Origin of the sequence: Frigoribacterium sp. Leaf44 (genome assembly GCF_001421865.1) — a bacterium.
Classification (GTDB): Bacteria; Actinomycetota; Actinomycetes; order Actinomycetales; family Microbacteriaceae; genus Frigoribacterium.
The window spans coordinates 870,220-919,212 of sequence record NZ_LMLG01000006.1; the positions used below are offsets into that span (position 1 = coordinate 870,220).

The following is a 48,993-nucleotide window of genomic DNA, read 5'->3' on the forward strand; positions in this document are numbered from 1 at the left end:
GCCCGACCGCCGCCGACACCCGTAGCATCGACCGAATGCCCGACACCGCACCTCCCGACGTGCCCACGCCCGCGATCGACGTGCCCACCCCGGCGACCGACACCCCCGCCGACACCCCCGCCGACGTCCACGCCCGCCGTTTCGTCCGCGTCCGCGGCGCCCGCGAGAACAACCTGCGCGCGGTCGACGTCGACGTCCCGCGCGACAGCATCGTCGCCTTCACCGGCGTCTCGGGGTCGGGCAAGTCGTCGCTGGCCTTCGGCACGATCTTCGCCGAGGCGCAGCGCCGCTTCTTCGAGTCGGTCGCCCCCTACGCGCGGCGGCTGATCGCCCAGGGCGGCGCCCCGCACGTCGACGAGATCACCGGCCTGCCCCCGGCCGTCGCCCTGCAGCAGCGCCGCGGCGCCCCGAGCTCGCGGTCCACCGTCGGCACCCTGACCACCCTGTCGAACTCGATGCGGATGCTCTATTCGCGGGCCGGCAGCTACCCGGCCGGGGCCGACCGCCTCGAGTCCGACTCGTTCTCACCGAACACGGTCGCCGGGGCCTGCCCGCGCTGCCACGGGCTCGGCATCGCGCACGAGGTGACCGAGGCGTCGGCCGTCCACGACCCCGGCCTGAGCATCCGCGACGGCGCGATCACCGCCTGGCCGGGAGCCTGGCAGGGCAAGAACCTCCGCGACGTCACGAGCGTGCTCGGCTACGACATCGACCGCCCCTGGCGTGACCTGCCGCAGGCCGATCGCGACTGGCTGCTCTACACCGACGAGCAGCCCGTGGTCGAGGTGACCCCCCAGCGCGACCGCGTCGCCAAGCCGTACAAGGGCCGCTTCTGGAGCGCCCGCGCCTTCGTCATGCACACCCTCGCCGACTCGCAGAGCGAGACCCAGCGCACCAAGGTGTTGCAGTACGTCGAGAGCGGGCCCTGCTCGCTCTGCGGCGGCAGCGGCCTCACCCGGGCGGCGCTCGCCGTGACCTTCGCCGGTCGCACGATCGCCGAGCTGAACGCCCTGCCGATCGCCGTGTTGGGCGACGTCCTGCGGCCGACGGCGACCCTGACGAGCGCGTCGGCCGCGGTGTCGAACGCGTCCTCGGGCGAGGTCACAGAGGTCGCCGTCCGCATCGCCGCCGACCTGCTGGCGCGGACGACCGTGCTCGACGACCTCGGGCTCGGCTACCTCAGCCTCGGCCGCGCGACGCCGACCCTGTCGCCGGGCGAGATGCAGCGGCTCCGCATCGCGACGCAGCTGCGCTCGGGCCTGTTCGGCGTCGTCTACGTGCTCGACGAGCCGAGCGCCGGCCTGCACCCCGCCGACGCCGAGTCCCTCGTCGAGGTGCTCGAACGGCTGCGGGCCAGCGGCAACTCGGTGTTCGTCGTCGAGCACGACATGAGCATCGTGCGTCGTGCCGACTGGGTCGTCGACGTCGGCCCGGGGGCCGGAAGCCAAGGAGGCGCGGTGCTCTACAGCGGGCCCGTCGCCGGGCTCGCCGGGGTCGCCGACTCCGTCACGAGGCGGTTCCTCGACCCCTCCGCCGACGGTCGCGCCCGGGGCGGGTCGCCCGTCCGCCGCGAACCGACCGCCACCCTCGAACTGCGCGGCGTCACCCGGCACAACCTCGACGGCGTCGACGTCGACCTGCCGCTCGGCGTGCTGACCGCGGTCACGGGGGTGTCGGGCTCGGGCAAGTCGACCCTGGTCGGCGGCGTGCTGGCCGAGACGGCGACGAGCCACGAGCGGGTGGACCGCGTCGTGCAGGTCGACCAGAAGCCGATCGGCCGGACCCCGCGGTCGAACCTCGCGACGTACACGGGCCTGTTCGACGCGGTGCGCCAGGCCTTCGCCGCGACCGACGAGGCGCGGGCCCGGGGCTACGGCGCCGGACGCTTCTCGTTCAACGTCGCCGGGGGCCGCTGCGAGGTCTGCCAGGGCGAGGGGTTCGTCTCGGTCGAGCTGCTCTTCCTGCCCGGCAGCTACTCGCCGTGCCCCGAGTGCCACGGAGCCCGCTACAACGCCGAGACGCTCGAGGTCACCTGGCACGACGCGACCGTGGCGGACGTGCTCGCAATGACGGTCGACGAGGCGGCGACGTTCCTCGCCGAGGTGACCAGCGCCTCCCGGGCCCTCGAGACGTTGCGGCAGGTCGGGCTCGGCTACCTGAGACTCGGCCAGCCGGCCACCGAACTCTCGGGCGGCGAGGCGCAGCGCATCAAGCTCGCGACCGAACTGCAGCGGGCACGGTCGGGCCACACGCTCTACCTGCTCGACGAGCCCACCACGGGGCTGCACCCGGCCGACGTCGAACTGCTCGTCACGCAGCTGCAACTGCTGGTCGACGCGGGCAACACCGTCGTCGTGGTCGAGCACCACATGGGTGTCGTGGCGGCGTCCGACCACGTGATCGACCTCGGCCCCGGGGGAGGGGATGCGGGGGGACGCGTGCTCGCCGTCGGCACGCCCGAGCAGGTGGCCGAGGCGACCGGCAGCCGCACCGCGCCGTACCTCGCGGCGGCGCTGCCCGCCTGACCCGGCGAGAGCCGGGACGCCGAGAACCGAGGAGGCGCGGTGCAGCCGACCCGCGCCTCCTCGGTGTCGTCGTCGGTCGGGCTACGGCGAGACCATGCCGCCGTTGACGTTGAGCGTCTCACCCGCGACGAAGCTCGACTCGGCCGACGCGAGGAACACGTAGGCCGGAGCCTGCTCGGCGGGCTGGCCGGCGCGGCCGAGCGGGGCCTCGCTCGAGCCGAACTCGGGCAGCGACTCGGGGTCGACGCCGTCGGTCACCTGCAGCACGGTCCAGGTCGGGCCGGGCGCGACGACGTTGACGCGGATGCCCTTCGTGATGAGCTGCTGCGCCATGCCCTTCGACAGGTTGTTGACCGCACCCTTGGTGGCGGCGTAGTCGAGGCGGTCGGGCGCGGGCGTGTGGGCCTCGGCCGAGGCGGTGTTGATGATCGTCGAGCCGGGGGCGAGGTGCGGCACGGCGGCCTTGACGATCCAGAACGGCGCGTAGACGTTGGTGCGGAAGGTCAGGTCGAACTGCTCGTCGGTGATGTCGGCGATGTCCTCGTGCCAGACCTGCTTGCCGGCGACGTTGACGACGGCGTCGAGGCCGCCGAGTCCGTCGACCGCCTTCTGCACCAGTTCACGACAGAAGGAGGCGCTGGTCAGGTCCCCGGGGATCGCCACGGCCTTCTGCCCCGCGGCCTCGATCAGCGCGATGACGTGGTCGGCGTCGGACTGTTCGCTCGGCAGGTAGTTCAGGGCGACGTCGGCACCCTCGCGGGCGTAGGCGATCGCGACGGCGGCGCCGATGCCCGAGTCGGCACCCGTGATGAGGGCCTTGCGCCCCTGCAGGCGTCCCGTGCCGCGGTAGGTCTCCTCGCCGAGGTCGGGGACGGGCGTCATCTGCGACTGCAGGCCGGGCTCGTCCTGGTGCTGCACTTCGGGGCTGATCGTGGGGTAGAGCGTGCGCGGGTCGGAGAAGGTGTACTGGTCGCGGGTCATGCGGGGTCCTCTCTGGTTCTGGGGTGCCCTGGACGCTACGCCGGACCGCCTCCGCCGACGCGGCGGGTTCGGGGTACGGGCCCGGACGCAGCGGACGAGTGGCCGCGGATCGTGCTCGCCGTGGTGGCGGAGGACGATCGGCGACCACTCGTCCGGGTCGTCGTGCGGGCTAGAGGCCCTGGGTCATGATCAGCGCGCCGGCGATCATCGAGCCGATGTTGGCCAGGATGCCGACGAAGCCGAGCACGATGCCGACCGTCGCCATGGTGCGGGCGGCGGGCTCGCGCTTGCGCGACATGAAGCCGAGCACGACGGCCGCGATGGCGAGGAGTATCCACAGGACGGGCAGGAACAAGCAGAAGACGATGCTGACGATGCCGAAGACGAGCGACAGGACGCCCATCGTCTTCTTGGTCGTCGTGGCGGGGCCGGTGGTGCCGGGGCCGGGGTAGGGGGTGGCGTCGGTCATGTCGGGTCTCCTCGGAATCGGGGTGAGCTTTTCTCGTCGACGGTACCGACTTTCGGGGTGTGAGGGCCGCGCGGTCGGCCGGCGCGACCCGACGCGGCGCGAGGAGCGGTGGCGGCCGCGGCGGGTCGTCGGCGGAGTGCGGGGGACCCGTCAGCGGGTGACCGCGAAAGCCGGAGGAGGCGCGTCCACCGTCGTCACCGTGCCGCACGCGATGGCGCGGCTGATCCGTTCGACGAGTTGGTCGGGGACGGGGCGGCCCCAGCCGAAGGCGACGGTGTCCTTGGCGCGTCGGTGGGGGGAGACGTCGCCTTCGAGGGCTTCGTCGAACCGCGGGACGGGGTAGATGCCGAGGTGGCGGGTCCAGGCCGCGAAGTAGAGCGTCTGCCCGTCGTCGAAGCGGATGGCCGGCATGCCGTACCGGAGGCTCTCGACGCCTCCGGCGCACCCGGAGTGGATGGCCCGTCGCACCCGTTCGAGGGCTTCGCGCTTCTCCGGCGGGAACCCCGCGATGTACTGATCGACCACGCTGTCGCCCATGACGAGTCCTCTCGTTCGCTGGGCACCAGTGTGCGACGGATAGTCCCGTGCCGCCAGCCCCCGGGGTCGAGCGCTCGGGTGCGGCCGTCGACGCGACTCGGGGCACATCTCGACATGCAGTGCTCACGTCGCCCTGCCATTGATCGGTGCTCTTCTCCACTGTTGACGGACGGGTTCTTGCGAGGCGGACCTGCGAATTGCCGATAGCCCGTCCTTTCGCGAGCTGAGTCACAACATCGCCCAGGCTTGACCCCTCATCGGTGATCACTACTCGTCGATAAGAGTCAGGCAAAGACTGGGTTCGGATCGTTGTCGTGGATCAGCCGCCGCTCGTGGAGCAGGCCGGCATCGTCGCCTCAGCTCTCAGCTCTCAGCTCTCAGCTCTCAGCCCTCCGCATCGTCGACGTCGCGATCGAGTCCATGGGCGAGTACGAGCGCCCGCCCGAGATGTCGGCCTCTATCGACGACGTGGAGCCGCTGCGCACTACGCCACTGGTCGCTGCCGTGCTGATGAACCGCACCGTCACCAACGCCAACAGCACGCCGATGTTCCGCGAGCTGATGACCGACGAGGGACACATGGTCCTGTCGACGACCATTCCTCGGCGAGAGCCCATCGCCCAGGCCTTCGGAGGCCCGGTCACCGACCTCGGCAAGTACGCCGACGCCGCCGACGAGATCGAGACGCTGGGAGCAGGACGATGACCAAAGCGGAAGAGCTGCGAGCACGAGCTGCCCGCGCGACGCAGAGAGCCGCATCGACGACGCCCGAGCAGAACCAGCCCGGAGCACCCGCCGCCGAGGCGACACCAGCACCCCGGCCGAACGTCATTCGAGCTAAACCCGTACGCATCACCGCAGACCTGTCTCCTCAGGTCTACCGAGGCCTTATCGACTACGCGGCAGGCCTCGCAGAGGCTCAGGGCCGCGTCCGCGTCGCGCACGTGCACGTCACCCGCGCCCTCGTTGCAGAGCTGCTGGAAAACGACGAGCTACAGGGGGCCATCGCCCGTCGCGTCCGCGCGCAGCTCGACGACTAATACGTCCGTAGTTCAGTAACTACGGATTTACGCTACTGGCCGTCTAGCGCCTCAAGGTCTGTGGCCCAGCGCTCCGCGCCGCTCGAGCGCCACTCGACGGCCCGGTAACCCTCGTCTCTCAGGCGCTCGTCTGCTTCTGGGACGGGGTCCTGGTGGCGATCGCGGGTCGGCAGGATGACAATGGTGGATTCGCCGGTTTCTGGTGCGAGAGTCAACAGCCATGCACCGCCTCCGCCGGATGAATTGACCGGCACGTCGCGGTGGATATAGGCACTTTCGGCCAGCGAGGTCTTGGCCAGCACAGTACGGCCTCACCGGCCCTCGTTCTTGGAATACGGCTGTGAGATCAGGCGTCGGCGCGGGGGAGTGTCACGACCGAATCGACCGCGGCCGCGTGCCGCACGAGCGCCCAGTAGACCGTTGCCCGCCCCACGCCGAACAGTTCCACCAGCTCGGCGACCGTGTGGTCACCGGCCCGGTTGAGCGCCACCATGTGCCGCTCTTACATGGGGGAGAGCTTGGGCTTCGCCCGCACCTTCGCCGTGGCTATGCCCTCGCGCATGCGCGCCCGGATCACGTCGGATTCGAACTCGGCCACCATCCCCAGGACGTTGAACAGCAACCGCCCGACGGGGTCGGTCGGGTCGTAGACCGCCCCGCCGAGGTTCAGTCGCACCTGCCGGAGTGTCAGCTCCTCGGCGATGTCTATTGCGTCTCGTAGCGATCGCCCGAGACGATCAAGCTTCGTCACGACCAGGTGTCGCCCTGCCGGCAGGCCGCCAGGGCTTCCCTCAGCCCCGGCCGCTCCCTATTGGTCCCGGTCATGCTGCGGTCGCTGTAGATCCGTTCTTGCGGCACTCATAGAGCGCTGAGGGCGTCTCGCTGCGCGGTGAGGTCCTGGGCGTCGGTGGAGACGCGGGCATAGCCGATGAGGGTCCCGGTGGTCCTGCCGTCGGTCTCACAGAGGGCACCATCACCGGAACTAATTTCAGACGGCCTATCTGGAACGGCTCCCCGCCCGAAGATTCGGGGGAGTGGTCGCAGCTGCGGATCGACCGGTGAACGATCAGGGAATGGAAAAGACCTAGAACCAGTCATGCGCGATCCCTTTCGAAGGTCTCTCTGTAAGCCGTTGTTCCTTGAGAGCTCGGTCTGGCGAGCCTCTGGGCTGTGCATCTAACGGGTTCGTCTGCAGCGCATGTCGTGTCCGCGTAGAAGTACTCAAACTGCGCGTAAAGCGTGGACCGGCCGAAAAGTTTGCCCTTTGGCCTAGTCAGTAAGGAAAAACCCATCCCCGACAACGCGGCCGTACCAAACGAGGAAAGACGAACCGGGGGAGAGGTAGGGCCAAGCCTCATCATGCAGAGGCATAACCAGTGCCTCTTGGCTTTGTCCTCCAACCCATGGTCTCTGAGCAGTCAGCACCACCGTTTGATCAAGGTCGAAGAATCCAGGATTTCGACTTGAGGTACGTATTACTAGGCTTGTGGTTTTGGCTGGGAGGGGCGAAGTGAGTCCTCCTTCGGACGGAGGAAGTAGGCGGATAGCCGCGGAGAAGGTGCGAAATTCACTCATTAGATTTCCTTCCCATCAGTTGTCCACTGATCTGTTGAACATTTTCCTGCCCACGAATGTATAGGCCCGGTCCTTCACCAGCAGCTTTCATAGGTTCGGCGTTCGCGACAACGGATTTCGGTGCTGAACCTCTTGTAAGCGTTTGGTCTCCGATTCCCGCGCTCTCATATTTTTGAGCGAGACTCACGGCATCAGATCTTGATGTGAAGAAGTACTTGCCCTCGAGGCCGTTGGCGAGGCTGTATCGCCCGGAAGCTGCGAGGCTGGCTGCTTCTTCCGTCCCCACAGTGCGCCAGACTGTGACTGAACTACCCGTTGTCGCCGGTACAGATGCACCTGCCGATACAGAAGCAAACGCCGCTACGCTAACTGTGGCCTTTATGGCGTCGTTGTGGTTGTGCTGGAAGTCTGCGACCCATGCCAGGGCGCGGATGGCCGCGTTATTACTGGTCCTGTGTCGCTGAAGCGCTCTTTGCCAGAGCTGCTCAGCCAGTGCGTTGGACTGGGCAATGCGAATGTCTTCCCTGGTGGGTTTGGCCGCTGGTGCGGGTCGCATCCACGTCCGATAGCCATCTGTCCTCATGTTCTTCGGCGTCGAGGAATACGAAAGCTGCCGGGCTTTTACGGAATAACCGAGGAATTTGCCCTTGGTCGCTCCATTGTTGACGGCCTTGTTGATGCCGCCTTGACGCTTGGTGCCGTTCCCGCGGCAGTCATCGCGGACGCCGAGCGCGCAATTCCCGGAGGGGTCGGCGTAGGTCACGGGGTTGTTAGCACTGTAGGAATACCCGTTGTTCTGTAGAGGGTTCGCCGGCGCAAGGACCGCGTCCACAGAGAGGAACCTGCCCAGGGTGGCGTCGTATGCACGGGCGCCGAGTTGAGTGAGCTTGCCGAAAGCGGATTCGGGTGCGTTGAGGAAGCCGTGCTTGCTGGTCCAGGCGACGGGAGTGCCTCTGGTGTTTCCGTAGGGGTCGCTGTAGCGGCGGGTGATCTTGCCGGTGGCGACGTCGACTTGCATGTCTGCCGTGCCGTTGAGATCGGTCGCCAACCAAGCCAGCGTCCCGGTCGTGCTTCCCGTAGCACTCGTTCGCTCAGCGATGGGTGCGCCGCCGAGCGAGTACGTCCTCACGCCGGTCACCGTGCTCGAGCCTGCGGACCCGGTACGTAGCTCCGTGTCGCCTAAGAACAGGGCGGCGCCATCCGTGGGGTCGATGCGCATGAGAAGGCTGCCATCTGGGCCGTAGATGCTCCTCTGGGCCTTATCGCCGATCGTGATGCTCGACAGGCGCGATTTCGGGTCGTAAGCCAGGGACTGTCCGTTCGGTCGTGCGGTCGTGCCGCCGGCGGCGTCGTAGCCGTAGGAGGCTGTGGCCGTCCCGGACGCGTTCGTCGACGTGACGGATGTGACGGCGTGGGGGTGGGCAGAGCCTGCCGCGGGGTAGGCATATGTGCTCGTCGTGTCGCCGGCCGTGCTGTGCGCGGTGGTGGAGAGGCGGTTGCCGGTGGCGCGGTCGGTGTTGTAGCTATTCCAGTAGCTGGCCGGGCCGCCGAGAGACGCTGTGGTGGGTGACGGCGTGCAGTTGCCGAGGGCAGCTGTCCACGCTTCGGTGAGTTGTCGCAGGGAGTCGTAGCGGTAGCACTGGGTGTCAGTCGTCGTAGGTTGCACGTTCGTCGCCGAGAGGACGTCGCCAATGTCGTTGCGTGTATAGGTGCGGATCGACTGCTTGACGGCGTTGGCGCCGGTGCCGGTCTGCTCGCTGATCTGCAAGACAGCGCCGTCGGCCGGGTCGTAACCGTAGGTCGAGTACGCCGGCGTGGTGCCGTAGCGGTTGTACTGTGCGACCTGGCCGATGGCGGTGTACACCACGCCGCCGTACGACGCTGCCCCGGAAAGGCCGGTGAGCCCTCCGAGGCCGTCGTAGGAGTACCGGAGGTTTTCTGCGGGAAGGTCTCCAGCCTTGGGGTTGCTCTGGGTCGCGAGCGTGCCGTCCTGGTTGTAGTACAGCGCGACCTTGTAGCTCAGACCGGCGAAGGCCGGGGCATCCGTGGGGAGGGTGAGGGTGCTGCCGGTGGGGCGGCCTGCAGCGTCGTATCCGATAACGGTGCTGGTGTACGCGCTGCCGGGAGTGCCGGGTTGGCTGCCCTCGTAGCTACTGGCGGACGTGAGACTTCCCTTGGCCAGGGAATCGTAGGTCCAGGAGTTCAGCAGTTTGCCGCTCGCAGTGCCTTCATATTGGGCGGTGGTGCGGTCGAGGGTGTCGTAGGCGGTGGTGAGGGTGACGCCTCGGGCGTCGGTGGAGCTGAGCTTCCGGCCGGCGAGGTCGTAGGTGTACGACGACGTTCCGCTGTCGGGGTCGACCGAGGTGACCATTCGGCCCATGACGTCAAAGGACCAGGACCAGGCGTTTCCGACTGGGTCGGTCATTCCGGTCATCGCTCCGCGGGTGTCGTAGGCGTAGGTCGTTGCCTGCTGCACGGCCGAAGCGGTCGGGGTGGCTGCTTCGTACTGGATGAGCTTGGTCTGACGGCCCAGAGCGTCGGTGATGCTGGTCGTGGGGACGCCACCGGCGGGTGGTGTGGTGTCGACTCGATCGGCTCCGGGGTATGCGTTGGTCGCCCGGTAGCGCTCTTTTCCGTACGAGCTGGTGATGGAGGCGGTCGCACGTCCGGCCCCGTCAAAGACGGTGCTGTTGCGGGAAGCGATCTGCTGCTGGTTGTCGGGCACGAATAGGGCGCCGGAAGGGGCCGTGGTCGTGGTCCAGTAGGCGTTGTTGGTGGCCCAGACGCGGCCGGCGGCGTCGTACTGACTGTCGGTGATGACCGAGCCGCCACCGTAGGCGGGGCTTTGGGTCTGGACGATGTCGCCCAGTCCGTCATACAGCGAGACGGAGGTGGTGGTCCCGGTTGAGGTGAGAGTTGTCGTGGCCACGCTCGAAGGCGCGGTTCGCGTCATTGAGTAGGCGAAGGCGATCGATGGGGTCGTGTTCGAGGCCTGGGGGCGTCCCGGGAACCAGGCCGCGGTGCGTCGCCCGAGTGCGTCGTACGTTGCGGTGATGACCCGGTTGTTCTGGTCCGTCGCTGAGAGGACCAGGCCGCGTGCGGGGTCGAAGGTCGTGGACGATGCCCAGTTGTACGGGGCGGGGTTCGTCGTCGTCATCCCGGTCACGGGGCCACCGGTAGTCGGTGTGAAACTCGTTGTGGTCTTCCGGCCCAGCGCATCGGTCTCGGAGGCTGAACGGCCCATTGCGTCGTAGGTAGTCGTTCTCGATGTGACCCAGCGGGCGCTGGCCGCGGTGGTTCCCGTGTAGGTCTCTACGGTCTGTCCGCTGCTCACGAGTCCCTTGGTCGGCATTTGGCCGAGGGTGAGGCCGTCGTAAAGCGTCCGGGCAGCCGAGATCGCATCGCGCGGGTACACGGCGGAGGCAACGTCGGCGCAGGCAGCGGCCGTCGTACGAGTCTCCTGGGGTAGGCCGATCAGCCACGCGGTCGTGTTCGCCGGTGCGTAGGTGGTCTGGGTGCAGGTCGTCGGAACGCCGGTGCCGGAGGTCTGCTCGGACGTGGCGAGCCCATAGGTGGCCTCGTACTGCGTGGAGGTCTCGGTGCGCTGTGTGCCGCCGGTCGACAAAGGTGCCGTCGTCACTTCGCTGGCGTCGTCGACAAACCTCGACGTATTCGTTCCGTCGTTCGCACGGACGGCTGAGGCGTACGGGGTGGTGATGGTCTCGGACAGCGCTGCGCCACCGACGCCGTTGAGGGTTTTCTCGCTCCGCAGTTGTCCCGCGAACCAGGCGGAGTCGACGACTCCGGGGAATCCCGTGACGGCGACAGATTTGGTACCGCCGGCGGGCGCTGCCCGGTCGCCGTCCATGCCTCGGTAGTAGGTGTAGGCGGTGGTCTGCTGCAGGGCTGGGGTCGAGGCGGAGCCGATGCGTTCTTCGACGGTGTCGTAGCCGGCGTACCGGGACCACGTGCGCCGGTTCGCGGGGGTGGTGGTGGAGTCGTCGTATTTCCAGCCGGGTTTGCCGGTGTAGACGTAGTACGTCTCTCGCGGGGTGTCGTTGCCGCCGCCGGTCTTCGGGTCGGCGATGACCGAGGTGACGACGTACTTGTGGAACAGGTCAAGCTTGGGCTCTTGTGCCGGGACCATCTCTGGGCTCCACCACTGGGGGAAGCATCGGCGGTCGTTGTTCTGCACGTTGGCCAGCAGCGTCGAGGCTTCTGCGGGGGTGCAGTCCTTGGCGGAGTAGTTGACCGAGGTGACGGCGCCGGCGGAGTTCGTGATCGACGAGATCCGGTACTTCACCAGAGGTGCCAGGCCATCGACCGCCCAGACGCGGTTCTGCATGGGCACACCAACGAAGGTGGTCGCGGGTTCGGCAAGGGTGGTGGTGCCGGCGTAGCCGGTGCGGACGATGTCGGTCAGCCACAGGACGGGGTTGGTGCCGTCGCCGGGGGAGGGGAAGGAGTGTCCGAGTTTCCAGCTGTCGACGTTGGCGTAGGTGGTGCCGGATCGGTACTGGGTCGTGATGGTGTTCAGCATCCCGTTCGTGAAGAACGTGGGAGAGACCTTGCCGGTGCACGTCGCGGTGCAGAGCTGGTCGAAGGGCACATCCGGGTACGCGCTCGGCGTCGCCGGCGTGGTCGCGGCGGCATTGATCGGCAGTTTGGTACACGAGGCACGGCTGGCGTCACTGCAGCGGCCGTAGTCGTCGTACCCGTACACCACACGGTTCGTGGCAGCGTTCGCGGTGTAGATCGTGCTGGCGGTGAGGCCGTACTCGATGCGGTCGAGCTGGCCGCCACGAGTGTAGGTCGTGTTCTTGGCGGTGCCGGTCGTGTACTGGGCGTACTTGTTGGTCTCTGCGTGGTAGTAGAACGCTTCAGCGTTGCCGTGGACGTCGACGACGTAGTCGAGGTTCCACCGCCAGCCCTGCATGCAGGAGGAGTCCACGAACGAGGCGGCGTTGCAGGGCTCGCCGGCGTCGTTACCGAACACGGGCACGGTCCAGGCGGAGTTCGTGACGGGGTTGCCGGTGGCCCAGCCGGGTAGTTGGTGGCGTCCGAACCAGTACTGGGTGCCGTCCGTGGTCGTCAGGCGCCAGCAGGAGGTGTCGTAGGTACCGTTCGGGGCGCAGCCTGCGGCTGTGCCGGTCAGCTTCTCGATCCTGGAGCCGTCGTCATCAGCCAGGCGCCAGGCACCGGTGGCTGTGTCACGGACGAGTTTGCCGGAGTGACCACCGAGGGCCAGGGTGGCGTTCTCGCCTGCCCAGCAGAGGTCGCCGGAGTCTTTCTTGGCTCCGCTGGTTCCGGTGTCTTGGGCGCAGGTGGCGTAGCTGCGTTCGATGAAGCCACTGCCGGTCGCGGTCCAGCCGGCACCGACGGCAGAGGGCTGATTGTTCGTCGATCCGGTTTCACCGTCAACGGACTGGGAGTCGTAGACCACTCCGACATCCGGGGTGGGGCCGGCCGGGGGAGAGGGAACGGTCATGGGGTAGGACCAGTTGAAGTCACCCGTCTGAGTCGACACGTCCCAGGCCCCCGCTGCCTTTAGCGGGGTGGCGGTGAATGAGCCGGTGCCGGTGCTCGAGGTGGCGGTGGCCACGGCAGCCATCATCACGGCAGAGCGCTGAACTGTCGGGGTTGCCGTGACGGACTTGGAGTTGGAAGAAGACGGCACCGTCGTGGCGGCAGAGAGCGGGACGGTTTTTCCCGTGGCGGGGACTTGCACCCAGCGGACACGGTTGCCGTAATCGGCCCCGAACTGACTCTCCAAGTACTTCGCAGGAATGCTGACCGCAACAGGTGCGGTCGGCGCCGAGGCAGGGGTTTCGAGCTTGATGACGAGACCTGAAAGGCCACGAGCAGCAGCAGTTTTCTTATCGACGATGGCGGCGGTGACATCGGTGGACGTCTTGGCGCCCGCCTCCGCTTCTTTGGCTGCGGCCACCGCAATGCCGGTCGATCCGACCTTCATCCATTGACCAAGGACTGTGGTGGCGCCTGAGTCCTCGGTCGCCTCGATGGCAATGGCCTTTGATTGCTTGCCAGATCCCAGATCGATCGTTGTGGGTTTGGACGGGGCGAGGATCTCAGACGCCACCGGGGAACTTAGGGACGTGTCCGCAGTAGTGCCGTCGGCGAGCTTGCTGGCGCTGGTGCCTGGTACTGGCTTGCCAAGGTCAGGCTTCGGGTCACCCGCGGCATAGGCAGGAGCACCGGACAAGGTCGTGACGATCAGGGTGGTGGTGGCCACTATCGCCACCCCTGCAACCAGGGACCGGATGTGACGACGAGGAGTCTTCGCGTGCGCGTTCATGTTTTGTTTCCTTGGGCCTTAGCGCTGGTCGCCGTAGCGGGCCGCGAGCTGTGAGCTCGAGATGACTCCGGGGGTGATGACTGGGTTGAAGATTTGTCCAAACCACATGTCGGTAGCGATTCCGTCCGACTTGGCGCTTCCGACTACCAGAGCCCCGGCAGCGGAAGAGTCACCGGAAGGCAAGCTGTGTGAAGCTACGGGGCTTTGACCAGTAGGCGTTGTGCTGTTGTCTGTGAGGATTCGGATCTGTTTGTTAGATGCGTCCCAGATGCCCGTGAGGTAAACCCACTGGGAGGTCGACAACGCTGGGCCCACGGCACAGTCGGTCACAACGGTGGTGGTCTGGCTGCGCACACAGAAGTACCACTTGCCAGCTGCGGCCTGCAGGTAAAAGCCAGAATTCTTGGCTCCTTCCTGGGACACCGCCGTGTAAGAGGAGTTATGCGCGGGGTTATTTTCGCTCAAGTTGACCCAGGCAGACACCGAGAAGCTCTTCGTCGTGTCAACAGCTGAGCTGGATTTGCTCGCATCGGGGTTGACGGTGCGGGTGGGTTTGACATCGGCGAAGTAGCCCAAGAGGTGATCGACGTGCTGCCCCTCGCAGCTCGCGCTGTGGGACAAGAAGTGATCGTTGTTTGCCGCAACAGCGCATCGGTAGACAGTTCGTGTAGTCATCCCATCGGGAACGCTTGCTGCCGTCCGCCAGATGTAGCCAAGAAGAACGCCCGTCACGCCCGTGCCTTCACAGGTGGCACTGAGTGAAGTCATGTCTCCCCAGGACAGGGCACACGAGTAGATGGCAAAGGTGTTTGCCGGCGGCGGCGTCTTTCCGGGCAAAAAGATTTGGCCCATGGTTGCCTCGAAGTTCATGCCAGATGGGGGCGTGATCCCCGTTCGAGCTGCATGCGTGGACGCGCCGGCGAACCGATTCAGTTGCACCAAGTTGGCATAGTCGAGAACGGCAACAGGCGGGTCGCTTGGTACGCCGGCTCTCAGAGAGCGGTTCATCCCGCTTCCAAGACTGAGCGGCAGAGGCGCCGGACCGCGGTCATCTAGTTGCGCGGGAAGCTCTCCGCTCGCATTTTGCTCGAACGACCACGAATGCCCGTTGGGCAAAGTCGCGGCGGGGTCGGCTGAGGACTGGACTTCAAGGCCTGCCGAGTTGGACTTAGTTGCCGTGTCGACAGATACGTTTCCGGCCTTGTCGTAGCTCGCGACATAGAGCGTGGAGGTCTCGTCGATCGGCGCAAGAGAGATGGTCGTGCTGGAACCTGTGGCACAGACGTAGGTCACGACACCCTGGACGAATGAGCACGGGTTATAGCTCGTGGAAGGACTAATGATTCCCATGGTTGGCATGGGCGGCGTCGGGGTGGCCTTGTTCGCCGGGGACCACCAGTACGCAAAACCACGAACCTGATCCTCAGGACGGGGGGTGATCGTCACGTTCATGGGCTGTCCGACGACACCAGAGGCTGGCCCGCTCAGAACGGGGAGAGCCGGTGCGCTGTTCTTGATCGTGAAGAAGCAGTAGGGGGAATAGCCGGATGTGTCGGCACCGTCGAAGGTTTGGGCCTGGATGGCGTAGGCACCTTCTCCGAAGGTGTTCGCGGGAATGGTGACCTGGACAGTTCCCTGGGCCTGCATAGGGCCCTGGAAAGTCTTCAGGGTGTTGGCGCCGTTGTTGGCGGGGACCACGCGGAAGGTCGTCTGGACGTTAAAACCGGCGTCGGGGTCGCTGGCGTTGATGCGCATGACCAGGTTCTGGCCGCCGTTCATGAACGACGCCTCAGCTGCGGTCGGCCCACATGCACGTGGGGGAGAGGCCCAGGTGAAGCCGGAAGGAGCGTTGGGTGCGGTGTTGTAGTCGACACGGAGGGTGGCCCCTTGGCCGAGGTGGCGTCGACCCGAGCCGCTGCCTTCGTTCGAGGATCGGACACCGATCACGATGGAGCCGGCCCCGGCGCGAGATGTCTCAGCTAGGCCCGCGCTGACGTCCATGCCAAACGACTGACCAGGGGACAGACAAGGGGCAGCGCTCGAGAGATGCTGCGCCCAGCCGCCCGGGTTGGCTTGATCCTGGTTCCAGCTAAAGCCGTCCCCAAGTCCCGAGGAGTAACGCCAGGCCTGGATGGGCACGTTCCCGCCACACGTGTTAAAGCTGTCGGCCTGCGTGAGAGAGATCTGAGCGGCCATGATTCGTTTACCCGCGAGGGCGCCGACGTTAAACCGCCAGAAGGAGCGCGACGTGTAGGTGCCGCCGCTGTCCGAGGCGCGGCCAACGCTTTGGTTTCCGTTGGCGTACTGACCGTTCAAGTAGGACTGATTGGGACGGAAGGCGTCGGTCATCCAGAACGGGGACGCGCCCGCCGACCAGTCAGGGTCGATGTAGAGCGGGTAGACCACGTCGGGGGTGGTGGCCGCAGCGGCGACATCGAGGGTAACCGTCGAGGCCGTCGTGTCGTGGGGCAGGAGGCTGGCAGTCAGGTCGCCGCCGGGCCCTTCGATGTTCGCGTCCGGGTGCGAGGAGTCCCACCAGGTGGGAACTGTAGAGGAGATGCTTGACCCGTCTTTGGCGGTGGCCACGATTGAGCCCTTGTCACCGGTGGCGAGGGCGGCACCGCTGACCTTGAGCTGGAGATCGGCCAGCTCGGGATCTGCCCCTGCTTCCGGGGTCTTCACCACGAGGACTTCGGTCATCCCTGTCGGGGTGGCTGTGAGCTTCAGATCGACATCGTCCAAAACGTCCGAGTAGGTGGCCGTGGCGCCGTCGAGGCGTGGGCGAGGAAGTGCACCCAGATCCCACTTCTCGGACACCCACTTGTCGGTCTTGGTCTGAACGCGAGCAATATCGCTCACACCGCCCCCGGCGAACTGGACAGGTAGTGCTGCCGCACGAGGGCGCACCCATCCATCGGCGTCTCGCTCGAGAGTGAGATCCACGTCGACCCATTCACCGCCGTCCTGGACACGGACGGGCTCGGAAGACATCTCTAAAGTCGTGGCACCCGACGGTTGGGCGGCTAGCGATGTTGTTTCCGTCAGCTCGGACTCAATGATGACCGGATGTCCGTACTGGACGGCGATCGCGGACGCTTCGGCAGCAGTCGGAGCCGAGGGGGCGTCCGCGAGAGGTGTGACCGCTGATGCCGGCTCTGCCGCTAAGAGCGGGATAGCCGCGACGGTTGATCCAACAAGAGCAAGACACGACACGATGCCGATGGCAGCGAATCGGCCAGACGAGATCTGAAAGCTAGGCACGTTTTCCCCTGAAGAGCTGATGAGACAGCTACCGGGAAGCGTCCCCACAGCCAAAGCTGAAGATAAGCCCAGAGATAAAACAAAATCCACCATGAATTCTCGTGCTGTGAACCGGACTGCATGGTTCGGGTGACAACTAAGAGAGATCGGTGTGCTTGCTTCCTTGTCGTGGCGAGAAGTCGACCCGTTCTTGGGGTACGGCCGTAACACAATCGTGACAACTTGCAGTCAGTGAATCTCGCGGGACTCCTTGGCGCAGGCTGCGCAAGTCGCCACCGCGGCACTCATCTCGATGTCCGATAGGCGGTCGTTCATCGGGACACCTGCTCGAGCCTCTCTCGGTCGCTCGAAGCCAAGTAGCTCCTGGCCTGCGGATTCGCGCATGCCTGTCCCGCAAAAATGCCCGGTGACGGGGGTTTAAACGCTACAGTCGTCGGATGCTCATCGGATACGCTCGCGTCTCGACCTCCGGGCAGGATCTCGCAGCACAGCGTGATGGTCTTGCAGCACTTGGTGTTGACGATCAACACGTCCATGTTGACCACGGTTTGTCGGGGACGACTCGAGCCCGGCCGGGTCTCCGCGAGGCCCTCGCTGCGTGCCGTGCCGGCGACATCCTGGTCGTCACGAAGCTCGACCGTCTCGCCCGGTCGCTGCGGGACGCGACCGACATCGCGGATGAGCTGACGAAGAAGGGTGTCGCCCTGAATCTCGGGGGAGCGGTCTATGACCCCACCGACCCCGTCGGCCGGCTCCTGTTCAACGTCCTCGGGATGGTGGCCGAGTTCGAGGCCGACCTCATCCGCGCCCGCACCCGTGAGGGGATGGCGATCGCGAAGGCTGCCGGCAAGCTCCGCGGCCGAAAGCCCAAGCTCACCCCCTCGCAAGAGAGGCACCTGGTGCAGCTGCACCGCACCGGCGCCCACACGACGAGCGAGATCGCGGAGCTCTTTGGCGTGGCCCGTTCGACGGTCTACCGCGCGATCCAGCGAGGGGAGCAGGCGTGATGGACATGGGCTCACCAGAGGTGCAAGTTCAGGTGGCGGCGGCGCCAAACGAGGCTGAGCAGTTGGAACCGTGCTCGTTCTGCCGCATCATCGACGGTTCGTCTCCGGCCGTGTGGATAGAACGGGAACACGACGCCGTGGCCTTCGCGCCTCTGCCCGATTCGGCACTCGCTCCCGGGCACACTCTGGTCGTACCCGTCGAACACACCACGGACCTCCGCACGGCATCACCTCGCTCGTTGGCGGCGACGATCGCCCTGGTACAGCGCGTCGCGCGAGCGATGCGAGGCGGGCTCGGGGCCACGGGCACCGTCCTTCTCCAAGCCTCGGGCCAAGACGCTGGCCAGAGCGTCCCGCACCTGCATTTCCATGTCGTCCCGTGCTGGCCTGACGACGAGACCACCCATTGGCCACCACGGCCCTCTATTCACCAGTTCGACGGAGACCCCCACGCGGCCCTGGCGGAGATGTTCGAGTAGCGCCCGATATCCCATGGGTTGGCGGCCATTGCTCAAAGAGGCAGGTCGCCCTGGGGCGTCGGCTTCGCCACAGACTCGGCCTTGCGAGTCGCACCACGCCGCCGCCACTCATACGCGTCGACTGCGAGGGCTATTAGTGCCAGCAGGACAAAGATGTAGCCCGCGACGTTGCCTGAGACGATCCAGGCGACTGCAAAAGCCAGGACGGCGAAGTGCACGCTGACCTGCACCGCGGGTGCACGAAGAAGCTTCAAGAGCATGCGGGAAACATACGGCACGTCCGTCCGGCCGGACGCTTCCCATTCCTCGCTAGGCGTCCGATAGGAGATCGGCGACCGGTCAGCGATCGAACTCTCGGATCACTTCCGCGAAGTCGTAGACCTCGAGCTCGACCTCGTTGGCGAGACGGTGGCCGGCAACGAGCCAAGCCTGGTGGCGTTGTTCATCAGACCAACCGTGTTCGGGACTGCAATGCTGCGCCCACGTCTGGTACCACGCGTGGAGGCGCTCTCCGAGATCTGCGGACAGGCCGTAGTCGCCGGGTTCCTTCGTGTAGCCGTCTGAGCCGTCTTCCCAGAGGGGGTATCTGTGACCCCAGTCGAGGAAGAAGCGGATGCGTCGGAGCTCCCCATTGCGACTTCGCCGAGCGTGCTCGATGGCTTGTTCCTGCCAGATGCCGGAGGGGACACGCACCTCGGTCTGCGTGAAGGGGTCGACGACGAACTCGCGATCAGACACAGCGCCACCTTACGGTCTTACCTCGACAGAGACGCGGTGTCCCGATAGCCGATCGTTCACCGAGATCAGTTTCGGACTGGCCTATCGAGACAACTGGCGCCCCGTAGCTGCGGGGGAGTGGCTCGCGTCCGCCGATGGTCGGTGACCGATCGTCTAACGGGCGGCTTGTTCGGGAGGTGCTCAGGTGTCTAGCCGAGCCAACGCGACCGTGGATCCCTGCAAGCGGATTTCTACACTCGTGATCTTCAGGCTGGGAATAGCCGTCGACGCAGACAGATCTGCGGCACGCGAGCCAGCTGCGTCCCACGTCGCGACGGTAAGCGTGGTGTTGTCCGTTTGTGTGACCACGAGCTCGTATCGGGAGTTGTCTGGCGCATCCGCGCCGTAGTCGCAGTTCCAATCGAGCCTCGTGCCCCAAGATTTCTCCTCGATCTGCAGACCGGCAGTAAGGGTGGTGGAGTCAGTTCCGGGGTCCATGGGCTGGAACGTCATTTGGGCCGTCGCTGGGCCGACGTCGTTTCTTGCGCCCACGGCGAGCCCCCCGAAGACGGCGGCAGCAACAGCAGCGGCAACTGCGAGAGCCATGACTCCTCGGCGGCGGCGTTGACTCTTGCGGAAGCGGTGGGCCATCAGCGACAACGTTTCTGATGGCGCCTGAGTTTCATCCATACCCAGAGGTGAATGGATGGCAAGGGCCTCTTCCGGCGAGATTCGGCTCAGGATGCCTGGGAGACCCGCAAGTTCCGTCACCGCTTCACGGCAGTTGGCGCAGGTACTGAGGTGCTGCTCGTATTCGCGACGTTCATCGGTGGGGAGCGCTCCGAGGACGTAGGACGCGTCCCAGTCTTGGTAACGGTCCTCGTTAGCTTGAAGATCGGGATGCTCAGTCATCGTGTGACGCCCCTTTCTTGGAGGGCTAGCCTCAGCCCGCGTAACCCATAGTGGAGCCGCGATTTCGCGGTTCCTTCTGGGATGCCAAGCCGTCTCGAAATTTCAGGAATGCTCTGACCAGCGAAGTACGCATCGATGACGATCTGACGGTGGTGGTCGGAGAGCGACGCCAGCGCGTCCGCAACGATGATGCTGTCCAGGACGGCATCAGTGCGATCGAGAGCAGTGCCTTCTACCTCGCCAAGGGCTGCCACTTCTCGTCGACTCCGGGCAGATCGTGCGTCGTCGATGACGAGGCGCCGAGCGACCGTGAACAGCCACGCTTGAGCCGCATCCTTGTCGAGCTCCAGCACCTTAGGACGCTGCCATGCTCTCAGCATCGTCTCTTGAACGATGTCCTCGGTCAGCGCCGCGTTCCGAGTGAGGCTGTGTGTGTAACGGCGAAGCGCCCCGCCGTGGCACTCGAACAATGTCGACAAAAGCTCGTCACTGGCTCGGGCCATGACCTTCACCGCCTCGCGCCAGTGAAGTCCGGCTAGTGCCTGATCCAGGACCGCCTCTTGTCGTGCCTGTATCGAGCGCACCGAGGAACGCCGATGCGCACCAGTGATCGAACCTCATGCCATCGACCAGGCCAGGACATGGGTTCACCGTCTGAGCGGAAGCAGTCGACGTATTCGCACCCACTGTCTCTGCCTTGATGTCGATGAGCACTGCCTTGTGGCTCCTTTGCTCGGGTGGGGTTGTGGAGCTGCGAGGGCCTGCAACCCGGAGAGTTCTGTCCGGCAGGCAGGCGTGCGATCAGGAGGCTGGGGTTGCTGCGCCCTCAGTGGCTGCTTCCATGTTGATCGTGCCGTCCGGCTGGAGGACGTACCAGGCATCCTTCACGCCCTGTCCGTTGACCTGTCCAGGTTCGGTGTCCTTCGCGAACCGGTACACCGGCCAGCCGTCGACGGTCAGCTGGGTTGTCCCGTCCGTGCGGGTGAGGGAACCGATCTTGCCCGTGATGCCTTCTGGGGAGGACGTGTCGGAGGCTTCAACTGCCGGCCAGGTCGTGGCGCATTCGTCGTAGCAGTTGCTGGTGCCCGAGTCCTGCTTGTCCATCTTGAACGTGTAGATCGTGTACCCGGCGTCGTCGGTGATGATCTCGCCCAGGGGAGACGTTGCGGTGCCGAGGACTGCCGCTGCCGCGGTGGTCTCGGCGGGGGCCGGCTCGGTGGAGTCGGTCGTCGTGGATGATTCGGCAGATGTGGTGCACCCGGAGAGAGCGGCCGCCGCCAAAACGGCCGTCGTGAGGGTGATGGTCATTCGCTTGTGCATGATTCCTCCTGCTGGTACGCCGGCCCAGGTAGCCCGCTTACTACGAACACGATGCAGCTCATCCAGAAGTTCATCCGTGGCCGAAAAAGATTGGCGGTCGCAGGCAGCCGTCCTCACTCCCGGCGAAACGGGTGGCAGACGCGAGTGGCAACCCTGCACCGAGGGCACCGCTGTCACACATCATCACTCTGGGCCACTGTTCGCAGCTGCGGCGTCACGCCCTGCTGGACGACGTGACTATCCATGTTCACGACGTGATCTGGTCTCGAAACATCCCCCGGGACCGGATTACGGCGATCTCAGACGTCGGCCAGGTCGAGTACAAGGACGCCCGCGGCTACAGCAGCATGGGCGCCTTGGTCAACTTCCACGGCTCATTGGGCTTGACGGTCGCCAGTGTCGCCGGGCTGGTCCTGTCAGCCGAGCGTGATGGCGACGAGGCCACCGATGCCGACCGCGTAGAGCACGAGCACGACGAACGAGTCCACGCCCATGCCCGCGATGCGTCGTCGCGGCCGAAAGAGCAGGCCGACGGCGTAGACGAGCGTGAGGAGCGCGGCGAGGGCGGTCAGGTAGACGTCGCTGGTGTTCGACTGGGGCAGGATCGCCTGCCCGGAGATGACCGTGGCGACGAGGAAGAGCACGGGCAGGAAGGCGTTGCCGCCGAAGATATCGCTCATGGCCAGGTTGTCGTCGCCCTGCTTGACGGCCTGCAACCCGGTCGAGATCTCGGGCAGGCTCGTCGCCAGGGCCAGGACTGTCGCGCCGAACAGCACACCCGACAAGCCGATCTGCGACGCGGCCGCGTCGCCCGCGCGTTCGAGCACGACGCCGGCGACGAGCGTGGCGAGGGCCGACAGGCCGAAGACGACCGCGGCCTTCTTCGTGCTCATGGTCGTCGGCGACGGGTTCGAGCGCGTCCGGTGTCCGCGCGGTCGCGGCGTCGACGTGTCAGGTGCCGCTCCGGCCTCGTGCCACGGCAGGCCCTTGCCGGCACGCCGGACGAGGAACAGGCCCACGAGCCAGATGACGGCGATGAGGACGACGTCCGGCGTCAGGCGCGCCACTGTGAGCGAGGACGGCAGCTGGGTTCCGGCGATGACGACGGCGAGGACCGCCACCACGACCAGCGCCTCGAGCAGCAGCCCTAGGGAGGCCGCGCGATAGGTGAGGGGGTGGACACCCTTGCCGCGTTTCCCGAGGGCGTCCAGGACGACGAGGACGACCGTCTGAAGGGCGATGCCGCCGAGGATGTTGCCCGCGGCCACCTCGAGCGAGCCCGAGAGGGCGGCGCTGACCGTGATGGCGATCTCGGGCAGGTTGGTCGCCACCGCGAGGACGATGAGTCCGCCGAGCGCGCTACCGAGGTGGAGTCGGGAGTCGAGGACGTCGGTCGTTTTCGACAGCTGGATGCCGGCGACCCAGATGACGGCGGCGCCGGCGACGAAGATGGCGGCTAACAGCCAGAGGGGAAGGGTGTCCATGCGTGCTATGCAACTCCTCGGGGTGCGCCTCTCGACGCGGGGCGATCGTCGAGACGGATGCCGGCGGCCCCCGGCCGGTCCAGGCGCCTTGCACTCGTCGGCAGCCGCCGCGGGCTGGGAATCGATCAACCGCCTCATCGACCCCAGGCCGATCGCGAATCCCTGGCTGCTGGTCGCCGCTGGGCTCATCGGCTTTGCAGACAACGAACTCGTCGCGATCTACCGCATCCGCGTCGGGCGACGGATCGGATCGGCAGCCCTTGTCGCTGACGGGGTCCACGCCCGCCTGGACGGCTTCACGTCCCTGTCTGTCGTGCTGGGCGCCATCGGGGTCCTCGCCGGGTTCCCGCTCGCGGACCCCATCATCGGCCTGCTCATCGCAGCCTCGATCATGGTCCTGCCCTGGGGGACGGTGAAATCCATCGGCCGACGGCTGATGGACGGCATCGACCCCGACCTCCACAAGCGAGCCGAACACGCCCTGGAACACGCCCTGGGCGTGCGGGGCGTCCACGATCTTTATCTCCGGTGGATCGGGCACCGTCTCACCGGCTCCGCAACCATCGAGGTCGACGCCGAAGACCTCCTGACGGCGTCCCAGACCGCCGACCAGGCCGAGGCGCATCTGCGCGCTGCGCTCGGCAACCTCGACGCGTTCACCGTTACACCGATACCACCGGTGCCGGCTCAGAGGCTCTCATCAGCCGTACGCGGCACGATACCTCCGGGGGGTATCTTTTTTTCGATTCTGATCCTGGAAGAACGACCATGAACCGCACCGCCACCATCTTCATCAGCGCAACTGCGACCATTGCTGCCCTCGCCCTCGCGGGGTGCGCCGAGGCGTCGTCGTCCGCAGGCGACACGTCGTCCGCGTCGTCGTCCCAGGCTGCTGCCTTCAACGATCAAGACGTCATGTTCGCCCAGATGATGCTCCCGCACCACACCCAGGCCGTCGAGATGAGCGACATGCTCCTCGCGAAAGACGGTATCGACGGGGACGTGATCACCCTTGCCGAGACGATCAAGGCCGAGCAGGCCCCGGAGATTGATCAGCTCACGACATGGCTCAAGGCTTGGGGGCAGGACACTGAGGCGTCCATGGATCACTCCATGGACGGCATGATGAGCGACTCCGACATGGACGCCCTCGAGAATGCTGACGGAACCGACGCGGCGCGGCTGTTCCTGGAACAGATGACGACACACCACGAGGGGGCTGTCGAGATGGCGCAGACCGAGATCGAGGGTGGGCAGAACCCTGACGCGGTCCAGCTGGCGACAGCGATCGTCTCCTCTCAGACTGACCAGATCGACACGATGGAAGACCTCCTCGCGGTAATCAAGTAGCCGTCCTCGTCGCAGGCCAGCGTGCCCCAAGACGGTCACCAGAATCTCGGTCTTGGTAATGCAGTCCCGGGATGGCTCGGGGAGCCACAAGCAGCGGAATTTTGGTCGCCACCTGGGGTGGCAGCGATACCGGTCGCCGGCCTCGTGGTCGACGTCGCTCCCGCAGTCCTGCTGGTGAGGATGTGACCCGTGCTGAAAACGTCCGCCTAGCAATCGGTCACCGGTTGAGGCAGCCCCAGGCATCATGAGGGGCATGAGAGCGGGGACAGCGACCTACGGGAAGACCCTCGCTGGTGTCTTGGCTGTTCTCAGCGATGTCGATCCGTATGGTCTCGAGCCTGGTCAGCCGGACGGTGCTCCGTCAGATGAGTGCGAGATGGAGGCGGTCGACCTGGTTCGCATTCTCCTCAGGGCCGATGCCGTCACGATCCTTGATGTCGAGGCGGTGTGGATGCGCTGGTTCTCGGAGTCGCTCGTCCTTCGACTCGGACCGCCCCGAATGGCGCAACTGGTTGATCGCTTGAACGCACTCGTGGACGGTGCCCGATAGAGGATCGCCCACTGGATCACTTGCTGTGGGGCGAGTGCACTCGGAGCGGACGCCGTCTTGGTCGTTCCGCGTCGTCGGTGAGCGTGGGCGGAAATGGTCCTCGACGTCGTAGCGTCTAGGGATGCAGCAGCCGAGGGGCCTCGATCAGCTCGTGTCGGAGTGGCGGAGCTCCGGACCAGGACGTGCGCGCTTCGTGCCGGGCTTCGACCCATCAGGTGGAGGAGCAGCGGCGAAGGTCCTCGTGCTGATGGAATCACCCGGTCCTGCCACGATCAGGCAGGGCGAGGACGCGATCAGCAGTGAGGACAACCCGGGGCCGACGGCGTCTGCGTTCAAGCGAGCACGGATCGAGTCGGGGCTGGGCAGGCACGTCTACCTGCGATGGAACATCGTCCCGTGGGCCCTTGGTCGGGCGCCGACCGTCACCGATCTCGACGACGCACGCCCTGCCCTGGCTCAGCTGCTCGATTCTCTGCCGCAGCTGCGGGCGATCGTGACCTTCGGAACTCCGGCCCTGACGGGCGTGATGAGGTACTTCACCCTGGAACCGCGTGCGAGGGTCGTGCCCGTGCTCGCGGCACCCCATCTGTCGCCGGCGAACGCCACCCGCGCCGGCGAGAAGCACCTGCGGGCCGTCACGGCCCTACGGCACGCTTCGCTTCTCTGATCATCTCGGCGAGGAGTCGGGGCTGTGCTGCAATGCGGCGATCACGGCCAGGAGATCCTGCGCCCCGGCGCTCAGACCGGCCGACCACACGGCGCGAAACGGTCGTCTCAGGTCGACGGCTGCCGGGACGGTGACGAGGCGCCCGGCGCGGAGGTCGTCCTCGACCAGCAACGAGCTGATGACTCCCGGACCCACACCGCCGGCGATGGCCGCCCGGATGGCGCCCGTCGACGACAACTGCGCAGCGGGTTCTGCCATCAGGGCAGGGTCGATCCCCAGGGCGAGCTCGAGGGTCCGGCGGGTGCCCGAGCCCGACTCCCGAGACACGAGCGGTGTGGATGCGAGATGGGCTGCCGTCACGGGTTCGGACTTCGATGCCCATGCGTGCCTGGGCGAGACGACGATGAGCAGTTCGTCGACACCCAGGACGGTCGTGGCGAGCCCGTCGGTCTCATCAGGGGTCTCCGTGAACCCGAGGTGCGCGCGCCCCGAACGGACCTCGTCGACGACCCAGTCGCTGTTGCCCGATTCCAGGCGCACCCGGACACGATCCGCTGCCGCTGTCATCCAGCGGGGCATCAGCGCCTCTGACACCGTCTGACTCGCCGCTACGAGGAGAGCGTCGGAGGCGCCGGCCATCAGGGTGTGCAGCGATCGTTCGAAGGTGGTCGCCGCCTCGAGCACAGGTCGGCCCCACTCGCACACCAGGAGTCCGTGCTCGGTCAGCGCCGAGCCCGCCCGAGAGCGGACGAGCAACGTGCGACCCAGCCGCCGCTCGGCGCCCGTGATGCGAGACGACGCCGCCTGCTGGCTGATGCCCACCGATGTCGCGGCACGGCCCAGACTGCCCGATCTCGAGATCGCCTCCAGCAGTCGGAGCGTCTCGAGATCAACAGGGAGTCCGGTCACAAGGATCGATTGTGACACCACAAGCATCCGCCCGTATCGGCAGCCGGACGCACGTACGAAGATCGAGGCATGCCTGCCGCGATCTCACCGACTGTCGCCCCTCCCCGCACGCGCGGTCTGTTCCGCCAGCTCGAGCACCGCGGGCAGATCGTGTCGAACCTGACCCCGAACTGGTTCGCGTCGATCATGGGGACCGGCATCGTCGCCAACGCCGCGGCGACCCTGCCGTTGCAGTTCCCGGGGCTGCGCCCGGCCGCGACCATCGTCTGGGCACTGGCCAGCGTGTTGTTGGTCGCTCTCAGCACAGCGACCGTCATGCACTGGGTGCGTTACCGAGCCACCGCGCGGGGGCATCATCTCAATCCGGTGATGGCGCACTTCTACGGGGCACCGCCCATGGCGCTGCTGACCGTCGGCGCGGGCACCCTCCTCTTGGGCAAAGACGTCCTCGGTACGCCCCTGGCGGTCGGCATCGACTGGGTGTTGTGGACCATCGGCACGGTGCTCGGCCTCGTCAGCGCGATCGCGGTCCCGTACCTGACGTTCACCCGGCACGACACGGCCCCCGACAGTGCGTTCGGCGGCTGGCTCATGCCCGTGGTCCCCCCGATGGTGTCTGCCTCGACCGGTGCGCTGCTGCTGCCCTTCCTGCCCGCGGGGCAGGCAAGGCAGAACATGCTCTGGGGGTGCTACGCGATGTTCGGCTTGTCATTGCTGGCGTCGATCGTGATCATCACGCTGATCTGGTCACGCCTGGCCCAGCACAAGATCGGCCCGGCCGGCATGGTCCCGACCCTCTGGATCGTCCTCGGCCCCCTGGGGCAGTCGATCACCGCAGTCAACCTTCTCGGTGGCAACGCCCACCTCGCCGTCGACCAGGGAACCTCGCACGCCCTGTTCGTCTTCGGGCTCGTCTACGGTGTGCCCACCCTGGGATTCGCCCTGATGTGGGCGGCACTGGCATCGGCCATCACCCTCCGCACCATCCGCCAGGGGCTCCCGTTCTCACTCACCTGGTGGTCGTTCACCTTCCCCGTCGGCACCTGCGTGACAGGCCTGAACGGTCTGGCCCTGCACACGGGACTCGTCACGCTGCAGGTACTGGCGGTCGTGTTCTACATCGGGCTCGTCGGGGCCTGGATCACGGTCGCCGCGCGCACCTTCCACGGCAGCGTCATCCGCGGAACGCTCCTCGCGCCTCCCCGTCCCCTGCCCTGACCACGGACGACGAGGGTGCGTGGGGGAGCGACTCAGATCGAACAGGCGTCGTTCCAGTCACGGCGATAGGCCTCGGGGTCACTGACGTCGACGATGGCCGAGGCGGCGCCCTTGGGCTCGTCACGCGACCGGTAGCTCTCGAACGCCACCGCACTGCGGTCGTTGCTCGCCGGATCACGCACCCCGGAGGCCTCCACCCACAGAGTCCAGTTCCACCGCGTCCGGACGCCAGGCTGCAACGCGCCTTCGCCGACGACCAACAGCACGTCCGTGCCGGCGGGTGAAGACTCGAAGTCTGCGCCCGTGAATGATCGGACCGACGACGTGAGGCCTCTCGCGCTGATCTCCCGAGCCAACTGACTGCCCATGTCCGAGAGTTGCTCGCCAGCATCGCCATCCACAGCCACGATGCCTCCACCGGACGGAAGCCGACCCAGCATCTCGGAAACCAAGTCATGGATGACGGTGTTGCTCATGATGCTTTCTCCTGCGCACTTGTATGTCGAAACGGAAAGGGGAGTCGGCGGCCGCCGACTGGTGCGGCTGCACGAAGCGGCCGCGAACCTGATGCAACCACGAGCATGCCCCGACGGCAGCCCCCACGAGCATTCGCGACTCGTCAGCAGAAGGGCGTCATGACGTGCCGATGGTGAGGCCGACGAGCCCGGCAGCGACGGCGAGCAGCAGCATGCCCGCGCCGTTGGCGATTCCCGCGACCCATTTCTTCTCGGCTACGAGGCGCACGGTCTCGACGCTTGCGGTGCTGAACGTGGTGTAGCCGCCCATGAGCCCGCCGCCCGCGACGAGCAGCCACTCTCGGGGCATCCCCGCGTGGTCGGCGAGACCGGTGAGCAAGCCGAGCACGAACGACCCGCTGACGTTGATGACCAGGGTCGCCAGCGGGATGGGGGCCGACCACGTGCTGCGGACGACGCCGTCGACGACGAGGCGCAGGGCCGCACCCACGCCACCGGCGACCGCGATCGCGACGAAGAGCCACGGGGCGATCACGACGCCGCCTCAGAACGGCGATGGAGGGCGGCACCGCCGGTGATGCCGGCCCAGGAACCCACGGCGCCGAGCACGACCGATCCCACACCGTAGGCGATCGAGATTGGCAGCGCGTCACCGAGCAGGGTCGCGGTGTCGACCGCGAGGGCGCTGTAGGTGGTGAACCCGCCGAGAACGCCTGTTCCGACGAGGAGGCGCAGGTCGCGTCGGCGACCCGCGTCCGACCCTCGTCGCACCAGCGACTCAAGGAGCAGCCCGAGCGCGAACGCACCGACGACATTGATCAGCAGGATCGTGACGGGGATGCTGCCCGGGGCCGCGGGGAAGCTCAACGCCAGGGCTTCGCGCAATCCCGTGCCGATCGTGCCGCCGAGGGTGACGAATCCGATGAACCGCCACCGCAGGTGCACGGGCCTTTCGGTGCCCGTGGAGTCGTCGACATCGAGGTCCGGGTTCTGGCCCAGCCCGTCGAACTCGTCGCCTCTCCTCGAGGGCAGCGGCGGAAACGGTGAGTCGGGTGAGGGGGTGGTCATGCATCGTCCTTCGTGCTGAGGCCGTAGGGGAGTCCGGGCTGATCGGCTTCGATGTCGGTGAGGCGGTTGTACTTGCAGACCCGCTCCCCGCGTGCGGGGGCACCGGATTTGATCTGGCCGACCCCGGTGCCGACGACGAGGTCGGCGATGAACGTGTCGGTGGTCTCCCCGGAGCGGTGCGACACCATGCAGGCCATGCCGTGCGACCGAGCTGTGGCGATCGCGTCGAGGGTCTGGCTGACGGAGCCGATCTGGTTCGGCTTGATGAGGACGGCGTCCGACCAGCCCTTCTCGGCACCTTCGGCGATCCTTTCGGGGTCGGTCACGTAGAGGTCGTCGCCGACGAGCTGCACGCGGCCGCCGAACCTCGACGCCATCAGCGCCCACCCGTCGTGATCGTCCTCGTGGAACGCGTCCTCGATGCTCCTGATCGGGTACGCGTCGAGCAGTGCACCGTACCGGTCCGCGAGGGCCGCACGGTCGAGGTCCTGCCCGGCGACCCGGTACCGGCCGTCTCCGTCGCCGAACCCGTTCGCGGCAGGGTCGAGGGCGATCGCGACGTCGTCGAGCGCCGCCCGGTGGCCGGCGTCGGTGATCGCCTGGACGATGAGGTCGAGGGCGTCCTCGGGGCTGCTGATCGCCGGGGCGAAGCCGCCCTCGTCGCCGAGGCCCGCGGTGCCGTAGCGGGTCTGTACGAGCGCTTTCAGGGCGTGGTAGACCTCTGCGCCGGTCTGCACCGCTTCCTCCTCACTGGTCGCCCCGACGGGAGCGATCATGAACTCCTGGAAATCGAGGTCGTTGGCTGCATGGGCGCCTCCGTTCAGGACGTTGAAGTGCGGGACGGGGAGCGATTCGTTCGCCCCCGACAGCAGGGCGATCCACCGGTGCAGGGGCAGGCCGGCTTCGCGGGCCAGCGCTCGGGACGCCGCGATCGACGTGGCGACGACGGCGTTGGCGCCGAGCCGCGACCAGTTCGGGGTGCCGTCGAGGTCGGCGAGGGCACGGTCGATCTCGCTGATCCCGGCCCAGGGGCGTGAGGTCAAGAGGTCGCTGATCTCGGTGGTGACCATCTCTGCCGCTTTCCGGACGCCTTTGCCACCGAACGCTGCACCTCCGTCTCGGAGTTCCACGGCCTCGTGGGCACCGGTCGAGGCTCCTGCGGGGGCGGCGCCCGAGACGAGGGTGCCGCCGGCGAGTTCGAGGTCGACTTGCACGGTGGGGAATCCGCGTGAGTCCAAGATCGACCGCCCGAGGGCGGACACGATCTGGACGGGGTGTGCACCGCCGTGGGTGACGTAGGTGCCGACGTCATGGGTGTGGACGGTGCGGTTGCTGATGTAGTCGTTCATGTCAGGTTCCTCCTTCGTGGGTGATGACCGCGGCGGCGAGGGCCGCTGCGGCCGGGTCGAGATACGTGCCGCCCCGCGTCAGCGGATGCCCGTCGGAGGCGAGGTCGTAGATCAGGGGGTGGCCGGTCGGGATGTTGAGCGCGGCGACCTCGAGTGGGGTGAGCGCGTCGAGCACCAGGCAGAGTGCGCGGAGGCTGTTGCCGTGGCCCACCACGAGCACGGTGCCGCCGGGGGCACCGGCCTTGACCGCCTCGGCGACGGGGCGGACCCGGACGATGACGTCGAGCAGGCTCTCGGCCCGGGTGCGGTTCGAGGGATCCACCTGACGAAGGGCGTCCTGAGCCCACAGCTTCGCGAACTGCGCGTCGGAGGACGGCGGGGGCGGGATGTCCAGTGAGCGCCGCCACAGGGTGAAGTCCTCCTCGCCGGCTGAGCGGCGAACATCCGCCTTCGTCCGTCCGGTCAGGTCGCCGTAGTCGCGTTCCCGGAGTCGCACGTCGACGGTGGCGGGCACGGTCCACTGGTTCTCGGACACCATGATGCGGGCAGTCTCGGTCGCACGGGCCAGCGGCGAGCACAGGATCGACGCCGGGCGGAAACCCGCCTCGTCGAGCAGGTGTGCAGCACGGCGGGCTTCTCCACGGCCTCCGGTCGTGAGGGGTGAGTCGGTGATGCCGGTGAACAGCCCGTCGGCATTGGCCTGGCTCTGGCCGTGTCGCACGAGGGCGATCCGGGTCGTCACGGCCGGGCCTTCGAGACCGGCACCACGAGCACCGGCACGGGTTGATGGTGCATGAGGAACGATGCCGTGGACCCGTGCAGTGCAGCCTTCAGGCCCGCGGCGAGACCGTTCGAGGATCCGACGACGATCATCACGGCGTGCGTGTCGGCGGCGACGCGGGCCAACGCCTTCGCGGGATCACCGGCGAGGACACGGACGTCGACCGTGATCTGCGCGTCGGTGCGGAGCCGGGCTGCCGTCGCCTCGAGGGCAGATCTGTCGGCGGCGACGTCGTCGTACTCGTCTGGGTCGAGGGGAACGGTCGCCCCTCGGCCGCTGGCGTCGTCGGGGTCAGCGGGGACGCGGGAGTCGTCGACCTGCACGACGACGAGTTGTGCCGACAGCCGGGCCGCGAACCGGGCGGCGTTCGAGAGAACGGTGTCGGCCGTCCGGGTATGAGCTCCGACGACGATGGTGTCGGTGGTCATCTGGTCTCCTATCTCGGTTCCTGGGCACGCCAGTGGATGAGATAGGGACTGTTGTCGACCTGAGTCGAGGTTGGTGACGGCGAGCCCCACCGCCGTGGCGTCTCCGCCAGGCTCAGTCAAGCACTGATCCGACCAAGCTGCACCTGCTGATACAACATTCTTTTCGACCAAGAAAAGGGTGTGGTGGCCTGTCCCGATAGGGGATCGACGTCCGGGTACGCCTGCTAGATGGCGGATAACACCCTCAAAGTGCTGTTAGACGATCGAGTCGGGGCGACACTTCCGTTCCCTCACGCGGGATGACGTCGAATCCGAGCCGATCCAATTCGGCGACTGCTGTCATGGGGTCGTCGGAGACCGCAGCGGCAAGCTGTCTGACGCGCCATCGACGGCGTCCCTCGTGAAGCGCTGCACTGGCGCTGTTGACGGTGTCAATGCCGAACTCGATGATCATCATCTCGAGTACGTCCTCAAGGCAGGGGCGGAACCGATGGCCGCCCGTAGGGAAATGCACATCGCCGAATCTCGGCATGTCCCCCTTCGCCACACGTTTTTGGTAGATCTTGCCGCGACGTCGCCCACCCGTAGCAATGAGCGCGTCTGTCATGTCTTGACGCTCGGCATGGACGTTGTAGTGCGCCAACGGGACGTCGCTGCCGCTGTCTCGGAGGTAGTCGACGGTGAAGAGGGGTCGCGCAGAGCCGTGCACGTTCACCTTGAAAGTCGAGCGGTCCACCGACACGAGATGGCTCACCGGGCTCAGAACGAGCCGATACTGAACGATGAGTCGGAAAGTCTCGGCACCGTCGATGTCCAGTCGAAGGCCGAGCTCCTCGCTCGGCTCGACGGTGACGGCAACGCCGCCGCCGCGAGTCCGGACGACAGTGCTGTCCAGGCCGACGAGCCCGTTGGGAATTACTGCGGCGAGCATCTCCATGATCTCCAACATGAAGTCGAAGACCTTCTCTTGAAGGTTCCCATCGGCCTGGCCGCTGGAGTCAGCGCTCGGCATGCTCCTGCAGGTAGGTCAGGTCCTCAAGTTTCCGAAGGATTGCTTGTCCCTCCTGCGAGAGCTCGTAGCGGTCGGCCCGACGGCGCAGCTCGTCAGCCGACGCGCCTGCGCGTGCCTCGAGCTCGGCTAGGCGACTGCGGATCTCGGGAATCGTGAGCATCTCGAGTGTGGGGACCATTCAGCCATGGTGACACGGACCCCCGTCAGTCGTTCGCAACTCGCCTCAACTGATGGACATATACGGATTGCCAACCTGCGGAGCCGCCCGATAGCCGATCAGCAATCGGGACGATGACGGCGAGGTCGCGCCGCTGCAGCAGAGTTCCAGAGCGGACGCGCGGTGAGCAGCAGGAACAACAGAAACACCGGCTGCGTAACAAGCCCGGGCCCTGCGAGGGCGGGCTGCGCGGACGCCGCCAACCAGTTGACCGTCACGTCCGCGACCATCGTGGCCACTCCAGCGAGCACGCCTGCTCGAAGCTTGGCGAGGAGTAGTACGACGATCACGGGATCAACGACGGTGAGCGAAATCCAGAACCGTCGGACCGGCTCGGATGCGTTGTCGTAGACGCCCGCCCCTGCAGCGATCACTTCAGACAGGTGCGTCACTGTACCAACGCTGAAACCGAGCATCCACAATGCGGCGATGACTGCGAGGCGTCGCCCGTGTCGTTTCGCAGCAGCAGTTCCCACTCGCGCAGCCTATGGACGCTTCTCGGTGTCCGATAGCCGATCGGCCTGTGGGACGAGATGTTTCTTAGTGGCCGGTCGTCGCGAGCTGCGCAGTAAGCAGGTCGCGGACGGACGCGGGCTCGCGACTGAGGACCTTGCCCAGCAAGGGGCCGGTGCCGGCAAAGAACCCGCCGGCGGCGGCGCGGTACATGTCGAGCATGAAGCGTGCCATGAACTCCGGCTGCCCCGAGGACACCTGGTGTGCGACCCAGTTGTCGTCCCCGAGCACCACGGTCTCGACCGGTCGCCCGGCGACGTCGGCAGCGATCGCTGCGACGTCCGCGAACGTGGGAGCTTCGGGTGCGGTCAGGGTCGTCGGCCCGTCGTAGTCGCCGTTCGACAGCAAGATGTGCGCGGCGGCTTCGGCCGCGTCTTCCCGGGCGGTCCACGACACGGGCCCGTCGGCAGGGACCGTGATGACGCCCGTCTCGCGCCAGTCGCCGAGGAACCAGGTCAGGCTGTGCGCGTAGAAGCCGTTGCGAAGCGACGTCCAGGCCAGTCCCGATTCGGCGAGCAGCCGTTCGGTGGCCGCGTGGTCGCGGCCCGGTCCGAAGGGGGTGTCGGGTGCCGCTCCCTGGTGGCTCGTGTAGAGGACCCGGCCGACACCGGCAACCACTGCTGCTTCGACGGCGTTGCGGTGCAGTGCGACGGCGTCGTCGTGCGGGTCGCTCGCCGAGACGAGGAGGAGCTGGTCTGCTCCGGCGAAGGCGGCGGGCAGGGACGCAGGGTCGGCGTAGTCGCCCATCCGCACCTCGACTCCGCGCTCCGCGAAGTGCACAGCCTTGGCCGCGTCGCGGGCGACGATGGCGATCTCGGATGCGGGAAGGGTTTTCAGGAGGTGCTCGACGGTGGAGCCGTTCAGGGCGCCCGTGGCGCCGGTGATGATGATCATGGAGGTGAGCCTCTCGTCGAACCGCGACCAGATATCAGCGGAACGCTCGCAAGAGTATCGTCGGAATCACGCCGATAGCAAGAGGGCGGTATCGTTGATTCTGTGACTGACGAAACCGTTCCTGTCGACACACGGATGCGCATCGTCGAGGTCGCTGCCCGGTTCCTCCGTGAGCAGGGCCCGGGCGCTGTTACGACGCGGGGCGTGGCGCAGGCCGCTGGCGTCCAGGCCCCCGCGATCTACCGGCTTTTCGGTGACAAGGACGGCTTGCTCGAGGCCGTTGCTGAGCACGTCATGGCGTCCTTTGTCGCGGACAAGGCCTCGACCGTGGCTGCCGCTGCCGCGGCGGATGTCGATCCAGTGGAGGAGCTCTGCGACGGGTGGCGTCGTCAGGTCGAGTTCGGTCTCGAGAACCCGGCTCTCTTCGCTTTGCTCAGCGACTCGCGTCGTGTCGCGGGCTCGCCTGCTGCTCGCCTGGGCAAGGACGTCCTTGTTGCTCGTGTCCGCCGGGTCGCCGCCGCCGGGCGCCTCGCGGTGCCGGAGGCGCGAGCGGTCGGACTCATCCAATCGGCGGGAGTGGGCGTCATCACGACGATCCTTGCCACGCCTCCTATCGAGCGTGATCCCGGGCTGGCGGATGCCGTGTTCGAGGGCGTCCTGGCGCAGATCCTGACGGATGCGCCTGTGGCGGCTCGGTCAGGTCATTTAGCTGCAGCCGTCGCGTTCCGCGCCGTCGCTCCCGAGCTCAACCAGCTAAGCGACCCCGAGCGACGCCTTCTCGGGGAATGGCTCGACCGGATCATCTCCGTGCCGACCGCCCGGTAAGGGGTGGTCTGCCGAGACGCGTTCAGGTGGCGTGCTCCCTGTGCCACCAGGTCGACAAGTGGTCGAGGGTCGCCGTGGCCGCGCCGTCCAGACGCGCGCGAGTGTCTCCCCGATGAGCATCCGACAGGACCGCATCGCCGATGCTCGCGGTGGTCTGCTGCACCACCGAGACGAGCGCGGCCGCGTACGCCCGCTCGGACATCGCGTTCGGTCCCGTACCTGCGAGTTCAGCTGCCACCACGGTCGTGACGTCGTCGTAGAACTCCAGGGCCCGACGTCGGAGCAGCGCACTGAGCCGACACTGCGCGGGGAACTCGCCCTTGGCCAATCCCTCGTCGTCCTCGACGTACCGATCGATGTCCTCGAGGATGAGGGAGCGCAGGGCATCGGCGGGTGACTGCTGGGGGTCTCGCCGGGAGATCGCACCCCGGATCTTCTCGAGCACGTCGTCTGCTCGGTCGAAGACGAGGTCGGGCTTGGTCGGGAAGTAGTTGTAGACCGTCGGCTCCGACACGCCCGCGGCGACCGCGATGTCCGCGACGGACACCTCGTCGTACCCGTGCTCCGCGAAGAGCCGAGCCGCCACATTGCCCAGACGCTCGCGGGTCTCTCGCTTCTTGCGTTCTCGGAGCCCTGATCCGGCACCCATGCTCGCTTGCTCCATGGCACCAGTCTGCCACGAAACATAAAGTGACCCAAAGTTTCTGCTAGCTTCGGCCTGGCCAGAAAGATTGGGTCACCATAAGTTCGGCAGGAGCCGGGAAACGAGGACGATCGATGAACACGCGCACGCAGGAACAGGTGTTGATCTCGGGAGCGAGCTTCGCGGGTCTCGCGACAGCGTTGTGGATGCGTCGGCTCGGTTACGAGGTCACGGTCGTCGAGAGCGGATCCGGGTTGAAGCGCGGCGGCACCCCCGTCGACATCCGCGACGACACCATCGCGATCGTCGAACGGATGGGCCTGCTCGAGGAGATCCGAGCGAAGGCGCTCGTTCCTCGCGTGACCAAGTTCACGACACCGGAGGGAGAACTCATCGCGCGGATGGACCCGGAACCGCCTACGGACGACTCGGCCGGCGACGGCTACGAGATCCACCGAGACGATCTGCTCGACATCCTCGCCGCCGCGACGGAGGGGGAAGTCGAGATGCTGTGGGGCAACTCCATCAGGTCGCTGACCGAGCCCGACGAGGACAGTGTCCACGTGGTCTTCCGCAACGGCACAGAGCGGGACTTCACGATGGTGATCGGGTGCGACGGCAACCACTCGGCGGTGCGACGACTGCGCTTCGGCCAGGAAGCGCTCCACACCCACTTCCTGCAGACGTACTTCTCCGTCGCCACCCTCGACCACCTCGTCATCGACCGCCAGACGACCCAGATCACCAACGCGCCCGGCGTGACGATGCTGGTGAACTCCTACGACACCACGACCGACCTCGTGCTCGGCTTCCGATCCGAGCACGAGATCCCCTACGACCACCACGACGTCGACCAGCAGAAGCGCATCCTCCGAGAGCACCTACTGCAGGCTGGCGCACCGTTCTCAGACCACATCGACGAGGCAGTCGACGTCGACACCTTCTACTTCGACAAGCTCAGTCAGATCAAGATGCAAGCGTGGACGTCCGGACGCATCGCGCTCGTCGGCGACGCCGGCTACTGCGCATCACCTGCCGCGGGCATGGGTGGATCGCTCGCCATCATCGGTGCCACCGCCCTCTACGACGCCTTGCGAGCTGCTGACGGCGACGCCGAGCAGGCGTTCGTCGAGTACGAACGCGCACTCCGGCCGATCGTCGAGAAGATCCAGCACGACGCCGAAGACGTCGGCGTCAGCAGCTACTTCCCCGCTACCGACGAACAGATCCGGGCCCGCAACGACATGCTGCTCGGGCACTGAGCTTCGATCACCCCACCGAGGAGAACTCGCTGTCCATCAGCGACGCGGCGTCCGGTGGTCGATCGCCTGCCGGGCTGTGTTCCGGTGAGTCGGAGGGGCGGTGGCGGCGATCGCTTGGCTCCCCGTCTCGATCCAGTCGCCGACCAGGACGACACGCTGACCGGGGGAGAACAGGTCGTGCCGGGCCGACAGAGTGCGTCGGTTGCCCCGACATTCCGCTGATCGGAGCATCGACCACGTGTCGGCAGCGCCCTCGATCCACCGACAGCCGACAGCCGACAGGCAGTGGGTCGCTCGTCCCGCGGAACTGCGAGGAACCCGTCAGTCGTCCGTGGCGGGCGGTGCCGGACGGGGGTGCCGAATCGTCGCGACCGTGCCGATGATGCAGACCGCCGCCAGGACGGTCAGCCCGGCCAGGACCAGGGCCCCGACGACGGACGTGCCCCCGTTCTGCACCACCCCGACCAGAGCCTGGACCGCGCAGACGAGCCAGAAGAACGCACCGATTCCCCAGCCGACGGAGGACCCTCGAAAGGTCGGTCGTTGCAGTCGGAGCCGACCTCTCGGGTGTTCCGTGTCCTCGTCCATGCTCACTCCCTCGACGTCATCGGCCCTTTCACCGTACGTCGAGTGCCGAGATGGTTCAAGGAGGTGCGCGACGGTCGAGCGCGCCGTCACGGTCCGGTGCGACGGCGAGGTCCGGCCGAGGAGAATCCGCGCCCCGGCGCCTCCCTACTCGTTCTCGTCCCGCGCCTTCGAGAAGAGCTCCTTCGTGCGGAGCAGCCGCAGCGAGGTGACGAGCACGAGCCCCCCGAGGATGTTGAAGAGCAGCGTGTAGCCGAACCACCCCGCCCACTGGGCGTAGGTGACGTCACTGCCCGCCTGGATGGCCCCGAAGATGAGGAGCGAATCGAGGATCGAGTGGAACAGCTGCAGACCGGCCAAGAGGAAGGCCCCGGCGACGGCGGCCGCGATCTTCGCGGGCTCGGAGGTGGTTCCGTGCTGCATGCGGGTCATCAGCGTGATCGTGCTGCCACCGAGGACGGCCAGGATCACGGTCTGCAGTGAGAACGGAGCGTCCACGAAGTGGTGAGCCGACTCGTCGAGGGTCGTGTGCCATTCGGGGAAGGCCTGGACGACGAGCCACATGAAGATCCACCCGCCGGCGAGGTTGGCGACCAACGTGGCGCCCCAGAGCTTGAGGAGTTGCAGGAACGTGCCCTCCTTCGCCGCGAGTGCGGCGATCGGCAGGAGGAAGTTCTCGGTGAAGAGCTCCGAGTGCGCCAGGAGCAGGGCGAGGAACCCGATGCTGAACGCCAGGCCGGCCAGAAGGTGGCTGCCCGTCTCGGTCAGCACGGCGAGCATCGCCATGATGCCCAGGCCGACCTCGAGGCCTCCGAAGAAGCCCGTGATGAGCGTGGTGCGGAGTGTGCGGTGCAGGCGTTCGGCACCCTCTTCCACGGTTGCGTCGAACGATTCGTCGAGTTCGTCCTCGAGGGGTTCGTCCGACTCGCCCAGTTCTCGCCGACGTCGTTCGCTCATGGCTCGTTCCTTCCCTGGAGACGAGTCTCGTCCTCGGGGTGAACAGTAGAGGCGAAGTGGATCGCGTGTGACGCTGCTCCCTCGAACACCGCTGGTACCAAAAGGTTCGGCTTAAGTCCATATCTGTCGTGGTTGACGAGCCGAGGAGCAGGCTCGACGTGCCTTGAGGGTGGTTCAGGTCCTCAAGTGAGCGGCTGCACCCGTCGGGTTCGGTGTGAGCTGCCGGCGACAGGGTCCCGTTCGGGTCGGGACCCTGTCGCCCTTCCCCCGGCAGCGGTCTAGTGTCAGGTCTCGAGGAGAGCCGAGCGGACGCATCACCGATGTGGTCTCGTCACCACGTGTGGCGCCGCGAAGACGGCCGGCGCAGTGCGCAGTGAGATCCGCACACCACCACAGCCCAGACCCTGCTGTCAGCACCGTCGGGCGTTCTCCGTCTCGGAGCAGCCATGGGATACATCGTCTACGACGGCGACGTCCTCGAGTTCAAGGTCGAGGACCGCCTCCTCGCCCACCTCCAGATCGTCATCGTCAACAAGTTCCGTCAGAACGAGTCGTTCATGTTCTCGTGGAAGGAACCGATCGAGACCGGCGACGGCCGGTCGACCGTCTGGCTCTCTCCGCAGATCAGCCTTCGGTTCAAGTTCGCCGGCAGTCGAACGGTCGACATCAACCCCACCTGGCTCGCGGCGCTCTACGCCAGTGCGTCGTCAGGCCGCGGCCTCTATCCCGAAGCAGAGCCCGACCACGACCCTGCGACCCACCTCCCCGGCGGTTCCGGCACGCACGTCGACTGGGCCACCGACCGTCCGGAGCCGTCGAAGACGAGGGCGGCGCGACCGCCGCATCGCGCCTAGCTCGCAGGGCTCCCACGTCACGTGCGTGCTCGACGTCACCGACGCCGTGTCCGTCATCCGGCCCCCTCGTTCCGTCCCGGCCGGTGATCCTGAGAGCGGCCCTCGGAGACACCGAGCCGTACCGAGGTTCCACCGCGGCTCCGTCCCGCCCCGCGCTCAGCTGATCCGACGTGTCCTAGTCTCGGTCCGTGCTCTCGACCGTGCTGGCCCTGGTGCCGTGGCTCGCCTTCTCGGTCCTGATCGGCGTCGTGGTCGCCGGTCCGTTCGTCGGAGTGTGGCTCGCGGGACGCCCACGGACGACCGGCGCTCTCTTCGGCCTGGCGGTACTCACCGTCATGGGGCTCACGCTGTACCCGGACGGCGCGCCTTACCCGAGCATCACGTGCAACCCGGGCCTGCCGTACCTCGCACCCACTGCGGGGGAGTCGACTGCGAACATCCTCCTGTTCGTTCCGGTCTCGTTCCTCGCGGGGGTGCTCTGGCGACGACCGGTGGCGGCGGTGCTCGGTGCCGTCGCGCTGTCGGGTGCCGTCGAGGCGATCCAGGCGCTGGTGGTGGTGATCGGTCGGGCCTGCGACACGAGTGACTGGATCACCAACACCATCGGGGCCGTCGTGGGGGGCGTGCTCGCGGCGAGTGCCCTCACCTGGCATCGGAGCCGCACCCGACGGGAGGCCGCACGCCCGGTGCGCGACGCTCCCTCGGGCGACTAGTCGGTGGGGACCACGTCCCAGTGCTCGCGGATGAGGCCGTCGTCGACGCGGAACAGGTCGGCGGCGAGCAGCGGGTCCCCGGGCTTCGCGCCGACCGCCTGGGAGAAGGTCCACACGATGTCGCCGTCGGAGAGCGAGATGACGGACTGCTGCGCCGGGAACTGCGCGCCGCTGCCGAACAGCCGCTTCAGCGCCGCGGTCCCGTTCGGAGCGACCGGGTTGTGCTGCAGGTACGCGGGGTCGAAGGCGCGGTCGAGGATCGACGGGTCGTGGTCCCGGAACAGCGTGTCGTACGCCGACACGGCCAGGACGCGATTGCGTTCTTCCTGGCGTTCCGACGGCGCGGCGGTCGGACGTGCCGGCCGGTAGAGGTCGCTGAACATGGTGTTCGTGTTCCCGCTGGCCGGTGTGCCGGTCGGAACGGGCTGCTCGAGCGACCAGCGCTCGACGATCCGGCCGTGCTCGAGGCGGAACAGGTCGACGGCGGCGTCGCCGCGTCGTTCGTCGCGCGGGTCCGGTGTGATCTGCCAGTGCACCGCGACGAGGTCGCCGTCGGCTGCGACGCGCTTGATCACGGCGTGGGCCCCCGGGACGCGCGTGCGGTCCGCCGAGAACTGGGCGAGGAGTCCCTCCGGCCCGGCGGTGGTCCCTGCTCCGTGCGCGACGGCGCTCGGTGAGACGGATCTCGCTGCGAGCTGCTGGGAGGACGTGCTGTCGGGATCGGCGAAGGTCGTGGTGATGAGCGTCCGCACGGCGCAGGCGTTGCGGTGTTCGGTGGTGGTGTCCCGTCGGTCCGGGGCGGCTGTCACGGTCGGCTTCGGTGTCGTCCCGGGAGCAGCGGATGCCGGCGTGGCGACGCCGAGTCCGGTGAGGAGGGCTACTCCGGCGAGGACGGCCGTGCCGCGGGCGAGGCGACGGGAAGGGTTGCGCGTGGTCGGGTCGTTCGTCATGGTGTTCTCCTGCTCGTGTGGTCGGCGGGTGATCGCAGCATCGCAGGAAGCCCCGTCGTCGGCAGGTACGCACTTTCTCGTAAGCCACTCACGTGGAGGTCGGAATCGTGGAACCGCCCGGGCCGACCGCGCAGGATCGTGGCGCACTCGTTCGCGTCCCCGCGGCGTGTCCGACGCGAGTCGTGCTCACACACGTCGCCGTCCGAGGGGACCGGCACCGCGCCTCCTTCACGACCGACGTCCCCGCCTGCCCGTCCCCTCGGCAGGAGGGGCGGGCGGACGGGGACGTCGGCACGTCGGGGGCTACTCGGCCCGGCGACGGCCTCGGATCGGGCCGACCACGCGACGGCCGCGACGCGAGAGCGCCAGGCCGAGCGCGACCCCGAGCAGGGCCATGGCGGCGATGCCGAGCACCGACGCGCTGCCGGTGAAGGCCAGCTGCGTCGCCGACAGGATCATCGGGAACGACACCGTGACGACCGCCTGGACCGTCTCGCCGGCCGTGTCGGTCACGCGGTACTGCACCGACGCCTTCGAGTCGAAGCCCTTCGCGGGGGTGAAGACCACGGAGCCGTCGACGACCGTCCAGGTGCCCTGCCCGGGCACGGTCAGCGCGCTGACCCCGTCACCGGTGGCCGGGTCGACGATCACGACGGTGCCGCGGTCGAAGGTCGCTCCCTCGGTGGGGGCGTCGTTCGTCGTGACGTCGACGGTGACCGCGTGGTCGGTGGTGCCGCGCTGCTGGTCGTCGACCGCGACGGCCGCGCCCAGCACCGTGATGGTGACGGTCGCCCGGGCGGTCTGTCCGGCCTCGTCGGTCGCCGTGTAGTCGAAGGTGTCGACCCCGACGAAGCCGGCACGGGGCATGTAGTCGTACGATCCGTCGAGGTCGAGTGCCGCGGTGCCGTGCGACGGCTCGGACGCCAGGGCGACCCAGAGGGCCGAACCGTCGTCGTTGCGCATCACGCCGCCGACCCTGCCCGAGACGAGTCGTTTGCCGGCGATCGTCCTGCCCGAGTCGGCCACGGCCTTGACGCGCACGGTGATGCTGACCGTGGCGGTCGCGGTACCGCCGTCGCGGTCGGTCACCGTGTAGGTCACGGCGTCCTTCCCGGAGAACCCGGCGTCCGGCGTGTAGACCAAGCGTCCGCTGGGGTCGATGGTCGCCGTGCCGTGAGCCGCGAGGCCCGTCGAGGTGACGCGCAGGCCGGTGCCGAGGTCGTTGCCCGACACCCCTGGGGCGGCGACGGTCAGCGTCGTGTCGGCCGGCGTCCAGGCCGCGTCGTCGATCGCGGTCGGCAGCACCGTGAGGGTGACGGTGCCCGTGCGGGTCTGCCCTTCACCGTCGGTCGCCGTGTAGGTGAACGCGTCGGTGCCCGAGAAGCCGGTCTTCGGCGTGTAGACGTACGAGCCGTCGCGAGCGAGGTCGACCGTGCCGTGCGTGGGCGCGGCGTCGAGTGCCGCGGTCAGCGAGCTGCCCGAGTCGTTCGAGAGCACGCCGTGTGCGGCGTCGACGGTGAGCGGGGTGCCGGCGCGGGTGCTGCCGGCGTCGTCGACGGCCAGGGCTCCGACGACGATGGTCGCGGTGGCCTTCGTCGCGGTCCCCGACGAGTCGGTCGCGGTGTACGTCACCCGGTCGGTGCCCGAGAAGCCGGCGACCGGCGTGTAGACGAACGACCCGTTCGACCGGGTGTCGATCGTGCCGTGCGCCGGGGTGCCGGCACCCGTCACGGTCAGGCCGGTGCCGAGGTCGTTCACCAGAAGGCCCGGGGCGGGTACCGAGAGCGCGGTGCCGGCGGGCGTCGAGTACCGGTCGTCGAGGGCGCGGGGCGTGACGGAGACGGTGACCGTCGTCGTGGCGGTGCCGCCGTCCCGGTCGGTGACCGTGTACGTGACGACGTCGGTGCCCGAGAAGCCGGGGGCCGGCGTGTAGTCGACGGTGCCGTCCGGCGCGATCGTGGCCGTGCCGTGCGCGGCCGGGGTCACCGCGGTGACCGTCAGGCCGGTCCCGACGTCGTTGCCGAGCACACCCGGTGCGGCGACCGTGACGCGGTCACCGGCGGCGACCGTGGCGACGTCGGGGGTGGCCTTGGGGCTGACCACGATCGTGACGGTGCCCGTGCCGGTCTGACCGTTGCCGTCCGTGACCTCGTAGCCGAAGGAGTCCGTGCCCGAGGTGCCGGGCTTCGGCGTGTAGGTGTACGAGCCGTCGGGTGCCATCGTGACCGTGCCGGCCTTCGGCTGGTCGGTGACGGTCGCGGTCAGGCCGGTGCCCGTGTCGTTCGACAGCACGCCGTGGTCGGCGTCGACGACGAGGGGCTGGTCGGCGGTCGTGCCCCCCGCGGGGGAGTCGTCGACGACGATCGGTCCGACATGGATCGTCACGGTCGCGACGTCCGACCCACCGGACGCGTCGGTGGCGCGGTAGGTCAGCTGATCGGTGCCCGAGAAGCCGTCGACGGGCGTGTAGCTGATCGTGCCGCCCGCTGCGATCGTGGCCGTGCCGTGGGCCGGGGCGTCGACGATCTCGGCTCGCAGGTCGGTGCCGAGGTCGTTGCCGAGCACGCCGGGGGCGGTCACGGTGACCGTGGTGCCGGCCTTCGTCGAGGTCGTGTCGTCGACGGCGTCGGGGAGCACGACGATCGTCACGACACCGGTGCTGGTCTGGTTCTCGGCGTCGGTCGCGGTGTACGTGAAGTCGTCGGTGCCCGAGAAGCCCTTCGCCGGGGTGTAGACGTACGAGCCGTCCTTCGCGACGGTCACGTCGCCGTGACGCGGGGCTCCGTCCAGCACGGCCGTCAGGCCGGTGCCGCGGTCGTTCGAGAGCAGGCCGGCCTTCGCCGGCACGGTCAGGTCGCGGCCGGCGGTCGCGGTGCCCTGGTCGGCCATGGCCAGGTCGCCGACGATGACCCAGGCGCGAGCCGTCGCGGTCTGCCCCGCGGCGTCCGTCACCTGGTACTCGAACGAGTCGGTGCCCGAGGTGCCGGCGTCCGGCGTGTAGCTCCAGGCGCCGTCGGCGTCGACCGTCACGGTGCCGTGCGCGGGCGTGCCGTGGTCGGTCACGCGCAGCCCGGTGCCCAGGTCGTTGCCGAGCAGGCCGGGGGCCGCCGTGGTGACGGTCGTGTCGGAGGGGGTGGTGACCTGGTCGTCGACGGCCACCGGCTTCACGGTGATCGTCACGGTCGCGGTCGCCGTGCGGCCGGCGGCGTCGGTGACCTGGTACGTCACCGTGTCGGTGCCCGAGAAGCCGGGCGTCGGCGTGTAGTCGAACTCGCCGTTCGGGGCGATGGTCGCGGTGCCGTGCTGCGGGCCGGTCACGATCGCGGCGCTGAGGCCGGTGCCGAGGTCGTTGCCGAGGACGCCGGGACCGTCGACGTGCGCGTTGCCACCCGCGACGACGGTGACGGTGTCGTCGACGGCCTTCGGGGCGACGGCGACGGTGGCGGTGCCGGTGCTCGTCACGCCGTTCGCGTCGGTCAGCGTGTAGGTGAAGGTGTCGGTGCCCGAGAAGCCCTTCGCCGGCGTGTAGACGTACGAGCCGTCGGGGTTGACGACGACGGTGCCGTTCGTCGGGCCCGTGGCGAGCGCGGCCTCGAGGGGACCGCGGCCCCCGTCGTTGCTGAGCAGTCCACGCCCGGCGGGCACGTCGAGGGGCGAGCCCGCGACGGCGTCGGCGGTGTCGGCCGAGGCGCGCGGCGCGACGGTCACGGTCACCGTGCCGGTGTCGGTGCCGCCCGTGCCGTCGGTGACGGTGTAGTCGACGGTGTCGGTGCCCGAGAAGTCGTTCGCCGGCGTGTAGATCACGTCGCCCGCGGGGGTGACCGACGCGGTGCCGTGGCCCGGCGTCGAGACGGCGGTGACCTCCAGGTCGATGCCGTCGTCGTTCGCGGTCAGGGCGCTGCCGGTGATGGTCGTCGGGGTGCCCGCGACCGCGGTGGCCGTGTCGTCGACGGCGGTGGGCAGCACGGTGAGCGTCACGGTGCTCGTGGTGCTCCGGCCTTCGGCGTCGGTCGCCGTGTAGGTGAACGTGTCGGTGCCCGAGAAGCCGTCCGCGGGGACGTACCGGAACGAGCCGTCACGGCCGAGCACGAGGGAGCCGTGCGAGGGTCCGGTCGCGACGGCGGCGTTCAGCCCGGCGCCGGAGTCGTTCGTCAGCACGCCCGAGGAGGCGTCGACCACGAGGGCCTGGCCGGCACGAGCGGTCGCGACGTCGTCGCTGCTCGCCGGGGTGACGGTGATCGTGACCGTCGAGGTCGACGTGCCACCGCCTCCGTCGGTCGTCGTGTACTGGAAGGTGTCGGTGCCCGAGAAGCCCTTCGCGGGCGTGTAGACGTACGAGCCGTCGGCCGCGACGGTGGCCTGCCCGTGCGCCGGCTCCGTGTTCGACGTCACGGTCAGGTCGGTGCCCGCGTCGTCGGCGAGGACGCCGGGCGCGCCGACCCTCAGGGGGGTTCCGGAGGCGGTGGTCCCGGTGTCGTCGGAGGCTGCGGCTGAGATCGCCGAGACGGTGTTGACGAAGGTGCAGACGACGTCGGTGCCGTCGGCGCTCGTCGCGGCGGGGAACGAGAACTGCGCGGTGTTGCCCGAGCCGGAGGCGACGGTCGCGTCGTCGTTGACGTTCGCGCACCGGTAGGTGGTCGAGTAGTCGGCGAGGCGGGTCGTGCTGTTGCCCGCCGTCTGCGAGACGGTGTACGTGCGGGCCGGGATCGCGAGCGCTGCGCCGGCCTTCTGGGCCTGGACCCCGGTCGCGTTGCCGGACGTCGTCGCGGTGGAGGGCGTTGACAGGTTGCCGCCGTCGACCTTGAGCGCGAACTGGTCGCCGGACTTCCAGCGGCCCTTGACATCCGCCTTGCCGGTCAGGGTGTTGGCGTAGTTGCAGCTCGCGAGGTCGGAGTACGAGGTGATGTTGCTGATGGCCGGGGTCGTCCTGCGACTGACCTCGGCACCCGAGCTCGAGTCGAGCTTGATGATCTGCATGCCGGACGAGACGTAGAGGTAGCCGTCGGACGAGAAGGCGATGCCGGGGCTGTTGGTGCCCGTGGGCAGATCGGTCAGCTTGGTGGCGGCGAGGGACGTGGTGCCGGCCGTGGTCGGGATCGTCTCGTCGTTCAGTCGGTAGACCGCGTTGCTCGCCACGACGAAGAGCAGCCCCTGCGTGCTGAAGGCGAAGTCGCCGTTGCCGGCCTGCAGGCCGGGGATGCGGCCGACGACGCCGATCTTGTCACCGGTCTTGGGGTTGTACGCCGAGATCGTGGCCGGGTCGCCACCGGTCGCGTAGTAGTAGATCCCGGTCACCGGGTTGACGGCGCCCCGCAGGGTCGATGCGGGTGCGCCCGAGGGGTTCGCGTCGGCGACGGTCGTGACGGCCCCGGCCGCCGAGTCGTAGCGCGCGAGCGTGTTGCCGTTCGAGTTGTTGGCCGTGCCGTTGGTGAAGGCGTAGGCGTCGAGGCCGTTCCGCCCGACGCCGAGACCGTTGTTGGCCGGCGAGAACGGGTTCGCCGTTCCGGCGATCACGTCGGACACCGTGTTGGCCGCGACGTTGATGGCGACGAACTGGCCCTGGCCGGCCGTCGCGTAGATCGTGTTCTGGTCGCACGAGAGCGCTGCGGCGGCGTGCGCCGGTGCCGGCGCGACGGCCTGCGTCACGGCGACGGCCGCGAGCACGGAGGCGGTGGCGAAGGCCGCGAACGAGAGGGCACGACGGCGGGGGCGCACGGAGGCGCGGAGAAGCGACATGGGCTGGTGATGTCCTCGGGTGGGGGCGTCCGGCCGGGTCGGATCCGGTCGGACGTCGGTCCTGCTCGACACGCGGGGGTTCAGGCGCCCGCGTGTCGCCCCCGACGGGAACGGGGGCTCCACGGAAGTGGATGTTTCGACAATAAAGCTTCTTGCCTGTCGAGTGGAGTCCCCAGAGCAGGGGTGATTTCGTCCGCCTTGTGGGGGACATCGGGGTACAAAGGGGCGGGTCAGGGGCGGGTCGAGGGCGGGTCGCGGTGCCGAGGACGCGACCCGCGCCTCCTGGTGTCCTAGCGGCGGGGGCGACGCCCGCGGCGGCCCTGGCCGACGGTCGGGATCGACGTCGTGACGACCGCGACCGACGAGGTGATCACCGCGAGCGACGAGGTCGACAGGTTCGCCTGGGCGTGACCGGTCAGGGGGAACCCGCGTCGGCCCGCGACGATCACGACGAGGCTGATCGCGACGATCGCCGCGGCCGCGAACGGTACCGTGGCGAGGCCCGACATCCCGTAGACCTGCCCGCCGATCGCGGCACCCGCGGCGATGCCGACGTTCGAGCCGGCGTTGATCAGCGCGCCGGCGATGTCGGGGCTGACACCGCCCGTGCGGATCGCGGCGGCCATGAAGAGGGTGCCGGTCGTGCCGTTCGCGGCCATCCACAGGCCGGCGACGACGAAGGTGCCGACGAGCGAGCCGTGCACGAACGGCAGGACCGCGAGGGCGCCGATCATCACCGCGACCGCGACGATCAGGGTCTGCCGAGGCGCCCGGTCGACGAACGCGCCGGCCGCGAGCAGGCCGATCACGCCCGTGCCGCCGAGCACGAGCAGGGCGCCACCGACGAGGTCCTCGCCGAGGCCGGCCCCGGTCAGGTACGGACCGATGAAGGTGTAGACGACGTAGTGGCCGGCGAAGAGCATGAGGTCGGCCACGACCACGGCGAGCAGCCCCGAGCGCGCCCACGACCGCACCGAGCCGACGTGCGGCGACGACTCGCCCTGCACGTGCGGCAGGAACAGCGCGGCCACGACGGCCAGCACCGCGGTGGCGACGGCGACCGCGCCCACGGCGGGACGCCAGCCGAGCTGGTCGCCGACGGTCGTCGCGAGCGGCACGCCCACCACGAAGCCCAGCGAGCTGCCCGAGTAGACGAACGCGATCGCCCGGCCGGCCAGGCGCGGTGGCACGATGCGCGTCGCGTAGGCCGACGCCACCGAGAAGAACAGGGCGTGTGCGATGCCGCCGACCACGCGGCCGGTCAGCAACACGCCGAAGCTCGGGGCGAGCGCGACCATCAGGTTCGAGGCCGTGTAGCCGACCAGGGTCGTGACGAGCACGGCCTTGCGGGGGAAGCGGGCGGTGGCCCAGGTGAGCGGCAGGGCGAGCGCGGCGACGGCCACGGCGTAGACCGTGACGACGACGCCCATGCGCGCCTCGCTCACGCCGAGGTCGGTGCTCATCGTCGAGAGCAGGCCGACCGGGCTCAACTCGGTCGTGATGGCGAAGAACGTCGCGAGGCCGAGCACGGCGATGCCGACGACGCCCGAGGGGGTCAGGCGGTGCGGCTGGGGCGTGGGGCGGGTGTCGCGCGCAGGCGTCGACGACGAGCGCGGGGGAGACGCGGCGGCGGGCGTGCGCACGGAAGGCGTGCGCACGGCGGGCGTGCTCGAGGTCTCGGGCGGACGCTGAAGGGTGTCGGTCACGGGATTGCCTCCGGGCCCGTGGCGCGTGCGCATGACGATGATCTCGTCGGGGGCACCGTGGACGTCGGCGGCCGACTCGTGGTCGACCCCGGTCTGCACGATGCAGCACACTCGTCGCGGGCCATGCTGCTGGCGGGTGGATTGGGGGGATTGCCACTCCACGACGAGGGCGCTCATCCAGTGTGACATGCCACCCCCGGGGGCTCGCAAGGCCCCCGAACGAGAAACCGAACGACGTTCGCTCGCGGCGAGCGGGCGCTCTCCGCGGCCCGTCGAGGACGAGGAGGCGCGGGTCGCGTGTCCGCGCCCCGTCACCGCGCGTACCCTGGTCGCCATGAGCACCGACACCGCCCCCGACCGCATCCTGATGTTCGGCGCCGAGTGGTGCCGTGACTGCCGCCGCTCGAAGGCGCTGCTCGACCGCGAGGGTGTGGCCTACGACTACGTCGACCTCGAGGCCGTCGCCGACGGTGCCGATCGTGCCTACGCCGTCAGTGGTCGCACGCAGATCCCCGTCGTGGTCTTCCCCGACGGCAGCCACCTGGTCGAGCCGACCGACGCCGAGCTCGCCGCCAAGCTCTAGCCCGGCACCCCGGCACCCCGGCACCCCGGCACCCCGGCACCCCGGCCCCGCGCCACGCGCCGACTCTCCACCCCGCCACGAAGTGAACAACCCGCCACGCGAACGTGTGGCGGGTTGTTCACTT

General features: G+C 67.8%; 43 protein-coding genes and 1 pseudogene. 14 read left to right on the forward strand and 30 right to left on the reverse strand.

Annotated elements, in window-relative coordinates; translation table 11 throughout:
- Window positions 1-35: 35 nt before the first annotated feature.
- Window positions 36-2,525, forward strand: coding sequence for an excinuclease ABC subunit UvrA (locus ASE87_RS12645; RefSeq protein WP_082452593.1), 2,490 nt, complete (start codon window positions 36-38; stop codon window positions 2,523-2,525).
- Window positions 2,526-2,606: 81 nt separating this feature from the next.
- Here ASE87_RS12645 and ASE87_RS12650 read toward each other — a convergent pair whose 3' ends face one another.
- The 3 genes from ASE87_RS12650 to ASE87_RS12660 form a co-directional block, all read right to left on the reverse strand.
- Entirely contained in the window at window positions 2,607-3,506 is a 900-nt protein-coding gene (locus ASE87_RS12650; protein ID WP_056228951.1) for an SDR family oxidoreductase, read from the reverse strand.
- Between the two features lie 169 nt (window positions 3,507-3,675).
- On the reverse strand, window positions 3,676-3,975 hold the full coding sequence (locus ASE87_RS12655) for a DUF4190 domain-containing protein (protein WP_056228954.1): 300 nt from the start codon (window positions 3,973-3,975) through the stop codon (window positions 3,676-3,678).
- A 150-nt stretch (window positions 3,976-4,125) separates the two neighbouring features.
- A complete protein-coding gene (locus ASE87_RS12660; protein ID WP_056228959.1) occupies window positions 4,126-4,512 on the reverse strand; it encodes an iron chaperone in 387 nt (128 codons plus the stop codon).
- A 420-nt stretch (window positions 4,513-4,932) separates the two neighbouring features.
- Between ASE87_RS12660 and ASE87_RS12665 the strand changes: the two genes are divergently transcribed.
- Both ASE87_RS12665 and ASE87_RS16165 read left to right on the forward strand, forming a co-directional pair.
- Complete coding sequence (locus tag ASE87_RS12665; RefSeq protein ID WP_056228962.1) at window positions 4,933-5,217, forward strand: hypothetical protein; 285 nt, start codon at window positions 4,933-4,935, stop codon at window positions 5,215-5,217.
- Window positions 5,214-5,552: a DUF2274 domain-containing protein gene (locus ASE87_RS16165; RefSeq protein WP_157489871.1), complete on the forward strand. Its 339-nt coding sequence runs from the start codon at window positions 5,214-5,216 to the stop codon at window positions 5,550-5,552. Before ASE87_RS12665 ends, ASE87_RS16165 begins: the two co-directional genes overlap by 4 nt.
- Window positions 5,553-5,584: 32 nt before the next feature.
- Here the strand turns inward: ASE87_RS16165 and ASE87_RS16170 are convergent, their stop codons facing one another.
- From ASE87_RS16170 to ASE87_RS12680, 4 genes and pseudogenes are all read right to left on the reverse strand, one after another.
- Window positions 5,585-5,854, reverse strand: a complete 270-nt coding sequence (locus tag ASE87_RS16170) for a hypothetical protein (protein ID WP_157489873.1) — start codon at window positions 5,852-5,854, stop codon at window positions 5,585-5,587.
- 44 nt (window positions 5,855-5,898) lie between these two features.
- Window positions 5,899-6,482: pseudogene (locus ASE87_RS12670) on the reverse strand (recombinase family protein).
- 637 nt (window positions 6,483-7,119) lie between these two features.
- Entirely contained in the window at window positions 7,120-13,380 is a 6,261-nt protein-coding gene (locus tag ASE87_RS12675) for an RHS repeat-associated core domain-containing protein (RefSeq protein WP_157489875.1), read from the reverse strand.
- Between the two features lie 81 nt (window positions 13,381-13,461).
- Window positions 13,462-16,434 (reverse strand): LamG domain-containing protein, encoded by a 2,973-nt coding sequence (locus ASE87_RS12680; RefSeq protein WP_162235882.1) that lies wholly within the window; start codon window positions 16,432-16,434, stop codon window positions 13,462-13,464.
- A gap of 707 nt (window positions 16,435-17,141) precedes the next feature.
- On the opposite strand from ASE87_RS12680, the gene ASE87_RS12685 reads away from it, so the two are divergent.
- Complete coding sequence (locus tag ASE87_RS12685; RefSeq protein WP_056228970.1) at window positions 17,142-17,711, forward strand: recombinase family protein; 570 nt, start codon at window positions 17,142-17,144, stop codon at window positions 17,709-17,711.
- Between the two features lie 5 nt (window positions 17,712-17,716).
- Window positions 17,717-18,190, forward strand: coding sequence for an HIT domain-containing protein (locus ASE87_RS16925; RefSeq protein WP_082452678.1), 474 nt, complete (start codon window positions 17,717-17,719; stop codon window positions 18,188-18,190).
- A gap of 32 nt (window positions 18,191-18,222) precedes the next feature.
- Here ASE87_RS16925 and ASE87_RS12695 read toward each other — a convergent pair whose 3' ends face one another.
- From ASE87_RS12695 to ASE87_RS12720, 6 genes are all read right to left on the reverse strand, one after another.
- Complete coding sequence (locus ASE87_RS12695) at window positions 18,223-18,450, reverse strand: hypothetical protein (RefSeq protein WP_056228973.1); 228 nt, start codon at window positions 18,448-18,450, stop codon at window positions 18,223-18,225.
- A 79-nt stretch (window positions 18,451-18,529) separates the two neighbouring features.
- Window positions 18,530-18,928: a hypothetical protein gene (locus tag ASE87_RS12700; RefSeq protein WP_056228976.1), complete on the reverse strand. Its 399-nt coding sequence runs from the start codon at window positions 18,926-18,928 to the stop codon at window positions 18,530-18,532.
- 180 nt (window positions 18,929-19,108) lie between these two features.
- Entirely contained in the window at window positions 19,109-19,819 is a 711-nt protein-coding gene (locus ASE87_RS15860) for a zf-HC2 domain-containing protein (protein ID WP_082452595.1), read from the reverse strand.
- Complete coding sequence (locus ASE87_RS12710) at window positions 19,816-20,403, reverse strand: sigma-70 family RNA polymerase sigma factor (protein ID WP_233570234.1); 588 nt, start codon at window positions 20,401-20,403, stop codon at window positions 19,816-19,818. Before ASE87_RS12710 ends, ASE87_RS15860 begins: the two co-directional genes overlap by 4 nt.
- Window positions 20,404-20,620: 217 nt before the next feature.
- Window positions 20,621-21,127, reverse strand: coding sequence for a hypothetical protein (locus ASE87_RS12715; RefSeq protein ID WP_056228979.1), 507 nt, complete (start codon window positions 21,125-21,127; stop codon window positions 20,621-20,623).
- A gap of 428 nt (window positions 21,128-21,555) precedes the next feature.
- Window positions 21,556-22,623, reverse strand: coding sequence for a sodium:calcium antiporter (locus ASE87_RS12720; protein WP_055801336.1), 1,068 nt, complete (start codon window positions 22,621-22,623; stop codon window positions 21,556-21,558).
- A gap of 7 nt (window positions 22,624-22,630) precedes the next feature.
- On the opposite strand from ASE87_RS12720, the gene ASE87_RS12725 reads away from it, so the two are divergent.
- The 3 genes from ASE87_RS12725 to ASE87_RS12735 all read left to right on the forward strand — a co-directional run bounded on the left by ASE87_RS12725 (window position 22,631) and on the right by ASE87_RS12735 (window position 25,190).
- Window positions 22,631-23,395 (forward strand): cation diffusion facilitator family transporter, encoded by a 765-nt coding sequence (locus ASE87_RS12725; RefSeq protein ID WP_369814011.1) that lies wholly within the window; start codon window positions 22,631-22,633, stop codon window positions 23,393-23,395.
- Window positions 23,392-23,973, forward strand: coding sequence for a DUF305 domain-containing protein (locus ASE87_RS12730; RefSeq protein WP_055801328.1), 582 nt, complete (start codon window positions 23,392-23,394; stop codon window positions 23,971-23,973). Before ASE87_RS12725 ends, ASE87_RS12730 begins: the two co-directional genes overlap by 4 nt.
- Window positions 23,974-24,644: 671 nt before the next feature.
- Window positions 24,645-25,190: a uracil-DNA glycosylase family protein gene (locus ASE87_RS12735; protein WP_056228981.1), complete on the forward strand. Its 546-nt coding sequence runs from the start codon at window positions 24,645-24,647 to the stop codon at window positions 25,188-25,190.
- Here the strand turns inward: ASE87_RS12735 and ASE87_RS12740 are convergent, their stop codons facing one another.
- Window positions 25,191-26,099, reverse strand: coding sequence for a LysR family transcriptional regulator (locus ASE87_RS12740; protein ID WP_162235884.1), 909 nt, complete (start codon window positions 26,097-26,099; stop codon window positions 25,191-25,193).
- Between the two features lie 69 nt (window positions 26,100-26,168).
- On the opposite strand from ASE87_RS12740, the gene ASE87_RS12745 reads away from it, so the two are divergent.
- On the forward strand, window positions 26,169-27,317 hold the full coding sequence (locus ASE87_RS12745; RefSeq protein WP_056228986.1) for a TDT family transporter: 1,149 nt from the start codon (window positions 26,169-26,171) through the stop codon (window positions 27,315-27,317).
- Window positions 27,318-27,349: 32 nt separating this feature from the next.
- On the opposite strand, the gene ASE87_RS12750 is transcribed toward ASE87_RS12745, so the two are convergent.
- The 10 genes from ASE87_RS12750 to ASE87_RS12790 form a co-directional block, all read right to left on the reverse strand.
- Window positions 27,350-27,793 (reverse strand): hypothetical protein, encoded by a 444-nt coding sequence (locus ASE87_RS12750; RefSeq protein ID WP_056228989.1) that lies wholly within the window; start codon window positions 27,791-27,793, stop codon window positions 27,350-27,352.
- Between the two features lie 157 nt (window positions 27,794-27,950).
- The gene (locus ASE87_RS12755; protein ID WP_307785063.1) at window positions 27,951-28,328 is read right to left on the reverse strand and encodes a CrcB family protein; all 378 of its coding nucleotides are present in this window, start codon (window positions 28,326-28,328) and stop codon (window positions 27,951-27,953) included.
- Entirely contained in the window at window positions 28,325-28,861 is a 537-nt protein-coding gene (locus tag ASE87_RS12760; protein WP_082452596.1) for a CrcB family protein, read from the reverse strand. Before ASE87_RS12760 ends, ASE87_RS12755 begins: the two co-directional genes overlap by 4 nt.
- Window positions 28,858-30,210, reverse strand: coding sequence for a phosphopyruvate hydratase (gene eno / locus ASE87_RS12765; RefSeq protein WP_082452597.1), 1,353 nt, complete (start codon window positions 30,208-30,210; stop codon window positions 28,858-28,860). Before eno ends, ASE87_RS12760 begins: the two co-directional genes overlap by 4 nt.
- 1 nt (window position 30,211) lies before the next feature.
- A complete protein-coding gene (locus ASE87_RS12770) occupies window positions 30,212-30,952 on the reverse strand; it encodes a 2,3-bisphosphoglycerate-dependent phosphoglycerate mutase (RefSeq protein WP_056228992.1) in 741 nt (246 codons plus the stop codon).
- Window positions 30,949-31,419, reverse strand: coding sequence for a universal stress protein (locus ASE87_RS12775; RefSeq protein ID WP_056049983.1), 471 nt, complete (start codon window positions 31,417-31,419; stop codon window positions 30,949-30,951). Before ASE87_RS12775 ends, ASE87_RS12770 begins: the two co-directional genes overlap by 4 nt.
- 244 nt (window positions 31,420-31,663) lie before the next feature.
- Window positions 31,664-32,431, reverse strand: coding sequence for a hypothetical protein (locus tag ASE87_RS12780; RefSeq protein ID WP_056228995.1), 768 nt, complete (start codon window positions 32,429-32,431; stop codon window positions 31,664-31,666).
- A complete protein-coding gene (locus ASE87_RS12785) occupies window positions 32,418-32,609 on the reverse strand; it encodes a hypothetical protein (RefSeq protein ID WP_056228998.1) in 192 nt (63 codons plus the stop codon). Before ASE87_RS12785 ends, ASE87_RS12780 begins: the two co-directional genes overlap by 14 nt.
- 98 nt (window positions 32,610-32,707) lie before the next feature.
- On the reverse strand, window positions 32,708-33,124 hold the full coding sequence (locus ASE87_RS16175; RefSeq protein WP_157489879.1) for a hypothetical protein: 417 nt from the start codon (window positions 33,122-33,124) through the stop codon (window positions 32,708-32,710).
- A 64-nt stretch (window positions 33,125-33,188) separates the two neighbouring features.
- Window positions 33,189-34,055, reverse strand: coding sequence for an NAD(P)H-binding protein (locus ASE87_RS12790; RefSeq protein WP_056229000.1), 867 nt, complete (start codon window positions 34,053-34,055; stop codon window positions 33,189-33,191).
- Window positions 34,056-34,190: 135 nt separating this feature from the next.
- Here ASE87_RS12790 and ASE87_RS12795 point away from each other — a divergent pair, with 135 nt between their 5' ends.
- Window positions 34,191-34,880 carry a TetR/AcrR family transcriptional regulator gene (locus ASE87_RS12795; protein WP_043594728.1) on the forward strand — a complete coding sequence of 230 codons (690 nt, stop codon included), beginning with the start codon at window positions 34,191-34,193 and terminating at the stop codon, window positions 34,878-34,880.
- 22 nt (window positions 34,881-34,902) lie between these two features.
- Here ASE87_RS12795 and ASE87_RS16850 read toward each other — a convergent pair whose 3' ends face one another.
- A complete protein-coding gene (locus tag ASE87_RS16850; protein WP_056229003.1) occupies window positions 34,903-35,544 on the reverse strand; it encodes a TetR/AcrR family transcriptional regulator in 642 nt (213 codons plus the stop codon).
- A 113-nt stretch (window positions 35,545-35,657) separates the two neighbouring features.
- On the opposite strand from ASE87_RS16850, the gene ASE87_RS12805 reads away from it, so the two are divergent.
- Window positions 35,658-36,785, forward strand: coding sequence for an FAD-dependent monooxygenase (locus ASE87_RS12805; protein WP_056229006.1), 1,128 nt, complete (start codon window positions 35,658-35,660; stop codon window positions 36,783-36,785).
- Between the two features lie 321 nt (window positions 36,786-37,106).
- On the opposite strand, the gene ASE87_RS12810 is transcribed toward ASE87_RS12805, so the two are convergent.
- Window positions 37,107-37,373, reverse strand: coding sequence for a hypothetical protein (locus ASE87_RS12810; RefSeq protein ID WP_056229009.1), 267 nt, complete (start codon window positions 37,371-37,373; stop codon window positions 37,107-37,109).
- A gap of 144 nt (window positions 37,374-37,517) precedes the next feature.
- A complete protein-coding gene (locus tag ASE87_RS12815) occupies window positions 37,518-38,327 on the reverse strand; it encodes a formate/nitrite transporter family protein (RefSeq protein ID WP_043594732.1) in 810 nt (269 codons plus the stop codon).
- Between the two features lie 446 nt (window positions 38,328-38,773).
- On the opposite strand from ASE87_RS12815, the gene ASE87_RS12820 reads away from it, so the two are divergent.
- Window positions 38,774-39,181 (forward strand): ATP-dependent DNA ligase, encoded by a 408-nt coding sequence (locus tag ASE87_RS12820; protein WP_192119052.1) that lies wholly within the window; start codon window positions 38,774-38,776, stop codon window positions 39,179-39,181.
- Window positions 39,182-39,369: 188 nt separating this feature from the next.
- A complete protein-coding gene (locus tag ASE87_RS12825) occupies window positions 39,370-39,894 on the forward strand; it encodes a VanZ family protein (RefSeq protein ID WP_056229013.1) in 525 nt (174 codons plus the stop codon).
- On the opposite strand, the gene ASE87_RS12830 is transcribed toward ASE87_RS12825, so the two are convergent.
- From ASE87_RS12830 to ASE87_RS12840, 3 genes are all read right to left on the reverse strand, one after another.
- On the reverse strand, window positions 39,891-40,844 hold the full coding sequence (locus tag ASE87_RS12830; protein WP_056229015.1) for a nuclear transport factor 2 family protein: 954 nt from the start codon (window positions 40,842-40,844) through the stop codon (window positions 39,891-39,893). The genes ASE87_RS12825 and ASE87_RS12830 overlap by 4 nt on opposite strands.
- Window positions 40,845-41,147: 303 nt before the next feature.
- Window positions 41,148-46,580 carry an S-layer family protein gene (locus tag ASE87_RS12835; RefSeq protein WP_056229019.1) on the reverse strand — a complete coding sequence of 1,811 codons (5,433 nt, stop codon included), beginning with the start codon at window positions 46,578-46,580 and terminating at the stop codon, window positions 41,148-41,150.
- Between the two features lie 290 nt (window positions 46,581-46,870).
- Window positions 46,871-48,385: an MFS transporter gene (locus ASE87_RS12840; protein WP_162235885.1), complete on the reverse strand. Its 1,515-nt coding sequence runs from the start codon at window positions 48,383-48,385 to the stop codon at window positions 46,871-46,873.
- Window positions 48,386-48,620: 235 nt separating this feature from the next.
- On the opposite strand from ASE87_RS12840, the gene ASE87_RS12845 reads away from it, so the two are divergent.
- Entirely contained in the window at window positions 48,621-48,869 is a 249-nt protein-coding gene (locus ASE87_RS12845) for a glutaredoxin domain-containing protein (protein ID WP_043594734.1), read from the forward strand.
- Window positions 48,870-48,993: the final 124 nt, after the last annotated feature.

Coding starts and splice junctions, on each gene's coding strand:
- ASE87_RS12830 (WP_056229015.1), bottom strand. CDS start 40,844: ATGACGAACGACCCGACCACGCGCAACCCTTCCCGTCGCCTCGCCCGC.
- ASE87_RS12750 (WP_056228989.1), bottom strand. CDS start 27,793: ATGAGCAACACCGTCATCCATGACTTGGTTTCCGAGATGCTGGGTCGG.
- ASE87_RS12650 (WP_056228951.1), bottom strand. CDS start 3,506: ATGACCCGCGACCAGTACACCTTCTCCGACCCGCGCACGCTCTACCCC.
- ASE87_RS12810 (WP_056229009.1), bottom strand. CDS start 37,373: ATGGACGAGGACACGGAACACCCGAGAGGTCGGCTCCGACTGCAACGA.
- ASE87_RS16165 (WP_157489871.1), top strand. CDS start 5,214: ATGACCAAAGCGGAAGAGCTGCGAGCACGAGCTGCCCGCGCGACGCAG.
- ASE87_RS12795 (WP_043594728.1), top strand. CDS start 34,191: ATGCGCATCGTCGAGGTCGCTGCCCGGTTCCTCCGTGAGCAGGGCCCG.
- ASE87_RS15860 (WP_082452595.1), bottom strand. CDS start 19,819: ATGACTGAGCATCCCGATCTTCAAGCTAACGAGGACCGTTACCAAGAC.
- ASE87_RS12790 (WP_056229000.1), bottom strand. CDS start 34,055: ATGATCATCATCACCGGCGCCACGGGCGCCCTGAACGGCTCCACCGTC.
- ASE87_RS12805 (WP_056229006.1), top strand. CDS start 35,658: ATGAACACGCGCACGCAGGAACAGGTGTTGATCTCGGGAGCGAGCTTC.
- ASE87_RS12775 (WP_056049983.1), bottom strand. CDS start 31,419: ATGACCACCGACACCATCGTCGTCGGAGCTCATACCCGGACGGCCGAC.
- ASE87_RS12680 (WP_162235882.1), bottom strand. CDS start 16,434: ATGTCTTCCGAGCCCGTCCGTGTCCAGGACGGCGGTGAATGGGTCGAC.
- ASE87_RS12645 (WP_082452593.1), top strand. CDS start 36: ATGCCCGACACCGCACCTCCCGACGTGCCCACGCCCGCGATCGACGTG.
- ASE87_RS12785 (WP_056228998.1), bottom strand. CDS start 32,609: ATGGTCCCCACACTCGAGATGCTCACGATTCCCGAGATCCGCAGTCGC.
- ASE87_RS12815 (WP_043594732.1), bottom strand. CDS start 38,327: ATGAGCGAACGACGTCGGCGAGAACTGGGCGAGTCGGACGAACCCCTC.
- ASE87_RS12745 (WP_056228986.1), top strand. CDS start 26,169: ATGCCTGCCGCGATCTCACCGACTGTCGCCCCTCCCCGCACGCGCGGT.
- eno (WP_082452597.1), bottom strand. CDS start 30,210: ATGAACGACTACATCAGCAACCGCACCGTCCACACCCATGACGTCGGC.
- ASE87_RS12655 (WP_056228954.1), bottom strand. CDS start 3,975: ATGACCGACGCCACCCCCTACCCCGGCCCCGGCACCACCGGCCCCGCC.
- ASE87_RS16850 (WP_056229003.1), bottom strand. CDS start 35,544: ATGGAGCAAGCGAGCATGGGTGCCGGATCAGGGCTCCGAGAACGCAAG.
- ASE87_RS12685 (WP_056228970.1), top strand. CDS start 17,142: ATGCTCATCGGATACGCTCGCGTCTCGACCTCCGGGCAGGATCTCGCA.
- ASE87_RS12845 (WP_043594734.1), top strand. CDS start 48,621: ATGAGCACCGACACCGCCCCCGACCGCATCCTGATGTTCGGCGCCGAG.
- ASE87_RS12660 (WP_056228959.1), bottom strand. CDS start 4,512: ATGGGCGACAGCGTGGTCGATCAGTACATCGCGGGGTTCCCGCCGGAG.
- ASE87_RS12720 (WP_055801336.1), bottom strand. CDS start 22,623: ATGGACACCCTTCCCCTCTGGCTGTTAGCCGCCATCTTCGTCGCCGGC.
- ASE87_RS12730 (WP_055801328.1), top strand. CDS start 23,392: ATGAACCGCACCGCCACCATCTTCATCAGCGCAACTGCGACCATTGCT.
- ASE87_RS12735 (WP_056228981.1), top strand. CDS start 24,645: ATGCAGCAGCCGAGGGGCCTCGATCAGCTCGTGTCGGAGTGGCGGAGC.
- ASE87_RS12835 (WP_056229019.1), bottom strand. CDS start 46,580: ATGTCGCTTCTCCGCGCCTCCGTGCGCCCCCGCCGTCGTGCCCTCTCG.
- ASE87_RS12780 (WP_056228995.1), bottom strand. CDS start 32,431: ATGCCGAGCGCTGACTCCAGCGGCCAGGCCGATGGGAACCTTCAAGAG.
- ASE87_RS12725 (WP_369814011.1), top strand. CDS start 22,631: ATGCAACTCCTCGGGGTGCGCCTCTCGACGCGGGGCGATCGTCGAGAC.
- ASE87_RS12760 (WP_082452596.1), bottom strand. CDS start 28,861: ATGACCACCCCCTCACCCGACTCACCGTTTCCGCCGCTGCCCTCGAGG.
- ASE87_RS12665 (WP_056228962.1), top strand. CDS start 4,933: ATGGGCGAGTACGAGCGCCCGCCCGAGATGTCGGCCTCTATCGACGAC.
- ASE87_RS16925 (WP_082452678.1), top strand. CDS start 17,717: ATGGGCTCACCAGAGGTGCAAGTTCAGGTGGCGGCGGCGCCAAACGAG.
- ASE87_RS12715 (WP_056228979.1), bottom strand. CDS start 21,127: ATGACCATCACCCTCACGACGGCCGTTTTGGCGGCGGCCGCTCTCTCC.
- ASE87_RS12695 (WP_056228973.1), bottom strand. CDS start 18,450: ATGCTCTTGAAGCTTCTTCGTGCACCCGCGGTGCAGGTCAGCGTGCAC.
- ASE87_RS12820 (WP_192119052.1), top strand. CDS start 38,774: ATGGGATACATCGTCTACGACGGCGACGTCCTCGAGTTCAAGGTCGAG.